Below are 56098 nucleotides of genomic sequence, written 5' to 3'. Positions count from 1 at the left end.
TCTCGATGGAGCCCACCGACGGCCTGGTCCGCCAGGCCACGGTGGTCAACACCGGCACGGGCATCACCGTGCCGGTCGGCGAGGTCACCAAGGGCAAGGTGTTCAACACCCTTGGCAAGATCCTGAACAAGCCCGAGGCGGAGTCCGAGGTCACCGAGCGGTGGCCGATCCACCGCAAGGCGCCCAACTTCGACCAGCTTGAGTCGAAGACCGAGATGTTCGAGACCGGCGTCAAGGTCATCGACCTGCTGACCCCGTACGTCAAGGGCGGCAAGATCGGTCTGTTCGGCGGCGCGGGCGTCGGCAAGACGGTGCTCATCCAGGAGATGATCTACCGCGTCGCCAACAACCACGACGGTGTGTCGGTGTTCGCGGGCGTCGGTGAGCGTACCCGTGAGGGCAACGACCTCATCGAGGAGATGACCGAGTCCGGCGTCATCGACAAGACGGCGCTCGTCTTCGGCCAGATGGACGAGCCGCCGGGCACCCGCCTGCGCGTCGCCCTGGCCGGTCTGACCATGGCGGAGTACTTCCGCGATGTGCAGAAGCAGGACGTGCTCTTCTTCATCGACAACATCTTCCGGTACACCCAGGCCGGTTCCGAGGTGTCCACCCTGCTCGGCCGCATGCCGTCCGCGGTGGGTTACCAGCCGAACCTCGCGGACGAGATGGGCCTCCTCCAGGAGCGCATCACCTCGACCCGCGGCCACTCGATCACCTCGATGCAGGCGATCTACGTGCCGGCGGACGACCTCACCGACCCGGCCCCGGCCACGACCTTCGCGCACCTCGACGCGACGACCGTGCTCTCGCGCCCGATCTCGGAGAAGGGCATCTACCCGGCGGTGGACCCGCTGGACTCGACGTCCCGCATCCTGGACCCGCGCTACATCTCGCAGGACCACTACGACTGCGCCTCGCGCGTCAAGACGATCCTGCAGAAGTACAAGGACCTCCAGGACATCATCGCGATCCTCGGCATCGACGAGCTCGGCGAGGAGGACAAGCTCACCGTCTTCCGCGCCCGCCGGGTGGAGCGCTTCCTGTCGCAGAACACCCACGTCGCCAAGCAGTTCACCGGCGTGGACGGTTCGGACGTCTCGCTCGACGAGTCGATCTCCGCGTTCAACGCGATCTGCGACGGGGACTACGACCACTTCCCCGAGCAGGCGTTCTTCATGTGCGGTGGCATCGAGGACCTGAAGGCCAACGCCAAGGAGCTGGGCGTCTCCTGAGCCCGTGCTGACCGGCCGGGGGCGGGTACCCGCCGCCCCCGGCCGCCTTGGCCACTAGTATTCGAAGTATTCGACCCCACACCTGCCATGTCCGGCAGGTGGAGACCCGAGGAGCCACGTTGGCTGCTGAGCTGCACGTCGAGCTGGTCGCGGCGGACCGAAGCGTCTGGTCCGGCGAGGCCACTCTGGTCATCGCGCGGACCCCGTCGGGTGACATCGGCGTCATGCCCGGCCACCAGCCGCTGCTCGGTGTGCTGGAGTCCGGCCCGGTGACCATCCGTACGAGCGAGGGCGGGACCGTCGTCGCCGCGGTGCACGGCGGGTTCGTCTCGTTCGCGGACGACAAGCTCTCGCTGCTCGCCGAGATCGTCGAGCTGTCGGACGAGATCGACGTCCAGCGCGCGGAGCGGGCGCTGGAGCGCGCGAAGTCGGAGACGGACGCGGCCGCCGAGCGGCGCGCGGACGTCCGGCTGCGCGCGGTCGCGGGTGTGCACTGAACCCACGGCCCATAAGAACGTACTGTGGGGTTCCGGGAGCTGTCCCGGAGACCCGCGGAATCCTCAGCCGCGGACGGCACTGGAACATTCCAGGGCAGTCCGCGGCTGAGGCGATGCAGGTGCGGTTGGACTAGATGACGCGAGGAGGTCGGTGAAGATGGTCCTCGCTCTGCTCGTGAGCGGCAGCGTCGTCCTGCTGGTCCTGGTGGGACTCTTCGTCTTCGGGCTGCGCAGACGGCTCATCCAGCGCTCCGGGGGCACCTTCGACTGCTCCCTGCGCTGGAATGTGACCGAGCCGGAGGCGGAGCCCAGCGGCAAGGGCTGGGTGTACGGGGTGGCCCGCTACAACGGCGACCGGATCGAATGGTTCCGCGTCTTCTCGTACGCGCCCCGCCCGCGCCGCGTCCTGGAGCGCGCCTCCATCGAGGTCCTGGACCGCCGCACCCCGCGCGGCGAGGAGGAGCTGGCGCTGCTCTCCGACGCCGTCGTCCTGGTCTGCGTGCACCGCGGTACGCGGCTGGAGCTGGCGATGAGCGAGGACGCCCTGACCGGCTTCCTGGCCTGGCTGGAGGCGGCGCCGCCCGGCCAGCGGGTCAACGTGGCATAGCCCGGACGTACGGTCCCCGCACATGCGTAGCTCGGGCGCACGTCCCCGCACATGCGGAGACCGGGGGCAGCGGGCGACTCGCTGCCCCCGGTCGTTCTATGGCGGCCCGCTTACTTCAGGCCGTTGTCCACCGCGGTCATCAGGGTGCCGCTGTCACCGGTCATCTCCCAGATCATCACGCCGCCGAGCTTCTTCGTCTTGAGCCAGGCGATCTTCTTGTTGATGGACCAGACGTCGTCGAAGGTCCACCACTGCCCGTTCGCGCCGGTGTAGCCGTAGGTCGCCACCGCCGTCTCGTCGTGGTAGACCTTCAGATTCGGTACGGACGCGATCAGGTTGTCGTAGCCGCGGGTGCCCGCTTCCTCCGGGAACTGGCCGGGGGCCGCGCCGCTCGCGCTCTGCCACGCGCCGTTCGCGCCGCCGTCCGCGACCTGCTGCCAGCCGCGCCCGTAGAAGGCGAGGCCCAGGGCGACCTGGCTCGGTTTGACGCCCGCGTCGAGGTAGGCGTTCACGGTCTTCTCGACGCTGAACTTGGTGTCGTACGGGTCCTTGGCGTCCTGATAGAGGTTGCCCTGGTGGCCGGTGCGCTTGGGCTCCCAGCTGTCGTCGCTGCCCGAGCCGTGGAAGTCGTAGCCCTGGACGTTGGCGAAGTCCATGTAGTCGAAGACGCTGGGGTTGCCGTCCTTGGTGGTGATGTCCCAGCCGGCGTCGAGCTTGGCGGGGTCGGCCGGGGTGAAGGCGGTCAGCAGGTACTTCTTGCCGGTCTCCGAGGACAGCGCGTTGAGCTGCTTGCGGAACTCGGCGAAGAGCAGCGTGTTGTTGGCCTTGTCGTCCTTGGAGACGTGGTTGCCCGCGTGTCCGTCGGAGCCCGGCCACTCCCAGTCGATGTCGAATCCGTCGAAGATCCCGGCTGCCGCGCCCTTGCCGCCGCGGCCGTTGGCGGCCGGCAGGTCGCCCTTGAGGTACATGTCGACGCAGGACTTCACGAACTTCTGCCGGGACGCCTCGGTCTTGGCGACGTCGGAGAAGTACTTGCTGTACGTCCAGCCGCCGATCGACATGAGGGCCTTGAGCTTCGGGTGCTTGGCCTTGACCTTCTTGAGCTGGTTGAAGTTGCCCGCCAGCGGCTGGTCCCAGGTGTCGCCGACACCGTCGACCGACTCGCCCGCGCCGAAGCCCTTCTCATAGTCGGCCCAGGAGTCGCCCGCGCCGTCGCCCTGGTTGGGGTCCTGCGGGTTGGGGGTGGTGGCCTTGGTGACGCCGTTGAGGCAGGTGAGGTTGTTCGGGTCGATGTTGGAGAAGGAGTAGTTGAGGTGGGTGAGCTTGCCGGCGGCGCCGCTCGTCTCCAGGCTCTTCATGGTGTAGGCGCGGCCGTAGATGCCCCACTGCACGAAGTACCCGGCCTTGATGCGGTCCGTGGACGGCTGCTCGCCGCCGGTGGTCCGTACGGTCAGCGGCTGGGAGGCGGGGCCGACCTGGTCGGACGTGTCGCGGGCGACGACCGTGTAGCTGTAGTCGGTGCCCGGGGTCAGCCCGGTGTCGGTGTAGGCGAGCTTGCCGACGGTCGCGGCCTTCACGGTGCCGCGGTAGACGTCGTAGTTCTTGATGCCCTTGTCGTCAGTGGCGGCGGGCCACTTGAGGGCGATCGTGGTGTCCGTGGTCGCGGTCGCCCGCGGGACGCCGGGCGCCGAAGGCGGATTGTCGGTGCCGCCGCCGCTGCTCGTACGGAAGGCGGCCGACGGTGACTCCGGGCCGGTCTGCCCGGCCGTGTCGCGGGCGACGACCTTGTACGTGTACTCGGTGTCGGCGCTCAGCCCGGTGTCGGTGAAGGAGGTGTCGCCGACCGTGCCTACCACGCTGTCGCCGCGGTAGACGTCGTAGTTCTTGATGCCCTTGTCGTCCGTGGCGGCGGGCCAGGTCAGCGAGATGGTGCTGGCCGTGACGCCGGTGGAGGTGGGCTGGCCGGGTGCGGTCGGCGGGGTGTCGGTGGGCGAGGAGCCGTCGCACGGGCCGCCGTCGAGCTTGCAGCCGGCGGGCTCGCCGTTGCCCGCGGCGACGAAGCCGAAGGTGGCGCTGGAGCCGGGCGGGATGGTGCCGTTGTACTCCCGGTTCTTCGCGGTGTAATGCGCGCCGGAGCTGCTGATCAGCGAGTCCCAGTACGCGCCGACGGTGGTGTCGGAGGGGAAGTCCCACTCGACGGTCCAGCCGTTGATGGGGGAGGAGCCGGTGTTCTTGACGGTCCACTCGCCCTGAAAGCCGGTGCCCCAGTCGGAGGTCTTGACGAACGTAGCCGTGGCGTCGGCGGCCGCCTGTGCGGGGGTCGCGGTCAGGCCGACGAGCGCGGCGATGGGGAGGAGCAACGAGGCGAGGGCCGCGCCGACCCTGGTGACGGTACGTCTGGAGCGTTTGGTGCGTCCTAAGGTTCCTGTGCTCAAGGAGTGCTCCTCGAATGAGGTCCGATGGGGAACCTGTGCCGCCAGGTGAGAGTGCGCATGCTGAACACGCTCACCACAGTTGTGAGGGGAGAGTAAGAAGGTCTGGACCAGCGGTCAAGAGGTCTGTACCAAAGTCAAGAGGGCCGGATCAGCCCCAACTCCTGCGCCAGTACCGCCGCTTGCACCCTGCTGCGCAGTTCCAGCTTGGCGAGCAGGCGGCTGACATGCGTCTTGACCGTCGCCTCCGCCATATCGAGACGCTCCGCGATCTCCGCGTTGGAGCACCCCTCGCCCAGGCAGACGAGCACCTCGCCCTCCCGGCGGGTCAGCGCGTCCAGCACGGCCGGATCGGGCGCGTGCGGCGAGGGCGCCGGCTCCGGGCGCGCGAACTCCGCGATCAGCCGGCGGGTCACGGCCGGGGCGATCATGCCCTCGCCGCGCGCCACCGTCCGTACGGCCGCGACCAGTTCGGCCGCCTCGCTGTCCTTGAGCAGAAACCCCGCGGCACCGGCCCGCAGCGCCCCGAAGACGTACTCGTCGAGATCGAAGGTGGTCAGCACGAGGACATCCGCCAGCCGCTCCCCGGTGATCAGCCGGGTGGCCGAGACGCCGTCGAGCCGGGGCATCTGCACATCCATCAGCACGACGTCCGGGCGCAGTTCGCGGGCGAGCCGCACGGCCTCCTCGCCGTCGGCCGCCTCCCCGGCCACCTCGATGCCCGGGGCCGAGCCCAGGATGAGGACGAGCCCGGCCCGTACCGCCGACTGGTCCTCCGCGACCAGCACCCGGACCGGCCCGCTCGGGGTTTCAGCGTTCACTGCGTTCCTCTCTCGTGCAGCGGGAGCACGGCCCGTACGCGCCATGCCTTGCCGCTCTCGGTCTCGTACGCGCCGTCCGCCGGCACCGGGCCCGCCTCGAACTCCCCGTCCAGCAGGGCGACCCGCTCACGCATGCCGACCAGCCCCGCGCCCGAACCGGGCGCGCGCGGCCCGTCCCGCTCCCCGAACGGGCTGGTCACGCAGACCTCCAGCGGGCCGTCCCCGGCGCGGCCGAGGCGGACCGCCACCTCGCCGGGCGCGGCGTGCTTGAGGGCGTTGGTCAAGGACTCCTGGACGATGCGGTAGGCGGCCAGCTCCACGGGGGCCGGGAGCGGGCCCGGCGCGCGCTCGTCGAGCAGGACGAAGCGCAGGCCGGAGCCCGAGCCGTTGGCACGGGCCTGCTCGATCAGCGCGTCCAGGGCGTCCAGCCGGGGCGCGGCGGCTGGCTCCTGCTCGCCGCCCGCGTCCCGCAGCAGACCGATCAGGCGGCGCATCTCCGCCAGCCCCTGGACGCTGTTCGCCCGGATCACCGCGAGCGCGTCGGCGGCCGCCTTCGGTTCGCCTATCGACAGGGCGGCCGTGGAGTGGATGGCGATGGCCGAGAGGTGGTTGGCCACCATGTCGTGCAGCTCGCGCGCCATCCGGGCGCGCTCCGCGCCGACCGCCTCGCGCCGGTCCAGCTCTGCCAGCAGCGCGGTGCGCTCCGCCTCCAGCCGGGCCGCCCGCGCGCTGTCGCGGTAGCGCCGGATGCCGACGCCGGTCCAGGCGGGGGTGATGGTGAGCAGGGCCGCCGCGACGCCGATGAGCAGCGCCTCGGGCTTGCGCAGCAGCGCCAGCGACACCAGCGTCCCCACCACCGTGAACAGCTCGGTGCCGCGCGAGATGCGGCGCGCGGCGGCCGGCGATCCGTACAGCACGGCCGCGTACACCAGGTCGGTGAACATCACGACGGTGGCGATCAGGGTGCCGGTGCTCAGGTCGAGGGCGAGCGCGGGGACGCCGACGGCCAGCGCCGTGCGCGGGGCGGTGCGGCGCAGCAGCTCGGCCCCGGCCATCACGGCGAGCGCCACCAGCGTCAGCGGCTTGGGGAACCCGTCGATCGGCCGCCCGCCGGTCAGCCCGAGAAACCACAGCGCGAGCCCGCCGAGCAGCCCGCCGGCGGCGATGAACACGTCATGGCGGTGCGGGCGACCGGGGAGGCGGAGCGGCATGGGTCCATCACAGCACGTGGGACGGGCCGAGGGCGTCGGCGTCCGGGCGCGCGTACGGGCGGCCCGACTACATCGAAGGATGCAGCGGGGGATCGTCACGGGCGACGACGCGAACGCCCGCGGCGCAGGTGAGGCTGGAGGGGAGAGACGGGAGAGAACCATGATCGTCACACTGATCGTCGCCTGTGAAGTGGCCTTCTGGGTGCTGCTGGCCGCGGGGCTGAGCCTGCGCTATCTGGCGAAGATGCCCCGGGCGGGGCTCGCGGTGCTGCTGCTGGAGCCGGTCCTGGAACTGGTCCTGCTCGCCGTCACCGCGTTCGACCTGAAGAACGGCGCGGAGCCGGACTGGAAGCACGGCCTCGCCGCCGTGTACATCGGCTTCACGGTGGGCCTCGGCCATCAGACCATCAAGTGGGTCGACGGACACGTGGCCCACCGCTGGGCGGGCGCCCCCAAGCCCGTCAAGCCGCCGAAGTACGGCATGGCGCGCACCGTGTACGAGTGGAAGACCGCGGGCCACTGGATCCTCGCCGCCGCGGTGGCGATGGCGCTGCTCCAGGCCGCCATCTGGTACGTCGGGGATGACGGCGGCACCAGTTCGCTGCGCTCGTGGCAGCTGAAGATGGTGTGGGTGATCGGTATCAACGTGGTCATCGCGGCGAGCTACACCCTCTGGCCGAAGCGGCCGCCGGGCGGCGGCGAGGGGTCCGGCGGGGAGACGGAGCGGCCGCACTCCCTGCTCAAGCGGTGAAGGGCGTCAGCGGTCGGTGGGCGCGGAGCCCCAGCGCTGCCGCGCCCCGTCGATGTCGAGCGGCTTGCGGACGATCGGCTCCTCGTAGGACCAGGAGTCGCGGGGCGTCGGCCAGATCACCTCGATCTCGATCCCGTCTGGGTCGGTGCAGTACACCGACAGGTGCATCCCCTGGTCGAAGGTCTCCTTGACGCTGCCCGCGGCCTCCAGCCGCTGCTTGACCTCGGCCAGCTCGTCGAGGGAGCCGACCTCGAAGGCGACGTGCCGCAGGCCCGGCGGAGCGGCCTCGGGGGGTACGGCGGCGGGCGACTCGGCGCGTATCAGGCCGAGGTCGTGGTGGTTGTCCGACGCCTCCGGGGTGCGGAGGAAGACCATGAACGGGTCGGGCCCGTCCCCGGGGAGGGTATCGACCACCTTCAGCCCCAGGACGTCGCGGTAGAAGCGGGTCGAGGCCCGGATGTCGGTGACGGACAGGACGACGTGGTTCACCCGGCGGATCGTCATCAATCTCTCCTGCACATTGAGGTGGCGCGTGGCGGGCCCCGGAGCCGGGGCCCTTCGGCTGGTGCGTGCTCCGGCGGCCGTCAGCGCTCGCCGCCCGGGACCCACAGGACGTCCCCGACCGCCTTGTTGGCCGACCGCGCCAGGATGAACAGCAGGTCGGAGAGGCGGTTGAGATACGTGGCGGTCAGCGGGTTCATGATGTCGCCGTGCACCTCCAGCGCCGCCCACGTGGAGCGCTCCGCGCGCCGGACGACGGTGCACGCCTGGTGCAGCAGGGCCGCGCCCGCCGTGCCGCCCGGCAGGATGAAGCTGCGCAGCTTCTCCAGCTCGGCCAGGAAGCGGTCGCAGTCGGCCTCCAGCTTGTCGACGTAGGACTGCTCGACGCGGAGCGGCGGGAACTCGGGCTCCTCGACGACCGGGGTGGACAGGTCGGCGCCCACGTCGAAGAGGTCGTTCTGGACCCGTACGAGCACCTTCACGACCTCCTCGGGCAGCTGCCCGAGCGCGACCGCCACCCCGATCGCGGCGTTCGCCTCGTTCGCGTCGGCGTACGCCGCGATGCGGGTGTCGGTCTTCACGGTGCGGCTCATGTCGCCGAGGGCGGTGGTGCCGTCGTCGCCGGTGCGGGTGTAGATGCGCGTCAGATTGACCATGTGTACGAGCCTAAGCGGGCTCGGGGGAGCGCGGTGCGTTTCCGCGTCGTTCGGTGCGTGCTCCCGGCGTGCCGCACTGAGGCCCTCGTACTGGACGTACTTGGGCCTCGGGGCGGTGCGGCGAGAGTGCGTGCCGGGCGGCGTGGGGACGTGCCAGTGCTTCCCCGAGCCCGCTTGGCTACGCGGCGGGACTTTGTGTGCGGCGCGTCACGGCAGGGTCCGGCCCGCCCAGCTCAGCGGACGGACCGTCAACTACGCGGCCGATATGCGGCGAAGAACACACAGTGACGCGCACCTCACACTGCTGCCACGAAGGGTGAACGGGCGTTAAGGTCCGGCAAACAGCGTCGAGGAGAGGTGTGTGTCGTGGCGAAGAAGCTCGCCGTCATCGGGGCCGGACTGATGGGCTCCGGCATCGCCCAGGTCTCCGCCCAGGCCGGGTGGGACGTCGTCCTGCGCGATGTGACCGACGCGGCGCTGACGCGCGGCACGGACGCCATCAAGGCGTCGTACGACCGGTTCGTCGCCAAGGGCAAGCTGGACGCCGGCGCCGCCGGGGCCGCGCTCGGCCGCATCGCCACCACCACCGACCTCGACGGGGCGGCAGACGCCGACATCGTCGTCGAGGCCGTCTTCGAGAACATCGACACCAAGCGGGAGATCTTCCGCACCCTCGACGGACTGGTCGGGGACGAGACCGTGCTCGCCTCCAACACCTCCGCCATCCCGATCACCAAGATCGCGGCCGCCACGCGCCGCCCGGAGCGGGTCGTCGGCACCCACTTCTTCTCACCCGTGCCCATGATGCAGTTGTGCGAGCTCGTCCGGGGGTACAAGACCAGTGACGAAACCCTCGCCACCGCGCGGGAGTTCGCCGAGGGAGTCGGCAAGACCTGCATCGTCGTCAACCGCGACGTCGCGGGGTTCGTGACCACCCGCCTCATCTCGGCCCTGGTCGTCGAGGCGGCGAAGCTGTACGAGTCCGGGGTGGCCACCGCGGAGGACATCGACGTCGCCTGCAAGCTGGGCTTCGGGCACGCGATGGGCCCGCTGGCCACCGCCGACCTCACGGGCGTCGACATCCTGCTGCACGCGGCGGACAACATCTACACGGAGTCCCAGGACGAGAAGTTCGCACCGCCGGAGATCATGCGCCGCATGGTCGACGCGGGGGACATCGGCCGCAAGAGCGGCCAGGGGTTCTATCAGCACTGAGAGGCGGTTGTGCGGACCATCCACATCGGGATCACCCTGAGGAGTGAATTCGGTATCGGTTCGCTTACAGACGGCAACTTCGCGGCATGAGAGGCAGTCAGTTCTGTAGACACGGAGGCAACATCACGTACCGGATCCGGGGAGCGCATATGCATATCAGGGGCGATCACGCCGAGCTGGTCGTCGGGGGCCGCCTCGACGTCCGCAGCGCGGCGGACGCCCGTACGGCCCTGCACGCCGCCGTCGACTCCGGCCGCGGCGATCTGGTCCTGGACCTGACCGAGCTCGACTCCTGGGACGCCACCGGGCTCGGCGTCATCATGGGCGCGCACCGGCGCGCGGGGCGCACGGGCCGGCGGCTCGTGCTGCGCGGGGTGCCGCCGCAGATGCAGCGACTCCTGGTCGCCACCCGGCTGCACCGCATCCTCGCCATCGAGGGCGGCATCGAGGCGGAGTCGCTGCCGCGCGTCTGACGCCGCCGCGGCCGGCCGATCCGCACAGGACTGTGACCTCCCGCGCGGCGCGACACCCCTCAGGTGCGGGGATACTGTGGGAAGGTTTAGGGTTCGGTGTCCCCGCCGCGTTCCGAAAGCCTACGGCGGGCACCGGACCAGAAGCGACGGCGAGCGTGCGGACAGGCCGGGAGGGCAATACGGCACGCCACGCATCTGGGGGGCTTGACCATGGACCCGATGGACCGGGGACCGGAAGACCACGAGGGCCGCGACGGCGACGAGCGCCGCGACGGCCGCACACCGACGGACGGCGCCGCCTCGCAGCCGCCGGCCCACGAGCGGAGCACGCCCGGCTCCGGCGGCGACGCGCCGGCGCCCGCCCGTACCGTACAGCTCATCGCCGGCGACTACCTGCTCACGATCAACCCCGTGGACGGCAGCGAGATCGAGGTCTGCCCGCCCGCCGAGCGACCCGGCCGCCCGGACAAGCACCTGCCCGAGGAGCGCGCCGAGCTCCGCCGGGCGGCGGCCCCGCCGCCCCTCGCCGGGACCGCCGGGTCCGAACTGCCCTTCCTGGGCCGCGACGAGGAGCGCGAGCGGCTCGTGCGGCTGCTGGGCCGCGGCCGGTCCGTACGGCTCACCGGGCCGCCCGGCGCGGGCCGCACCGCCCTCCTCGACGCCGTCGCCGAGGACTGCGCGACCCTCGCGCCCGACGGCGTCGTACGCCTCTCCGGCTACCGCCGCACCTCCACCGACCTCCTGCACGACCTCTTCGCCGCCGTCCACCGCGCCCCGCTGCACCGCCCCGACCGCGACCGGCTGCTCTCCCTGGTGGGCGACATCGGCGCCGTCGTGGTCCTCGACGACCTCGAATTCGGCGGCGCCGCGCTCGACGACCTCCTCGACGCGACCCCCGAGTGCGCCTTCCTCATCGCGGCCACCCCCGACGTCGCCGCCCCCTCCGACGACTCGCACCTCGAAGAGGTCTTCCTCGGCGGGCTCGGCCGCGACGCCTGGCTGGAGCTGCTGGCGCGGGCCGTGCGCCGGCCCCCGGCCGCGGACGAGGCGGGCTGGGCGGCGGACCTGTGGTTCGAGTCCGAGGGGCTGCCGCTGCGGTACGTACAGGCCGGGGCGCTGCTGCGGCAGCGCGACGAACTGCGCGCGGACCGCGGCGCCTTCGACGATTACGGCGTCTTCGCGGAGCGGCCCGTCGACGCGCCGTTCGACGCGGGCGACATCCCGCTGCCCGCCACGGCCGAGGCCGCCGCGCCCGCCGCGCTGATCGCGTCCGGCGTCAGCGAAGCGGGCCGCGACACCCTGCGCTTCGCCGTGGCGCTCGGCGGCGAACTCCCGCACCAGGCGCACCTCCCCGCGCTCGTCGGGGACGCCCACGCCGACGCCGCCCTCGGCGAGCTGATCGCCTGCGGGCTCGTCACCCCCGCCGGGGCCCACTACCGGCTGGCGGGCGGCGTCCTGGCCCAGCTCCAGGCCGCCGGGTACGGCACCGACACGGCCACCCACGCGCAGCTCGCGGCCCAGCACTACGCCTGGTGGGCCGGGCACCCCTCGGTCACCCCCGAGCGCACCGCGGTCGAGTCCGACGCGATCCTCGCCGCGATGGGCGTCCTCGTGGCCAGCCGGGAGGCCGGGCACCCGGCCGCGGCCGTGCTGTTGGCCCGTACGGCGGCGCCCGCGTTCGCCGCGGCGCTGCACTGGAGCGCCTGGGAGCGCAGCCTGCGGTACGGGCAGGAGGCCGCCCGGATCGCCGGCGAGGTCGCCGAAGAGGCGTACTTCCACCACGAGTTGGGCATCCTCGCGCTCTGCACCGACAACCTCGACCGGGCCCGCGCCGAGCTGGAGGCGTCCATCGGGCTGCGCGGCGTGCTCGCCGACCGGCGCGGCACGGTCGCGGGCCGCAGGGCGCTCGCCCTGGTCGCGGACCGCTCCGGGCGGCCCGCCGGGGGCCCGCCGCCCGACGGGTACACGCCCGCGGGGGAGGAGGTGCCGGCCGCGCGGTCCGAGGAGTCGGCGTCGCCGCCCGGCGGCGTCACCGCGCCGCTCGCCGCCGCGAACCCCGACGACAGCACGACGACGATCATCACCCGGCTCGCCGCCGACGGGGGAGCGGGCGCGGCCATGGCCGCGGGCCCGCCGCCGCCCCCGGCGCGCAAGACGGTCTTCGGCGGCGCCCGGCGCAACCTGGTCGCGGCGGGCGCGGGCGCGCTGCTCGTGGCTGTGCTGGGCACCGTGGTCACCCTCGGCGCCACCTCCGGCGGCGACAACGACCCCTCCGACAAGGTCAAGCCGGACCAGTCGGCGTCCCAGCAGGACGGCGACGACGGCCTGACCGCCGACCGGCCGGGCGGCGGCCGGAGCAGCCCCGGCGGGCTGCCGGGAAAGCCGGGCACCGCAGGGGCGGCCGGGCCGACGACCAGCCCGAGCGGCCCCTCCCAGTCGCCGGGCGCCTCGGACAGCGCTTCGCCCGACGACCCGACCGGGAGCGGGGAGCCGTCGCACACGCCGTCCTCCCCGTCGAAGCCGACGGACCAGCCCACCGAGCCGACCCACCGCCCGACGCAGCAGCCCACGACCCCGACGCACACCCCGACGCACAAGCCCACGACGACGCCGACGAGCCCGGACCCGACCGTGCCGACGACGCCCGAGTCCCCGCCGACCGGCCCGACGTCGAGTCAGACGGTGACGCAGTCGGCCTCCCAGTCGGTGCCCGAGGCGTCGGGGACCGGGCCGGTCACCGGGGCTCCCGCCGGGTCGAGGACCGCGTAAAGGGCCTGCCACCCGGATCGGCCCTGCTCCGGCCCGTACGCGGTGTGACGGAAGCGGAAGCGGAAGCGGAACGGGCCGTACGGGAGATCCCCGTACGGCCCGTAACACTCACGGCTCGGTCTGAAAAGAGCGGATAGTACTCAGAAGAGGACCAGAAGAAGCTCAGAAGAGGCGGAGCTTGTCGTCCTCGATGCCGCGCAGCGCGTCGTAGTCCAGCACCACGCAGCCGATACCGCGGTCCGTGGCCAGTACCCGCGCCTGGGGCTTGATCTCCTGGGCCGCGAAGATGCCCTTGACCGGCGCGAGGTGCGGGTCCCGGTTGAGGAGTTCGAGGTAGCGCGTGAGCTGCTCGACGCCGTCGATCTCGCCGCGCCGCTTGAGCTCCACGGCCACCGTCGCGCCGTCCGCGTCCCGGCAGAGGATGTCCACGGGGCCGATGGCGGTGGGGTATTCGCGCCGGATCAACGTCCAGCCCTCGCCAAGTGTCTCGATCCGATCGGCGAGGAGCTCCTGCAGATGTGCTTCCACGCCGTCTTTGATGAGCCCCGGATCGACGCCCAGTTCGTGCGAGGAGTCGTGCAGAACCTCCTCCATGGTGATGATGAGCTTCTCGCCCGCCTTGTTCACCACGGTCCACACATCGCCGTCGCCCTCCTTGAGCGTGCAGGGCGGCGACATCCAGTTGAGGGGCTTGTAGGCCCTGTCGTCAGCGTGGATGGAGACACTGCCGTCGGCTTTCACGAGGATGAGACGCGGTGCCGAGGGGAGATGGGCGGTGAGCCGGCCCGCGTAGTCCACGGAGCAACGGGCAATGACGAGACGCATGGTCGGTCACGCTACTCGACGCCGGGCCGTCCACGCGATTCGCCCCGGATGAACCCAAACGGCGATGGCCGGTTGTATGCGCATTCTCCTGGTGCGGCGGCAGTGGCCGAATTACCGTTGAAGAGGGCGGTCGCCGTTCAGGCACTCTCCGTTGTCGACCGTCCGCCCATCCCTTAGACCCCGCTCAACGGGGTCGCGAGAGGAGAAACCATGTCGCTCGACGTCTCACCGGCCCTCCTCGAACAGGCCGAGCGAGGCGAGGTCGACGAAGCCGAATTCGTCGACTGCGTCCGGACCTCCCTGCCCTACGCATGGGAGATGGTCAGCTCCCTGGTGGCCCAGCTCAAGGTCGACGGCGGCGAGTTCGCCGACAACCAGACGCCTCCTCCGAACGAGCAGGCGCGCGGTCAACTGCTGCGCGCGCTGGCGAGTGACGCGATCCGCGGTGCGCTCCAGCGGCACTTCGGGGTCCGCCTGGCGTTCCAGAACTGCCACCGGGTCGCGGTCTTCCCGCTCGACCCGGCGGTCGACGACCGCCTCGCCCGCTTCACCTCGATCAGGGGCCAGCTGCTGAACCAGTCTCCGGAGCTTCGGGACTGCTGATGTGACTCGGCCGCCGCCCCGTATGCGGGAGGTGCGTTCACTTTACGGGGCGGCGGCACCCCCGCCGAAGACCTACGAGACCGGCGGCATCCCGGCCGACAGCCTGCCGGGACGCCGACGGCGCGGCCGCCCGCCAGGGCGGCGGCGTCCGGCCGGCCGCTCGCGGAGCCGGCGGCGCTCCGGCCCGGTCAGCCGAGCAGCGGGAGCACCTCGGCGCCGAGCCGGCGGACGTTCTCCTCCGTCGCCGCCAGATCCCCGGAGCCCTCCGTCAGGAGGGCGAACCGCCGGATTCCGGTGCGCTCGGCCGAGGCCGCCAGACGGTCCGCGCACAGCCGCGGCGGGCCGACCGGGTGCAGGCCGCACAGCAGCTCCGTATAGGCCATCGGATCGCGCATAGGGCGCTTCTGCCCGTGGACCGTGACGTGGGCCCCCAGCCCCTGGCGCAGCCAGCCGGGCATCGACTTCTTCAGGGTCTCCGCCGCCGCGCCGGGCTCGTCCGCGATCTGCGCGACTCCGGCCGATACGTGCTCGGCCGCCGCGACCTCCTCGGGAGAGCGGCCCGCGGCGAGGGCGTGGTCCCGCCACAGGGCCACCATCGCCGCCTTCTCGTCGTCCCCGCAGTGCATGCCCAGCAGCATGGGCAGGCCCCGCTCGGCCGCGAGCCGGGCCGTGTTCGGCGAGGTGCAGGCGACGATCACGGGCGGCTGGGCGAGCTCCGGCAGCTCGTCGGCGCGCGGCACGACATCGACCTCGCGGAACGCGTACCGCTCTCCGGACGCCCCTACTCTCGGCTCGCGCAGCCAGCGCGTCAGCAATTCGAGGGATTCCGGGAAGCCCGACTCGTACGCGCCGAGCCCCGATCCGAAGACCTCCAGATCCACCCACGGCCCGCCGCGCCCCACCCCGAGGGTGAACCGGCCGCCGGAGACGAGGTGCAGCAGCGCCGCCTGCTCGCCCAGGGCGACGGGGTGCGCGGTCGGCAGCACGCTGACGGCGGTGCCGACGCCGATCCGGCGGGTACGGCCGAGCAGCAGCCCGGCGAGGGTGACGGCGGACGGGCAGACGCCGTACGGGACGAAGTGGTGTTCGGCGACCCAGACGGCGTCCAGCCCGGCCTCCTCGGCGACTTCCGCCGTCCGTACGGCGCGGTGCAGCGCCTCTCCCTGGCCCTGGCCGGGGAACTGCGCTGCCAGGACGAAAGCTCCAACGCGCATCGCTCTTACGCCTCCTAGCGACCGACGCGACATCCCCCTGTAGGCAACAACGTGTGACACGTGCCAAGGGCACGGCTTCGCATAAACTTTCATGATGATCAGAGGGGGACCAGGGGAGCGGCTGCCTTACGTGTACCCGGGGCGGTGACCCTGACGCGTAATCTGGTGACGCCCCGTAGCTCTCCAGATCCCCATGAGGTGTTCCGTGTCCCCGCGCCGAAACCGCCCGCGAGGCGGCGCCGACAAACCCGCCGCGCGAGATGAGGGCGGCGCCCCCAGTGAGCGCTACGGACTGGAGCGCTCGGAGGACTGGCGGGGCGAGGCGTGGATCGTGCGCATGGTCGGCGGCGGCGCCGCGGCCAAGCACTACCGCTGCCCCGGCTGCGACCAGGAGATCCCGCCCGGCGTTCCGCACCTCGTCGCCTGGCCCGACCACGGCGGCGTGGAGGACCGGCGGCACTGGCACAAGGCGTGCTGGAACGCGCGGGACCGCCGGAGCGCGCGGCTCCAGCGGTCCCGTAACGCGCCGCGGTACTGACCGCGGCAGGATCTTCTCCGCGCTATACGTCGCGCTTGGACATGGCGGCGTAGGCGCCGGCCATCACGACCGCCGTCACCCCCAGCATGATCCACAGCGGAGTCCAGCCGGTCGGGCCGTCGTCCCCCATCGAGGTGCCGTAGAAGCCGCCGAGCTGGCTGGGGATCGAGTACAGGAAGAGGAACTCGCGGACCTTCTCCAGGCTCTCCGCGAACATGAACAGGCCCAGCACCAGCGGCAGCAGCACCACGCCGAGCATGACCGTGACGGCCCCCGCGGAGTGCCGCAGCAGGGTGCCGACGGCCATCGCCAGCAGGCCCAGGGTCGCGACGTAGAGGCTCACGCCGACCGTCGCCCGCAGCCAGTCGCCGGTCGTCGAGTTGTCGTCGGTGACGCTGCCGCCGAGCAGCGCGGAGTGCAGCAGCGCGACGAGCGTGGTGGTGACGAGGGTGATCACGAACGCCACCGCGAAGAAGATCATGCCCTTCGCGGCGAGCACCCGCCCCCGGCTCGGGCAGGCGGTCAGCGTCGTACGGATCATCCCGGTGCCGTACTCCGAGGTCATCGTGAGCGCGCCCAGTGTGATCACGCACATCGAGCCGAGCAGCACGCCGAAGAAGCCGAAGCTCGGCAGCGGGGTGGGGGTCTTGCCGCTCTGGGAGCCGACGGCCACCGCGACGAGCAGGCCGATGCCGAGGACGAGGGCGACCATCACGCCGAGCGTCCACATCGTGGACCGCACCGACCTGATCTTGGTCCACTCGGAGGCGAGGGCGTCGCCGAGGTTCGCCTGGCGCACGGGGATGGGCGAGGCGTAGCCGTAGAGCCGGCCCTGGCCCGCCTGCTGATACTGACCCTGGCCGTACGCGCCGCCCTGCCACTGCTGCGGCGGGCCGCCGTGCCCGTACGGCTGCGCGGGGGGCTGCTGCGGGGCGTTCGCGTGGGGCCCCTGCGGCGGCACGGGCTCCTGGGGGGCCTGCTGCTGGTTCGGGGTCGTCATCGGGCGTCCTTGTTATCGCGGTCGTCGCGGTCGTCGCGCTTGTTCAGGTCGGCGGGAGCGGCGGCGGCCTGCGGGGCCGCGGCGGGCGGCGCCTGCGGAGGCTGCTGCGGCACGTGCTGCTGCGCCGCGTACGGATTGGGCTGCGCGCCGGGCTGTCCGTACCCGCTGGGCTGCCCGTACCCGCCGGGCTGCGCAGCGCCGGGGCCCTGCGCGCCCCAGCTGTCGGCCGGGTTGTAGCCGACCGGCGTGTACCCGGCCGGCACCTGCTGATGCAGGCCGATCCGCTGGTCCGCCGTGGAGCGGTAGTCGACGGAGCCCTGCGTGAGGCGCATGTACGCCTCCTCCAGCGACGCCTGGTGCGGCGAGAGCTCCCACAGCCGTACGTCCGCCCCGTGCGCGACATCGCTGATCCGCGGCAGCGGCAGCCCGGTGACCCGCAGCCCGCCGTCCTGCTCGGGCAGCACCTGGCCGCCGGCCTCGATGAGCGCGCCCGTGAGCTTCTCGCGCAGCTCGGGCTCCGTGTCCGGGGTGCGGACGCGCGCGAAGTCCGCCGAGTTCTGCGAGATGAAGTCCTTGACGCTCATGTCGGACAGCAGCTGGCCGCGGCCGATGACGATCAGGTGCTCCGCGGTGAGAGCCATCTCACTCATCAGGTGGCTGGAGACGAAGACCGTGCGACCCTCGGCGGCCAGCGACTTCATCAGGTTCCGGACCCACAGGATGCCCTCCGGGTCCAGACCGTTGACGGGCTCGTCGAACAGCAGCACCTGCGGATCGCCGAGCAGCGCCGCCGCGATGCCGAGCCGCTGTCCCATGCCGAGCGAGAACCCCTTGGACCGGCGCCGGGCGACGTCCTGGAGGCCGACGACCCCCAGCACCTCGTCCACGCGGCGCGCGGGGATGCCGGAGAGCTGGGCGAGGCACAGCAGGTGCTGACGGGCGCTGCGCCCGCCGTGCACCGCCTTGGCGTCGAGCAGGGCGCCGACCTGGCGCGGGGCGTTGGGCAGCTCGCGGAAGGGGTGGCCGCCGACGGTGACGTGCCCGGAGGTCGGCTGGTCCAGACCGAGGATCATGCGCATGGTCGTCGACTTGCCGGAGCCGTTGGGCCCCAGGAACCCGGTGACGGTTCCCGGCCGCACCTGGAACGACAGGTTGTACACGGCCGTCTTGGCGCCGTAGCGCTTCGTCAGGCCGGCTGCCTCGATCATTCTCCGCCCCTCACGAGATGGTCGGGGCGCGCGCCCCCGTAAGCGTTAGGAGGATAACCACGCGTTGACGGTTCCCGTTAAACAAGAACTCAGCGGGCCCGGGACGGGAGACCCCGCGGGGGCGCGGGGAACTGCGCGACCGGCCACGACGCTCCTGCACCCGGCGCACTGGATCGCACTCGGCGGATCGTCTACGCGTAGTGCGGGGAAGCCCAGCGGGCCGTGCCCCGTAGGGGCGCGGGGAACTGCGCGACCGACCACGACGCTCCCGCACCCGACGCACCGGATCGCACCCGGCGGATCGTCTACGCGTCGCGCGGAGGCGCGGGGGAAGCCCCGCACGGTGTGGCCGTGCCCCGCAGGGGCGCGGGGAACTGCGCGACCAGCCACAACGCTCCCGCACCCGACGCACGGGGCCAGCCCCGGCGAGGCCCGGCAGGGCCCGCCGGAGCCAGTACGCACCCGCAGGCGCGTACCTACCGAACCCAGCAGAGCGCCTACGCGTAGCGCGGGGGCGGGGCGTGGCCCCGCACGGTGTGGCCGTGCCCCGTAGGGGCGCGGGGAACTGCGCGACCAGCCACGACGCTCCCGCACCCGACGCACGGGGCCGGCCCCCGGCGAGGCCCGGCAAGGCCCGGCAGGGCCCGCCGGAGCCAGTACGCACCCGCAGGCGCGTACCTACCGACCCCCAGCGAAGCGCCTAGGCATCGCGCCGCTTCAGCGACAGATAGCCGAAGAACAGCGCCGCCACCACCCACAGCACCATGATCGCGAAACCGCCCCACGGCCCGTACGGCGCGTCGTCGCTGTTCGGGACCACTTGCATGATCTTCCCGCCCGCCTGGTCCGGGAAGTACTGGCCGACCTTCTTGGTGGCGGAGACGCTGCCGAGGATGTTGGTGACCAGGAAGAAGAACGGCATCAGGACGCCCAGTGACAGCACCGGGCTGCGCAGTACCGCCGTGATGCCCATCGAGAACATCGTGATGAGCGTCATGTAGAGCCCGCCGCCGATCACCGCTCGCAGCACGCCTGGATCGCCGAGGGTCGCCTTGTGGTCGCCCAGCATCGCCTGGCCGATGAAGAAGGTCAGGAACGACGTCACCATGGCGACGATCAGCGCGAGCAGCGTGGCGATGGCGACCTTGCCGAAGAGGAACGTGCCGCGCTGCGGTACGGCCGCCAGGGAGGTGCGGATCATGCCGGTGCTGTACTCGTTGGAGACGACCAGCACGCCGAAGACGATCATCGCGAGCTGGCCGAGGCCCATGCCCGCGAAGCTGGTGAGCGTCGGGTCGAAGGTGAGCCGGTCCTCTGTGGACAGGTTGTCGAAGCTGTTCTTGGACACGGCGCTGATGAGCGCGCCGAGCGCGATCGTCACCACGGCGGCCAGGCCCAGCGTCCACGCCGTGGACCGCACCGATTTGATCTTGGTCCATTCCGACCGCAGGACCTGTTGCGCCACCGCCATCGTCAGGAGCCCTTCTTCCGGTTCTTGCGGTTCTGCTGACCCTGCTGCCAGTCCGCGCCCCACCCCGCCGCCGGCGCGCCGCCGGTCTCTCCAGGCCCGACGGACCCGCCGGGCCCCATGGGCCCGACCGGCCCGACCGGCCCCGCCGTCTCCGCCGCGAGCCCGGTCGACGAGGAGTGCGCGTGGTACTCCACCGACCCGGCGGTCAGCTGCATGAAGGCCTCTTCCAGGGACGCCTGCTGCGGGCTCAGCTCGTGCAGGACGAGCCGGTGCTCGGCAGCCAGCTCGCCGAGCGCGGAGGCGGCCACGCCGTCCACTTCCAGATGGCCGCCCGAGACGGTCACCGCGGTGATTCCGGCGCCCGCCAGTACATCGCGCAGCCGCTCGTGTTCGGGCGAACTGATTCGTACGTATGAACGAGAATTCTCGCGAATGAAGTCGGCCATCGATGTGTCGGCCATCAACCGCCCCTGGCCGATGACCACCAAATGTTCCGCGGTGAGCGCCATTTCACTCATCAAGTGGCTGGAGACGAAGACCGTACGGCCCTGGGCGGCCAGAGACTTCATCAAATTGCGAATCCAGTGGATGCCCTCGGGATCGAGCCCATTGACCGGCTCGTCGAACATCAGGATCTCCGGGTCGCCCAACAGCGCGCCCGCGATCCCCAGCCGCTGTCCCATGCCGAGTGAGAAACCTTTGGAGCGCTTCTTGGCCACTCCGGACAGCCCGACCATTTCCAGCACCTCGCCGACCCGGGCGGCGGGGATGCCATTGCTCTGCGCCAGGCACAGGAGATGGCTGTACGCGGTCCGGCCGCCGTGCATCGCCTTCGCGTCGAGCAGCGCGCCGATGGACCGCAGCGGGTCCGTCAGCTGCCGGTAGTGCCTGCCGTCGATCCGTACGCTGCCGCTGGTCGGGTTGTCCAGATCCAGCATCATCCGCATCGTCGTGGACTTCCCCGCGCCGTTGGGTCCCAGGAAGCCGGTGACCATCCCTGGCCGTACGGTGAACGTGAGATCGTCCACGGCGAGCTTGTCGCCGTATCGCTTGCTCAGCCCCTCAAGCTCGATCATGCGGCCACGCTAAGGGGGTATGCGGGCCTCCGCCACCCCTGACCGGATACGGGCCGACGAGCGCGCCATACAGGCCACACACGCCCCAGAGAACCCAGAGAACCCAGAGAACACAGAAGAGCGCCCCCGCCACCGCCTCACGGGCGGAGCGGGGGCGCTCCTTGTCGCACCGGCCGGGCGCGGGCCCGGCCCGGCGTCAGCGGGTCTGCTGCGCCGGGACGCCGCGCGAGGCCTCGTCGTCGCCGGGCGTGCCGGCCGCGGCCACCGCGGCGCCGGTCAGCGTCGCGAGCATCTCGCGGACGTTGGTCAGCTGGGCGTTGATGGAGTCGCGGCGGTTGGTGAGCGCCGCCAGCTCCCGCTCCGATTCGCTGCGGATACGGTCCGCCTTGGCGTTCGCGTCGGCCACGATGTCCTCGGCCTGGCGCTGCGCGGTCTCCACCGTCTGACGGGCCCGGCGCTCCGCGTCCGTACGCAGCTTCTCCGCCTCCAGGCGCAGTTGCTCGGCGCGGTGCTCGATCTCCGCGAGCCGCTTCTCCGCCTTGGCCTGACGCGACGCCAGGTCGCGCTCGGACTGCTCGCGGCGCTTGGCCAGATTCGTCTCGAAGTCGGCGGCGGCCTGGGCGGCCTTGGCGCGGGTCTCCTCGAAGAGGGAGTCCGCCTCCTCGCGCTTGGACTGCGCGTCCTTCTGCGCCTCGGCGCGCAGTGTGGAGGCGTCGCTCTTCGCCTTGTCGACGATACGGGCGCCCTCGTCCTCCGCCTTGGACTTCCGCTCGGCGGCGAACGCCTCGGCGTCGTTGCGGACTTGCTGGGCGGAGGACTCGGCCAGCTCACGGTGCTGCTCGGCGGCGCGGCGGGCCTCCTCGCGCAGATCCTTGGCCTCTTCCTCGGCCAGCCGAAGGATCTTCTCGACGCGCGCGCCGAGCCCGGCGTAGGACGGCTCCGCGTCGTTGACCTGGGCCTGGGCGTTCTGCGTTTCGAGGTGCAGCTCCTCGATCCGCTTTTCCAGAGAGGTGATTCGGGCCAGTGCACTGTCACGGTCGGCGACGAGCTTGGTAATGCGGTCGTCCACCTGGCCGCGGTCGTATCCACGCCGCACGAGCTCGAAGCCGAAGGGGGAGGAAGTGTCGCTCATGGGGTTCCTGTCGAAAGAGACCGGTGAGGTGATAGAGGGAATCCTAGGGGTGCGAACGGCGTGTCATCGAGTCAACGTCCGATTGGTCTGGAGAATGTCCCCTCATTCGAGTGGCTAGTTATCGGATTGCTTGCCACTCGTACGGGTGGAACCGGCTCCGGCCGCCGCCTTGACCCCGCCGCTGTCCTTACCCCCGGCGGCGGTGGGCGACTCGAATGACTCCAACGCCTCCAACACGTCCTGGACGCGGGAAATCTCTGTATTGATGTCCTTGCGGCGACGTACCAGCACCTCCAGTTCCTGTTTGCCCTCGTCGACGATCCGCTGGGCCTCCGCGGTGGCCTCGGAGCGCATGCGCTCCGCCTCCCGGATCGAATCGGCCTTCTTCTGCTCGGCCTCCTTGAGCAGCCCCTCCGCCTTGCGCACCGCGGCGATACGGACCTTGCTCGCCTCGCTGCCGGCGTCCGAGACCAGCTTCTCCGCCTTCTCCTTGGCCTCCGCGAGCTGTTCCGTCGCGGCCGCCACCAGCTTGTCGCAGCGCTCGCCCGCCGACTGCATCGCCTCGGACGCCTCGCGCCGGGCCCGGTCGTGCAGCTCCTCGACCTCGCCCTCGATCCGGGTCCGCAGCTCCTCCGCCCGGTCCCTTATGGCCGTCGCGTCCCCGCGCGCCTCGGCCAGCAGCGTGTCCGCGTCCGTACGGGCCTGCTCGACCCGCGCGTTGCCCTCGCCGGTGGCCTCCGCGACGATCCGCTCGGCCTCCTTGCGGGCCGCGCCGACCATCGTGTCGGCCTGCTCCTCGGCGGCCGTCGCCGCCCGCACGGCCTCTTCCTGGGCCTTGGCGACCAGCTGGTCCGCCTGCTGGGCCGCGTCGTTGCGGCGCTTGGACGCCTCCTGGCGCGCCTCGTCCAGGGCCTCCTGCGCCTGCGCCCGCGCCTCGGCGCGCAACCGCTCCGCCTCCGCCTCGGCGTCCGCCTTGACCTGCTCGGACTCGGCGCGGGTACGGGTCGCGTGCTCCTGCGCGGAGGTGACGGTCTCGGCGGCCTCGGCGCGCAGCCGGTCCGCTTCCTTCGTCGCCTCGGCGATCAGCGCGTCGGCCTGCTCGGCCGCCTCGCTCCGGCGCACGCCCGCCGCCTCGCGGGCCTCGTCGAGCGTGCGGGCCGCCTCGCTCTGCGCGCTCTCCAGCGCCTCGGCCGCGTCCGCGCCCAGCTTCTCCGACTTCGCCGTGGCGTCGGTCACCAGCACCTCGGCCTCGGTCAGCGCCTCCGACATCAGCCGGTCGGCCTGCTCCGCGGCCTCCGAGCGGCGGGCGTTCGCCGCCTCCCGCGCCTCGTCGAGGACGCGGTCCGCGTCCTCCTGCGCCGAAGAGGTCAGCTCCGTGGCCTCGTTGATGATGCGCTCGGCTTCGGCGCGGCCCTCCGCACGTACCTTCTCCGCCTGCTGGGCGGCGTCGGCGCGCATCTTGTTCGCGTCGTCGCGGGCCTCGGCGCGGGTCCGGTTCGCGTCCTGCTCCGAGGAGGCCAGCGCGTCCGAGGCGTCCGTACGCAGCTGCTGGGCCTTGGCGGAGGCGTCCGACACCATCCGCTCGGCCCGCGCCGTGGCGTCCGCGACCAACTTCTCCGCGTGCGCGGCGGCTTCCGTCCGATGCGTCTCGGCGGCCTCGCGCGCCTCGTCGAGCGTCGTCGTGGCCTCGGCGCGCAGCCGCTCGGCCTCCGCCGTGGCGTCCTCGACCAACTGATCGGCGTACGCGGTGGCTTGCGCGCGGTGCTCCTCCGCGGCCTCGCGGGCCTCGCCGAGCGTCGTCGCGGCCTCGGCGCGCAGCCGCTCCGCCTCCGCCGTCGCCTCCGCGACCAGCGCCTCGGCCTGCCCGGCCGCCTCCGTACGCCGGGCGTCGCCGGCCTCGCGCGCCTCGTCCAGCAGCCGCTCCGCCTCCGTACGGGCCTGCTCGACGGTCTCGGCGGCCGCCGCGCGCTGCTGCTCGGCCTCCTCCGTCGCCATCGCCATCAGCTCGTCGGCCTGCTCCGCGGCCTCCGAGCGGCGGGTGTTCGCCGCCTCCCGGGCCTCGTCCAGCACCGAGTTCGCCTCGGCGGCCAGCCGCTCGGCCTCGGCCGTGGCCTCCGCGACCGTCTGCTCCGCCGCGGCCTTGGCGGCCTCGGCGGCCTCCTTCGCCTCCTGGCGGACCCGCGCGGCGTCCTCGGCCGCCCGCTCCCGCTCGGCGTACGCGTCGGAGCGGACCCGGTCCGCCTCCTCCTGCGCCTCCGTGCGGGTGCGCTCCGCACTGTGCTCGGCGGCCGAACGCAGCCCGGTGATCTCCTCCTCGGCCTGCTCGTGCAGGCCCGCGACGGCGTCCCGCACCTGCTGGGCGGTCTGCTCCGCGGCGGCGACCAGCTCGCTCGCCCGCTGCTCGGCCTCCGCCGACAGCCGCTGCGCCTCCTCCTGCGCCTCCGTGACCCGCTTACGGGCCGAGGCGAGCAGCTCCTCGCTCTGCTCGTGGGCCTGTTCGCGCTCGGCCTGGGCCTCGGAGCGGGCGTCGCCGAGCAGTTCCTCGGCCTCCCGGCGGCGGCGCGCCGCCTCCTCCTGAGCCGCCGTCAGCGCCTCGGCGGCCTCCGCCTCCGTGCGCTCGGCCGCGGCGTTCGCCTCGGCGCGCACCCGGTCGGCGGCCTCCTTGGCCTCCGCGCGCAGCCGCTCCGCCTCGGCGGTCGCCCGCTCCCGCAGCCGTACGGCCGCGGCCTCGCCCTCGGAACGGGCGCCCGCCGCCTCCTCGACCGCCTCGGCGCGTACCCGCTCCGCCTCGGTCTCCGCCTGCTGCTGGAGCGTGCGCAGCCGGTCCGCGGACTCCGTGCGCAGCCGCTCCGTCTCCTCCGACGCCTCCCGGCGCAGCCGCTTCGCCTCGGCACGGGCCTCGTCCAGCGCGGACTCCGCCGCCTCGACCCGCGTCGCGGCCTCCTCGCGCAGCCGCGTCAGCTCCGCCTCGGCCTCCTCGCGCAGCGCCTCGGCGCCCCGCTCGGCCTCCTCGCGCAACTGGCGGGCCGTCTCCTCGGCCTCGGTGCGCGTCAGTTCGGCCTGGCTCTCGGCCTCGGTACGCGTCTCCTCGGCCTCCGTACGGGCCTTCTCGACGCTGTCCTCGGCCTGCTTGCGCAGCGCCGCCGCGCGCTCGGCCGCCTCGGTCCGTACCCGCTCGCTCTCGGCGTTCGCGCCGCCGCGGGTCTCCTCCGCGTCGGACTTGGCCTTCGTCAGCAGCTCCTCGGCGGTACTGGCCGCCTCCTCGATCTGCTGGACCGCCTCGCGCCGGGCCTCGGTGCGCAGCCGCTCGCCCTCGGCGACGGCCTCCGCGCGCAGCTGCTCGGCCTCCCCGCGCAGCCGCCGGGCCTCCTCCTGGAGCTCGACGGTCTTGGCGCGGTACTCCTTCGTGTCGTCCTTCGCCGCGCCCTTGAGCTGCTCCGCGGACTCGGCGGCCTGCTCGCGCAGCCGATCGGACTCCGCCTCGGCCTCCCGGCGGATGCGCTCCGCCTCGGCCGCGGCGGACTTGGTGGTGGCCTGCGCGTCCTCGGACGCCTTGGTCAGCACCTCCTCGGCCTGCCGCGCGGCCTTCGCGAGCTGCGCCGCGGAGTCCTCGGCGGCGGCGCTGCGGGCGTTCTCGGCGGCCTCGGCGACCAGCCGCTCCGCCTTCGCCCGGGCGTCGTCCCGCTCCTGCTCGGCCTCGGCCCGCAGCGCCTCGGCCTCCTTGGTGGCCTCGCCGACCAGCCGGGCGATCTCCGCCTTGGCGGTGCGGGTGCGCTGCTCGTTCTCCGACTCGGCGCCGGCCAGCCGCTTGGCCGCGGCCTCCTTCGCCTCCGTGACCAGCTTCTCCGACTCGGCCCGCGCCTCGCGCAGCGCCGTCTCGGCCTCCTGCATGCGCGTCTCGGCGTCCCGCGTCAGCTCCGCGGACTGCCGGCGGGCCTGCTCGGACTCGCCGGCGGCGCCGGTGCGCAGCTGCTCGGCGTGGTCGGTGGCCTCCTGCGCCTGCGTGGAGGCGGCGGTCAGCAGCCGCTCGGCGTCCGCACGGGCCCGCCGCAGTATGGCCTCGGCCTCGGCACGGGCGTCCTCGGCGGCGGAGTTGAGCCGCTCCCGGGCGCGCTCGGTCAGCCGCTGCGCCTCCGCGTGGGCGGTGGCGACCGCCTGCTCGGCCTCGGCCCGCGACTCGTCCAGCAGCCGGCGGGCCTGGCCCTCGGTGCGGGCGCGCAACTGCTCGGCCCAGGCCACGTTCTCGTTCACATGCGACTCGACGGTGCGACGGCGCTCCGCCAGCTCCTCGTCGAGCCGCTGGCGGCGGGCCACGGCCTCGGCGTGCAGCTCGGATTCGAGCCGGGCCTGCCGCTCGGCGTGCTCCTGGAGCAGCCGCTGCGTCTGCGCACGCGCCTCGCGCACCTCGCGCTCGGCGTCCGTACGCAGCTGATCGGCCTGGATCTGCGCGTTGCGGAGCAGCTGATCGGCCTGGTAGCCGAGGTCGCCGCTGTCGTAGGCAGGGCGTGCCGCGAGGCTGCGGCGCGCCTCGTGCAGCTTGGCGCGCAACACCTCGACCTGATAGCCGAGGTCGTCGGCGTGCTGAACGGCCTTCTCCCGCTCGGTTCGCAGCCGCTTCATCTCGGCTTCGAACTTCGAGAGGTGGTCTTCAGGCTCGTAGCGGTCGTCGCCCCGCACTGCGCGGTCCATCCGTCCCCTGGTCGCGTTGGCGGCCTGCTCCGTCCTGCGTGCTGGATCGAACGCGGAGCCGGCCCTTCCGAGGAAATGGTGTCAGATCATCGGCAAAGCTTGGGCCGAGCCCCAGATCCCGTACCCCGGCCGAACCTGCACTCTACCGGCCGGGGATGGCAGAGGTCAGTGCTCCGTCGCCGCGGTGACGAGTTCGGTGAGGACTCCGTGGCAGTCCTTGGGGTGGAGGAAGGTGATGCGGGAGCCCATCGAGCCCCGCCGCGGCTCGTCGTAGAGGACCCGTACGCCCTTCTCGCGCACGGCATCCGCGTCCGCGTCCACGTCCTCGGTGCCGAAGGCGATGTGATGCACGCCCTCGCCGTTCTTGGCGAGCCACTTGCCGACCGCGCTGTCCTCGCGGATCGGTTCCAGGAGCTGGAGGTAGGAGGCGCCGCCGTCGGACGTCCCATTGATTTTCAGCATGGCCTCGCGCACGCCCTGTTCCTCGTTGACCTCGGTGTGGAACACCTCGAAGCCGTACGTGGCACGGTAGAACTCGACGGTCGCGTCGAGGTCGGAGCAGGCGATCCCGATGTGGTCGATTCGCGTCAGCATGCCTCCAGTGCACCGCTCGCACGCATGGTTACGCAACGTGCGCGCGATCACACCCGCTGCCCGGTGACCGGGCGGGTACCGCTCAGTACATTGACGGGAACCCTCGTTAACATCCCTCAGCGCTAAGGGGCCGCACCATGACTGGTACGACCGGCACCACCTCTGTGATCGTCGCGGGCGCCCGCACACCCATGGGCCGCCTGCTCGGCTCCCTGCGGTCCTTCTCCGGAGCCGACCTCGGCGGCATCGCGATCAAGGCCGCCCTCGACCGGGCCGGCATCGGCGGCGACCAGGTGCAGTACGTGATCATGGGGCAGGTGCTCCAGGCGGGCGCCGGGCAGATCCCCGCCCGGCAGGCGGCCGTCGCGGCCGGCATCCCGCTGAGCGTGCCCGCGCTCACCGTCAACAAGGTCTGCCTCTCCGGACTCGACTCCATCGCCCTCGCCGACCAGCTGATCCGCGCGGGCGAGTTCGACATCGTCGTGGCCGGCGGCCAGGAGTCGATGACCAACGCCCCGCACCTGCTCCCGAAGTCCCGTGAGGGCTACAAGTACGGCGCCGTGGAGATGCTCGACTCCATGGCGCTCGACGGCCTGACCGACGCCTACGAAGGCATCGCGATGGGCGAGTCCACGGAGAAGCACAACACCCGCCTCGGCATCGGCCGGGCCGAGCAGGACGAGATCGGCGCCCGCTCGCACCAGCGGGCCGCGGCGGCCCAGAAGAACGGCCTCTTCGAGGCGGAGATCACGCCCGTCGAGATCCCGCAGCGCAAGGGCGAACCGGTCATCTTCGCCAAGGACGAGGGCATCCGCGGCGAGACCACCGTCGAATCGCTCGGCAAGCTGCGCCCCGCCTTCGCGAAGGACGGCACGATCACCGCGGGCACCGCCTCGCAGATCTCCGACGGCGCGGCGGCCGTCGTCGTGATGAGCAGGGCCAAGGCCGACGAGCTGGGCCTGGAGTGGATCGCGGAGATCGGCGCGCACGGCAACGTCGCCGGCCCCGACAACTCCCTCCAGTCGCAGCCCTCCAACGCGATCGAGCACGCCCTCGGCAAGGAGGGGCTGGACGTCGCCGACCTCGACCTCGTCGAGATCAACGAGGCGTTCGCCGCCGTCGCCGTGCAGTCAATGAACGACCTCGGAATCTCCTCGGAAAAGGTGAACGTCAACGGCGGGGCCATCGCCCTCGGTCACCCCATCGGGATGTCCGGGGCCCGGCTCGTACTCCACCTGGCGCTGGAGCTGAAGCGGCGCGGCGGCGGGGTGGGCGCCGCGGCGCTGTGCGGCGGCGGCGGTCAGGGCGACGCGCTCATCGTGCGCGTACCGGGTAAGTGACCAGCGGAAACTAGCGAGCACCGGAGAACGGAGCAGTGATGGCGGACGTCCCCACCCTGGTCGAGCAGGCCCGCCAGGGCCGGCCGCGCGCCGTGGCCCGGCTGATCTCACTGGTGGAGGGGGCGTCCCCGCAGCTCCGCGAGGTGATGGCCGCACTGGCCCCGCTGACCGGCGGCGCGTACGTCGTGGGGCTGACCGGACCGCCCGGCGTCGGCAAGTCCACCTCGACGTCCGCACTGGTCAGCGCCTACCGCCGGGCGGGCAGGCGGGTGGGCGTGCTCGCCGTCGACCCGTCCTCGCCGTTCTCCGGCGGCGCGCTCCTCGGCGACCGGGTGCGGATGTCGGAGCACGCCTCCGACCCCGGCGTGTACATCCGCTCGATGGCCACCCGCGGCCACCTCGGCGGGCTGGCCTGGGCCGCGCCGCAGGCGATCCGGGTGCTGGACGCGGCCGGCTGCGACGTGGTGCTCGTCGAGACCGTCGGCGTCGGCCAGTCCGAGGTGGAGATCGCCGCGCAGGCCGACACCTCCGTGGTGCTGCTGGCCCCCGGCATGGGCGACGGCATCCAGGCCGCCAAGGCCGGAATCCTGGAGATCGGCGACGTCTACGTGGTCAACAAGGCCGACCGCGACGGCGCCGACGCCACCGCCCGCGAGCTCAACCACATGCTGGGCCTGGGCGAGTCCCGCGCCCCCGGCGACTGGCGGCCGCCCATCGTCAAGACGGTGGCCGCGCGCGGCGAGGGCACCGACGAGGTCGTCGAGGCGCTGGAGAAGCACCGCGCGTGGATGGAGGAGCACGGGGCCCTCGCGGAGCGGCGCGCCCGGCGCGCCGCCCGCGAGGTCGAGACGATCGCCGTCACCGCGCTGCGGGAGAGGATCGGGGACCTGCGGGGGGACCGGCGGCTGGGCGCGCTGGCCGAGCGCATCGTCACGGGGACGCTCGACCCGTACACGGCGGCCGACGAACTGGTCGCGGGCATCACCGAGTCCGGCTGACGGGACTGACGGGGCTTACAGACCGGTCACCGGGGTCCCGCCGAGCGGACTCGCGGATGTCCGGTGCGCCGCGGCGTCCCGCGAGGGGCACGGGGACCGCGGCGGGCCCGCGGGCGGCGCACCGGACCTCCGGCGGAGCGCTCAGTCGTCGTCGGAGTCATCGGAGTAGTCGGAGTCATCGGAGTGGTCGTCATCGGCCGGGCCGTTGCTCACGGCGCCCGTCCGCGGGTCGACGATCAGGTTGTGCTCCTTGCCGTCCTTGGTGACGGTCTCCACCTTCCACACCGACGCGGCGCGGTGGTCGTCGTCGAGGTCCGCCTTCGTCACCGTCGCCCCGTCGCGCGCGCCCTTGCGGGCCGCCTCGGCGGCGTCGACCGTGGCGCCCTTCAGCTCCTCACGGGCGTGGGACACGCCGTGGTAGCCGTTGTCCTTGCGCTCGGTGTGCTGGCCGAGGACCCGGCCGTTCCCGGCGTCGAGGGTGACGTCGTGGAACTTGCCGTCCTTGCCGAGCACGTCCGCCTCCCAGACCAGGCCCGGGTCGTCCTCGTCGAGGTCGATCTCCGTGACGGTGCCCGGTACGGCCTTGAGGGCCGCGGCCACCGCCTCCGGGGCGGTGATCTTGGCGGCCCTGGCCTCGATGAGGTCCTCGTGCGCGTCGTCGTCCTTCACGTGGACGCTCGACGTGTGCCCCGTGGACCCGTCCGAGGAGTGCTCGTCCTGCGACGACTGTCCGCCGTCCGAGGCCGGCCGGCTCTGCGACGTGTGCTGGGCCGGTCCGTCGCCGCCGGTGACGGCGACGGCCGTCGCGGTGCCGCCGGCGATCACGGCGGCCGCGGCCACGGTGGCGATGACGATGTTGCGCCTCATGAGGTTTCCTCCCGATCAGTCGTTCTCGACAACCCCCACACTGGCCACACGTCCCTGAAGCCGACCTGAAGCCGCCTGAAGATTTCTTCAGGCGCCCTTTGGCAGAGTCGTCCCCATGCGCTTGTTGATCGTGGAGGACGAGAAGCGGCTGGCGCTCTCGCTGGCCAAGGGGCTCACTGCCGAGGGGTTCGCCGTGGACGCCGTCCACGACGGGCCGGAGGGGCTGTACCGGGCCCGCGAGGGCTCGTACGACCTGCTGATTCTCGACATCATGCTGCCCGGCATGAACGGCTACCGCATCTGCGCCACGCTGCGCGCCGAGGGCAGCGAGGTGCCGATCCTGATGCTCACGGCGAAGGACGGCGAGTACGACGAGGCCGAGGGGCTCGACACCGGCGCCGACGACTACCTGACCAAGCCCTTCTCGTACGTGGTGCTGGTGGCCCGGGTACGGGCCCTGCTGCGCCGCCGCGGCACCGGCGCCGCGCCCGTGCTCCGGATCGGCGGCCTGAGCGTCGACCGGGCCGCGCGCAAGGTGTGGCGGGACGGCGTGGAGGCGGCGCTGACCGCCAAGGAGTTCGCCGTCCTGGAGCAGTTGGCGGTACGGGCCGGGGAGGTCGTCTCCAAGGCGGAGATCCTGGAGCACGTCTGGGACTTCGCCTACGACGGGGACCCCAACATCGTCGAGGTCTACATCAGCGCGCTGCGCCGCAAGCTCGGCTCCGAGTCCATCACCACGGTGCGCGGCGCCGGATACCGGCTGGTGGCGCGTGCGTAGGGCGTTCGGCTCCGTACGGGCGAAGGCCGCGCTGGGCGCGACGCTGGTGGTGGCGCTGGCCCTGGTGGCGGCCGGGATCGCGGTGCTGGCGGTGCTGCGCGGCAACCTGACCGACCAGGCCGACCTCCAGGCGGAGGCCGACGCGCGGGGCGTGGCCTCGCAGGTCGCGACGGGCGAGCCGTTCAAGAAGCTGGAGTCGGAGGACCACCATCCGATGCAGGTCGTGGACGACGACAAGCGGGTACGGGCCGTCAGCGACCATCTGGAGGCGGTGAGCGGCACGGGCAGCGAGAGCGTGAAGGCCCGCCCTTCGCCGACGAGCGGGGACGGCGGTAGCGGCGGCGACGGCGACAACGATGACGACGACAGCGATGACGACGAGGGCGGCGAGGGCGGCGGGCGCGGGCCCGGCCGCGCCAAGGTCTCCGACGACGTCGACATGAGCAGCGGCACGGCCAAGGTCGACGGGGAGACGGGCGACTACCGTTTCGCCGCCGTGGAGGCCCGTACCCCCGCGGGCGAGAAGGTCACGGTCTATGTGGGCGCGCCGCTCGCCGCCGAGCAGGACGCGGTCGCCACGGTGCGCGGCGCGATGCTCATCGGGCTGCCCCTGCTGCTCGTCGTCGTGGCGGGCGTGACGTGGCTGGTGACGCGGCGCTCCCTGCGGCCCGTGGAGGGCATCCGGCGGGAGATGGCCGCCATCACGGCCAGCGAGGACCTGGGGCGGCGGGTGCCGGAGCCGCAGGCGCGGGACGAGGTGGCGCGGCTGGCCCGTACGACCAACGAGACGCTAACGGCCCTCCAGGCGTCGGTGGAGCGGCAGCGGCGGTTCGTCGCCGACGCCTCGCACGAGCTGCGGAGCCCGATCGCCAGCCTGCGCACGCAGTTGGAGGTGGGCGTGGCCCATCCGGAGCTGCTGGACGCGGAGGGCGCGGTGGAGGACACCGTGCGGCTCCAGAACCTGGCGGCGGATCTGCTGCTGCTGGCCCGGCTGGACGCGGGGGAGCGGCCCGCGGACGGGCGGGTGGACCTGGCGGGGCTGGTGCGCGAGGAGGCGTCGCGGCGGGCCGCCTCGGGGCGGGGCGTCGCCGTACGGGCGGGGGAGCTGACGCCCGGTGAGGTGCTGGGCTCGCGCGGGCAGTTGGGGCGCGTGCTGGGCAATCTGGTCGACAACGCGTGCCGGCACGCGGAGTCGGAGGCCGTGCTCTCGGTGCGGGCCGAGGGGCGGTGGCTGGTGCTGGCCGTGGCCGACGACGGGGCCGGGGTGCCGGCGGCGGAACGGGAGCGGATCTTCGAGCGGTTCGTACGGCTCGACGACGCGCGCAGCCGGGACGACGGCGGGGCCGGGCTGGGGCTGGCCATCGCCCGGGACGTGGCCGCGCGGCACGGCGGGACGCTCACGGTGTGCGAGTCGCCCCGCGGTGGCGCGTGCTTCGAACTGCGGCTGGAACGGGCCGGATCGCCGGGGTGACGGCGCCCCGGCCCGGCAGCCCCGCTACGCCCGGCCGCGCGTGGTGCGCAGGTGCTTGGCGACGGGGGCGAGGGAGCCGTACAGCGCCTTGAGGTCGTCGTTCGTGAGCAGGTCGATGAAGTGCTTGCGCACGGAGGCGACGTGGTGCGGCGCGACCTTGCGCATCGTCTCCCAGCCCTGCTCGGTCAGGACCGCGTAGAGGCCGCGGCGGTCCGACTCGCAGTTCTCCCGGCGGACCAGACCGGCGTTCTCCATCCGGGTGATCTGGTGGGAGAGGCGGCTCTTGGACTGGAGGGTGACGGTGGCGAGATCGCTCATCCGCATCCGGTGGTCCTCGGACTCCGAGAGATTGACCAGGATCTCGTAGTCGTTGTTGGTGAGCCCGAAGGGTTGCAGGTCCCGTTCGAGCTGGTGACTCAGAAGTCGGCTGACGTCCAGGTGGGCACGCCAGGCGCGCTGTTCCTCGTCGCTGAGCCAGCGGGTGCCGTTCTCGGTGTCCATGGATGGATTCTACCTAAGGAAGTTGAAATATGAATCATTATCGGCCATGCGAGTCGGTGCTGGGCCATGCCGTCCGGTGCCGGTTCGTGGTCGTTCGGGGGCGTACCGGTCGGAGTCGGGCAGGGCTGGGCGGCGTCATGGGGGCTATATGGTCACGCGTTCGACGTCACCCTCTGCAGAGTACCGCTCACAGCCCGAAACGGCGCTGGAGGGACCCCGGCTGGCCGGAGCCGCCCGGTTGGGATGGCTGGTTTGCACCGGTTGCATTCGGAACGCCTTCCTGCTGCGGCACCGCGCCCGTCGCCAGCTCGGGCATCAGCTCCTCCGTGGACTGCAACAGCACCGTGCCGCTGCCCACGAACTCGAATTGATGCTCCTCGCCCGACGTGCCGCCGAACCCCGTCCACGCCCGCACCCCGCCCAGTACGCCGCGCAGGTACTGATGGTCGTAATGGTGGCAGGGGGAAGGGCAGTCGGCCCAGCCGACCAGCGCCTGCGGATCGACCCGGACCGGCGGCTCCACGAAGACCACCGGCCCGTTCGACGCGGCGACGAACTTGCCCGTGCCGATCAGCGTCAGAAACCCCGGGATGATCGACTGCTTCAGCGAAAGGGACGGTTGAAAAGCCAAGAGATTGCCGGAGCGTACGGTGAGATTGCCGTCTTCGAGGTCGTACGAGTTGACGTCGAAGGCCCGGTCCGCGAGCACCATCTTGCCCCGGCCCTCCGCCACCACCCAGTCCGAGGCGTGCAGAGGCGAGTGGAAACTGTGCGCTATGAGGCTGTCGAGGCGGCCCAGGCCGATGCCGTGGAAGTCGATCTGCCCGTAATAGGCGACCATCTTCCCCTTCTGCAGGAACCACTGGCCGTCCAGATCCACGCTGAAGGCATACGAGTTGACGTTGTCGTCGACCGGCAGCGTCTGCGCGTCATAGATCTCGGGACCGGTCACAGTTTTTCCTCCGACGCCTGTACGTACACGGTGCCGCTGCCCGACAGCTCCAGCTGGAACGCCTCGCCCGAGCCGCGGCCCACCATCTCGCGCCAGCCGATCGCCGTGGACAGCTTGTTGCGCACGTCACCGCGGTGCGCCACATACGCCTGCGGGTCCACATGGACGGGCCGGCCCGGCGCGATCGGCAGCTCCACGAAGCCGCCGTGCGCCAGCACGGCCGCGGCGCCGTGCCCCTTGAGCGTCGTCGTGAACAGGCCCTGCCCGGAGACCTGGCCGCGCACCATCCCCATCACGCCGCCCTGCGACCCCATGAACATCGTGCCCTGGTCGAGCGTCCCGTCGAAGGCCAGCAGCCGGTCGGACTCCACGTAGAGGGTGTCGCCCGCCATCTCGATGACGTGCACATGGTGCCCGCCGTGGCCGAACATCACCGTGCCGCTGCCCTCCACGATCATCAGCGGCGTCGCCTCGTTGGCCACCCGCCGCCCGATCATCGACAGCACGCCGCCCTGGCCGCCCGTGATGCTGGGCGTGAAGGAGACATCGCCCCGGTAGGCGAGCATCGCGCCGCGCTGGCTGAACATCCGCTGCCCGGGGAGGACCTGGCCCTCCACCATCCGCGAGTTGAGCATCTGGAACGGCACTACACGTCACCCCCGATCGTGTTCCGCTCGCTCGGCTGCACGTACACCAGCCCGTCGCCCTCGAAGCGGATCTGGAACGCCTCGCCCGAGCCCTCCCCGATGAACGTGCGGAAGTTCACCCCCGACTGGAAGTGCTGCTTCAGATTTCCGGTGTGCGCTATGTACGCGCCGGGGTCGACCTGGAGCGGTGTCTGCGGGGTCACGCGCAGCACGATCGCCGTGCCGTCCGAGACGATCGCGGCCTGCCCGGTGCCCTCCACGCTGGTGGTGAACAGCCCGTTGCCCTGGGACGCGCCGCGCAGCCCGGTGAAGGTCGTGCCGGTGCGCAGCGCCGAGTCCGTGCAGAGCAAATTGCTCGCCTCGACGTACAGCTTCTCGCCGTGCAGGCTCACCAGGTTGATCTCGCTCGCCCGGTCCGCGAAATAGCAGGTGCCGCGGCCCTTCACCTCCATGACTTCCATCTGTTCCCCCGTGAGGCGGCGGGTGACCATGCCCCGCAGGCCCTCGCCGCCGCCCGTGCGCTTCTTGAACGTCATCTCGCCGTCGTACGCGACCATCGCGCCGTTCTTGGCCTTGACCGCGTCGCCCGTCATGTCGACGGCGAGCATCTTGCTCCCCTGGAGCCGAAACTGAGCCACGCCCCGACGCTATCCGGCGCGGGCCCGGCCGTCACCGGTGCGCGGGGCGGCGCCGGTCACGCCGGCGTCCAGCGGCGCCGCGCCGCGCCGCCGGTCGCTCCGGCCCCCGGCGGTGCTGCGGCACGCCCTCCCGCCTGCCCTCCTGCCTGCGCTTCTCCCGCCGTCGCCGCCCCGCGCGCGGGGATCGCGCGCTCGGGGGCGATAATGGCTTTCTCTTGTGATCACGTTCACAAGAGCCCCCACTGTCGACAAAGAGGTATCCGTGGACATCAAGACCGCCTCCGCCCTGCGCCGGCTCCGCCTGGTCTCCGCCCCGGAGGCCATCTCGTTCCTGCTGCTCATCGTCTGCTCGGTGCTCAAGCGGACGACCGACTTCAACGCCGTGCCGGCCATGGGCATGATCCACGGCGTGCTCTTCGTCCTCTACGTGCTCTTCTGGGCCGACGCCTGGAACCGCACCAAGTGGCCGGTGAAGACCGCGGCCCTCTACTTCGTCCTCTCCGTCCTGCCGACCGGCGGCTTCTTCGCCGAGCGGATGCTCCGCCGCGAGGCCGAGGCCAGCCTCATCGCCGCCCGCGCCCGCAAGGAAGGCGTGGTCAACGCATGATCGTCGCCTTCTCCGTCTCCCCGCTCGGCGTCGGTGAGGACGTCGGCGAGTACGTGGCCGAAGCGGTCCGCGTGGTCCGCGAATCCGGCCTGCCGAACCGCACGGACGCGATGTTCACGTCCATCGAGGGCGAGTGGGACGAAGTGATGGACGTCGTCAAGCGCGCCGTCGCCGCCGTCGAGGCCCGCTCCGGCCGGGTCTCCCTGGTCCTCAAGGCCGACATCAGGCCGGGCGTCACGGACGGCCTGACCAAGAAGGTGGAGACGGTCGAGCGGTACCTGTCCTCCTGACGGGGGCGAAGGGCCGGGCGGGCGGCCCGAGTACGTGTGTACGGGCCGCCGGGGCCGGGTGTCCGCGCCCCGGACTCCCTGGCGAGGTGAAGGGGCGGGCGGCCCCGGCCGAGGAGTCCGCGTCCGAGTAGGGACGTCCGAGCCGGGGCTGGGTGCCACGCCCCGGAACCCTAGGAGCGCGCGGGCTCCGGCTCCGCCGGGGAAGGGTCCGGCGCGGCCGCCGTCCCGGCCGGTGCGCCGGGGATCAGGGCGGTGGCGATCAGCCCGAGCACGACGAAGCCCGCCGCGATGAGGCCGCCGACGGTGATGCCCGTGGTCATCGCCGAACGCGCCGCGTCGGCGACCGGCGCGGTGGCCGGGTGCGCGGCCAGCGGGCCGATCGCGGCGCCCGCGCTGTCGGTGACGGCGTGTACGAAGTGGCCCGACCGCTCCGCCGACAGGCCGGCGTCGCCGAGGCCGGTGCGCAGCCGGGAGCCGAGGGTGGTGAAGAACGCCGTGGTCAGCACGGCGATGCCCAGGGCGGAACCCAACTGGCGGAAGGCGCTCTGGATGCCGGACCCCTGGCCCGCGCTGTGGTCGGGGACCTCCGCGAGGACCACGTTGGTGACCTGGGCCGTGGCGAACCCCACGCCGATGCCGTACAGGAAGAGCACCAGCGCGATCGACCACCACGGGCTGTCCGTGGTCGCGATCAGCCCGAGTCCGGCCAGTCCGACGACCTCCATGGCCAGCCCGATCCGGACCTGGCCGAGGGCCGCGACCTTCGCCGACATCGGGAAGCTCGCGCCGCTCGCGACGAAGCTGCCGATGGCCACCGGCACGAGGGCGAGCCCCGCCTGGAGCGCGCTGTAGCCGAGGGTGAACTGGAGCCACAGCGGGAGCACCGCGACGATGCCGAACTCGCCGAGGCCGATGATCAGGGTGGCGATGTTGCCGTTGCGGAACGACGCGACGGAGAAGAGCCGCACGTCCATCAGGGCCCGCGAGGGGTCGCCGCCGCGTGCGAGTACGACCTGGCGGCGGACGAACAGGGCCAGGGCGACGACGGCGAGCACCAGGGCGACGAGGACCGGCGAGGGCCCGCCGTCCCACGCGAACCCGAGGACGTCCAGCGGGCGGATCGAGGCGAGCCACCCGTACGTACGGCCCTCGACGAGCCCGAAGGCGAGCAGGCCCAGGCCGAGCGCGGACAGCACCGCCCCGGTCACGTCGACGCGCGCCGCGGTCCGGGGCGAGGGGGCCAGGAACAGCAGCGCGCCGACCGCGATCAGCGCGGCGAGCGGCACGTTGATGCCGAACGCCCAGCGCCACGAGGCGTGCGCGGCGAGCCAGCCGCCCAGCAGCGGGCCGAGCGCCGAGGCGGCGCCGATGGTCGAGCCCCAGACGGCGAACGCCTGACCGCGCGCCTTGCCGCTGAACGTCGCGTTCAGCAGGGCCAGCGAGGTCGGCAGGATCATCGCCGCGCCGGCGCCCTGGAGGAAGCGGGCCAGTACGAGCAGGCCGCCGGTGGGCGCGAGGCCGGCCAGCACGCTGGTCGCGCCGAAGATCACGACCCCCGTGACGAAGACGCGCCGGGCGCCGAGGATGTCCGCGCACCGGCCGACCAGCAGGAGCAGCGCCGCGACGACGATCGCGTACGACTCCTGGATCCACTGGGCCTGGCCGGAGCTGATGTCCAGGTCCTCGATGACCGAGGGGACGATCACGTTGACGATCGTGGTGTCCACGACCATCAGCGCCACGCCCAGTGCGATGGCGATCAGGCCGAGCCATCGGCGGGTCGGGGAAGGGGCAGGGTCACGCATCTCAATACCTCCATGGTGAAGTAATTCCATGGTGAAGGTAAGTTCAGGGCGGTAGGTTGTCAAAAACGAGCCGTCGGCTCGGATCATCGGTACGAGCGGATGGAAGGCGGCGGGCCTTGGCGGAGGAACCGACGCGGGGCGGCATCGTGGCGCGGCGCGAACGGCTGGTCGAAGGGTTGCGGGCCTATGGCGGCCAGCACACCGAACTGAGCCGCAGCTTCGCCGCCTGGCTGGGCCTGCACTCCACCGACGCCGTCGCGCTGCTGGAGATCATCGGCGCGGAGGAGCGGGGCACCTCGCTCTCGCCGGCCCGGCTCGGCGAGCGCATCCCGCTGTCCTCGGGCGCCACGACCGCGCTCCTGAACCGCCTCGAAGCGGCCGGGCACATCGTCCGCACCCGCGAACACGCCGACCGCCGGATCGTCACCCTGCACAGCAGCGAGCACATCCAGGAGCGCGCCGACGAATTCTTCTGCCCCCTCGGCGTCCGCGTGGACGCGCTGCTGGGCCAGTACCCGCCCGAACTGCTGGACCGCTTCGCCGAGTTCCTGGGCGAGATGTGCGCCACCATGGAAGCCCATCTCACCGAGATGTCCCGGCCGGACCAGGCCCCGAACCAGGCCTCGGCCCCGACCCCGGACCGCGGCGACTGAGCGCTTCGGCCGCTGACGCGCAGTTGGCGCCCTTGGGTCCCCGACTCGCTGCCGGTCCCCCGGTCCCGGCCCGCCGTCAGCGCCCCTCGGTCAGCGCCGTCCCCAGCGGCGTGCGCTCGTACAGCACCCGTAGCCCGTCGCGGCGCGAGAGCAGCAGCCCGGCGTCGCGCAGTACGGACAGGTGCGCCGATACGGACGAGGGCGCGAGCCCGTGCCGGTGCGCCAGGTCCGTGGTGGAGGCCGGGGTGTCGAGGCCCGCGAGCAGGGCGGCGCGGTTCGGGCCCAGGAGACGGACCAGGGAGCCCGCGCCGGGCTCCGGCGGCGTCCACAGGGCGCCGATGCCGCGCGCGGGGTAGACCACGGTCGCCTGCCACGGCGGGTCGAAGCCGCTCACCACGTCGGGCCAGACGAAGACGCTGGGGACCAGCGCCAGCCCCTCGCCGGTCAGCGTCCGCGCGTGCCGGGAGGGCGACCGGTTCTCCACCGTCAGCACGCCGTCCGCCCAGCTCAGGCGCGGGTGCAGCCCCGCGAACAGCTGCTCCAGGCCGCCGTCGGCCAGCCGCCGCGAGTGGAAGGCGACATCCGCCTCCAGCAGCGCCCGCAGCCGCGGCCAGTGCGGCGCGACCAGCGCGTCCCACGCCTGCTCCAGCAGGTCCGCCAGTTCCCGTACGGTCCGTGCCGGATCGTCCAGCAGGGCCCGCCCCCGGGGGCTCCGGGCCGCGCCGGGGGTGTCGGCGAGCGAGCGGGCCACCTCGGCGCGTGCGGTGTGCGGGTCGGCGGTCCGTACCCGCTCCAGCTCGTCCGCGAACGAGGCGAGCGGGCCCGTCGGCGGTGGGCAGAGGAAGTCCGGGTTGTAGCCGTGCGGCGGCATCAGGAGCCGGACCGGCGCGAGATCGATTCCGGCCGCCGCGTCCCGCATCCGGCGCAGCCACGGCAGGTGGTAGCCGTGCCGGTCGGGCCGGCTCAGCGTCCGTACCGCCTCCTGCGTCTCCCACAGCGGCGAGATCGCGAACCGGCACCGCAGCAGATCCGCGGCCCCGAACCACATCCGGTACCCCAAGCCGACCCCCTCCGCCACTTCGTGGCCACCGCTTCGGCCCACCGTACGAGCGGCGTGCCCCGTACGCCCGCGAGTTGGCCGGAAGGCATCGGTCCGGAGTGTGGGATGGCAGTGACCACGATATGACCGGCCGGTAGGCTCGGTGGGGTGTCGAAGCCCCTCAGCCTCACGTTCGATCCCATCGCCCGCGCCGACGAGCTCTGGCAGGAGCGATGGGGAGCCGTCCCCTCCATGGCCGCGATCACCTCGATCATGCGCGCCCAGCAGATTCTTCTCGGCCAGGTCGACGCCGTCGTCAAGCCGTACGGACTGACCTTCGCGCGGTACGAGGCGCTGGTGCTGCTGACCTTCTCCAAGGCGGGCGAGCTGCCGATGTCGAAGATCGGCGAGCGGCTGATGGTGCACCCCACCTCCGTGACCAACACCGTGGACCGGCTGGTCCGGTCGGGCCTAGTCGACAAGCGGCCCAACCCGAACGACGGGCGCGGCACGCTCGCCGCCATCACCGACAAGGGCCGCGAGGTCGTCGAGGAGGCGACCCGCGACCTGATGGCGATGGACTTCGGCCTGGGGGCGTACGACGCGGAGGAGTGTGCGGACATCTTCGCGATGCTCCGCCCGCTGCGCGTGGCCGCGGGCGACTTCGAGGAGAACTGAGGAAGGCCCGGGAGGGGGTTGAGGAGAGTCCCTGAAGAGGACTACGGGGAGCCCCGGGAAGGGGCTGACGAAAAACTGAGGGGGAGGGCCCGGCGGCGGGGCCCGCAGCGCACCCCCCGGCCGCAAGATCGCCTGGAACGTGCGGTTACGCTCGACTCCATACGGCAGTCTCCCGAGGCCCTTCCCCGGGCTCCCGGCCGGGACGAGGCCGCCCCCAGACGGCAAGGCGAGGGAACCCCAGTGAAACGAAGCGTGCTGACCCGCTACCGCGTGATGGCCTATGTCACCGGCGTGCTGCTGGTCCTCCTGACTCTCGGCTGCATCGCCAAGTACCTGCTGGGCATGGACGGCGCCGCGGACTTCACCAAGGTCGTCGCCATCGCGCACGGCTGGCTCTACGTCCTCTACCTGATCTTCGCCTTCGACATGGGCTCCAAGGCCAGGTACCCGTTCGGCAAGCTCATCTGGGTGCTGATCGCGGGCACCATTCCGACCGCCGCCTTCTTCGTCGAGCGCAAGGTGGCGCGGGAGCTGGCGCCCCTGGTGGCGGACGACTCCGCCGAGCCCGCCAAGGTCTGACGCCGCCCCGACACCGCCCGGCGCGACCCGCCCACCGCCCCGACGCCCCTTGTGCTCGGGGCGGTCTTGCGCAACCATTTACTAGGACGTCCTAGTAAATCTGCGAGCGGCCGCCGGCCGCCGACGTCACAGAGTCGACGTCACAGACTCGCGCCGGGGCGCGGAGAGGCGAAGAGACCGCATGGATGCACAGGAGATCGAAGCAGGGCGCAGCCGCTGGCAGGCCCGCTACGACAAGGCGCGCAAGCGCGACGCGGACTTCTCGACCCTGTCCGGCGACCCCGTCGAACCCGTCTACGGGCCCGCGCCCGGCGATTCCTACGAGGGGTTCGAGCGGATCGGCTGGCCCGGTGAGTACCCCTTCACCCGCGGCCTGCACCCCACCGGCTACCGCGGCCGGACGTGGACCATCCGCCAGTTCGCGGGGTTCGGCAACGCCGAGCAGACCAACGAGCGCTACAAGATGATCCTCGCCGCGGGCGGCGGCGGGCTCTCCGTCGCCTTCGACATGCCCACCCTCATGGGCCGCGACTCGGACGAGCCGAAGGCCCTCGGCGAGGTCGGCCACTGCGGCGTCGCGATCGACTCCGCCGCCGACATGGAGGTCCTCTTCAAGGACATCCCCCTCGGCGACGTCACCACCTCCATGACCATCAGCGGCCCGGCCGTCCCCGTCTTCTGCATGTACCTGGTCGCCGCCGAGCGCCAGGGCGTCGACCCGGGCGTGCTCAACGGCACGCTCCAGACGGACATCTTCAAGGAGTACATCGCCCAGAAGGAGTGGCTCTTCCAGCCCGAGCCGCACCTGCGCCTCATCGGCGACCTGATGGAGCACTGCGCCCGGAACATCCCCGCCTACAAGCCGCTGTCCGTCTCCGGCTACCACATCCGCGAGGCCGGGGCGACGGCCGCGCAGGAGCTGGCCTACACCCTCGCCGACGGCTTCGGCTACGTCGAACTGGGCCTCTCCCGCGGCCTCGGCGTCGACGCCTTCGCCTCCGGCCTCTCCTTCTTCTTCGACGCCCACCTCGACTTCTTCGAGGAGATCGCCAAGTTCCGCGCCGCCCGCCGCATCTGGGCCCGCTGGATGAAGGAGGTCTACGGCGCCCGGACCGACAAGGCGCAGTGGCTGCGGTTCCACACCCAGACCGCCGGCGTCTCGCTGACCGCGCAGCAGCCCTACAACAACGTGGTCCGCACCGCAGTGGAGGCGCTCGCCGCGGTGCTCGGCGGCACCAACTCCCTGCACACCAACGCCCTCGACGAGACCCTGGCGCTCCCCTCCGAGCAGGCCGCGGAGATCGCGCTCCGCACCCAGCAGGTGCTGATGGAGGAGACCGGCGTCGCCAACGTCGCGGACCCGCTGGGCGGTTCCTGGTACATAGAGCAGCTCACCGACCGCATCGAGGCCGACGCCGAGAAGATCTTCGAGCAGATCAAGGAGCGCGGCGCCCGCGCCGTGCCGGACGGACAGCACCCGATCGGCCCGATCACCAGCGGCATCCTGCGCGGCATCGAGGACGGCTGGTTCACCGGCGAGATCGCCGAGTCCGCCTTCCGCTACCAGCAGTCCCTGGAGAAGGGCGACAAGCGCGTCGTCGGCGTCAACTGCCACCACGGCTCGGTGACGGGCGACCTGGAGATCCTCCGCGTCAGCCACGAGGTCGAGCGCGACCAGGTCCGTACGCTGACCGGCCGCAAGGCCGCGCGCGACGACGCGAAGGTCACCGCCACGCTCTCCGCGCTGCTGACCGCCGCCCGCGACGGCTCGAACATGATCGAGCCGATGCTGGAGGCCGTACGGGCGGAGGCGACGCTCGGCGAGATCTGCGAGGCGCTGCGCGAGGAGTGGGGGACGTACACGGAGCCCGCGGGATTCTGAGCGGTACGGGCGGCTCGGGCGTACGGGCGGTACGTGCGTAGGGGCGTATGGGCCAGACGGTACGGGCGTACGGGCGCCCTCGGTCGTGAGTCGTCGGCCGTCGGCCGTCAGTCGCCGGGAGCGTCCGGGGGCTGGGGCAGGGCCGCTCGTAGGCCCGCCACCAGCAGGGCGGTGAAGGCGCGCGCCCAGTCGGTGTCCACCGGCTCGGCGCTCACCAGGGCGCGGTGCACCACCGCGCCCGCGATGACGTCGAAGATCAGGTCCGCGTTGCGGGCCGCCGTCGCGGGGTCCTCCTCGTACGGCAGCTCGCCGCGGGCCTGCGCGCGTTCCCGGCCGAGCAGGACGAGCGTCTTCTGCCGGTCGACGATGGTCGAGCGGATACGGGCCCGCAGCGCGTCGTCACGGGTGGACTCGGCGACGACGGCCATCAGGGCCGTCTTGGTCTCCGGGCGCTCCAGCAGGTCGGCGAAGCGCAGGACCACGCCCTCCACGTCGGCCTGGAGGCTGCCGCGGTCCGGGAGGTCGAGGTGCTCGTCGAAGAGGACGGCGACCGCGTCCACGACCAGTTCGTTCTTGCCCGCCCAGCGGCGGTAGAGGGTGGTCTTGGCGACCCCGGCGCGGGCGGCGACGTCTCCCATGGTGAGCTTGGACCAGCCGAGTTCGACGAGCGCCGCCCGGGTGGCGGCCAGGATCGCGAGATCGGCTTCGGGACTGCGCGGCCGGCCCGGTCGGCCGGTACGGCTCGTACGGCCGGCTGGGGGATTCATGGCGGCGACCTTACCGCCGGGTAGCCCGCTTCCCCAGGGAGCGGAATCCGTGAGTGAGATCACGAAGAGGCCCTGTTGTCCGGCCGATCGTTCCAGTTACGCTACGAGGCGTAGCGAAAGAGCGACAGCCACGGGCGCCACGGGTGGGGACCCGGCGCCGACCGAGGGACCGCGGGGCTTTTCGGGACTTTTGGGCCGCGTTCGACCGTATGCCCCGCAATCCGGCGGAGCGCTGTGGGCGGGCCTGGTCCGTGCATTGCACAACTTGCTTTACCGTTCGCCTGGCGAAAGGGGGAGGATGGACCCATGCAGCCACGGAATATGTCCATGAGTGGAGTGGTCGACCTCGCCGCGGTGAAGGCGGCCGGGGAAGCGAAGCAGAAGGCGGAGCAGACGCGCGCCGAAGCCGCGCGCAACGGCGGGGGCGCCGGGGCGGCCGCGGCCGCCCGTTTGATCTTCGACGTCGACGAGGCGGGTTTCGAGCAGGAAGTACTGCAGCGCTCCGCCGAGGTACCGGTCGTCATCGACTTCTGGGCCGAGTGGTGCGAGCCCTGTAAGCAGCTGAGCCCGCTGCTGGACCGGCTGGCCGGTGAGTACGCCGGGCGGTTCGTTCTCGCCAAGATCGACGTCGAGGCGAACCAGCTGCTCTTCCAGCAGTTCGGCGTGCAGTCCATCCCCGCCGTGTTCGCGGTGGTGGCCGGGCAGGCGCTGCCGCTGTTCCAGGGTTCCGCGCCGGAGGCGCAGATCCGGCAGGTGCTGGACCAGCTGATCCAGGTCTCCGAGCAGCGGTTCGGGATCGTCGGCGCGCCGATCGACCCCGCGGCGGCGGGCACCGAGGGACAGGCCGACGGGCAGGACGCCGACGAGGCCCCGGAGCAGCCGGCGGGCCCGTACGACAGCGCGCTGGGCGCGGCCCACCAGGCGCTGGACGAGGGCGACTTGGGCGGCGCGATCCAGGCGTACAAGAACGTGCTCTCGGACGACCCCGCCAACGAGGAGGCCAAGGCGGGGCTGGCCCAGGCCGAACTGCTGCGGCGGGTGCAGGACCTGGACCCGCAGCAGGTGCGCAAGACCGCGGCCGAGTCCCCGGCGGACGCGGCGGCGCAGATCGCGGCGGCCGACCTCGACCTGGTCGGCGGGCACATCGAGGACGCCTTCGGCCGGCTGATCGACACGGTGAAGCGCACGGCGGGCGAGGACCGCGAGGACGCCCGGCTCCGGCTGCTGGAGCTGTTCGAGGTGATCGGCGCCGACGACCCCCGGGTCACGGCCGCCCGGATGGCGCTCTCCCGGGCGCTGTTCTGACCACTCCTGTCCCACCCCTGTCTCAAACAGTGCGGCGACCGCGCTTTACCAAAACTTGGTAAACGCGGTCGCTGTTACTCGCAGTAAGTGAACTCCGGTGTTCTGGCCGGATTTTTGCGATTTCTCCGTTTCTTTCCGACCAGTTCGCGGCAACGGTCGGTGCCCGCTCGATGGCGGTCGGTCGAGCATTGTTGATCTGTCCGTTACTCGCTAGTAACGAGCCCCTTGTGCCTCGGCCGGGAATGGACCACGATCGGCCAAGCTCGGTCCATTCCCGAAGCCCGGCAGCCGGTCGCGCCTTGGGGCATGGGTCCCCACCGGGCAGGCCGGCGGCGCAGTCACCGGTCTATGGACAGGGGGGTCTCCGTCGCCATCGGCGGGGCCTGTCCAGCAGGTTGCGCGGGAGCGCGGCCAGTGGTTGTCGCTCGGGGGTGATCGCCAATGGATTCGGAACGCGGTGCGCCTCCGATGACGGCGCTCTCCTTCCCGAGGACGTAGCACTTCTCCCATCCCGGATAACGGCCGGCCCAAGCGGCCCGGTCCGTACCGGAGATGTACGTCCGAGAAGGAGGAAAGTCATGGAGTCCCTGGCTCGTGGCGGGACCAGATGGCGGCGGTTCGCCGTCGTCATGGTGCCGAGCGTCGCCGCTACGGCCGCGATAGGAGTCGCCCTCTCACAGGGGGCGCTCGCGGCCTCATTCAGTGTGTCGGGACAGCAGTTCAAGGTCACGGCCTCGCATCTCGTGGGTGAGGACTTCGTCCAGTACGGAGCCGCTGACGAGGGAAATTCGGGCAAGGACAAGCAGAAGCCGGTGGCCGTGGTCGGCTTCAAATCGGCAACGATCCATAACCTCTGCCAGTCCGTGGTCGTGCCGGTGCCGCTCATCGGCAAGATGACGATGAAGCTGGAAGCGGGCGAGGAGAAGCCGGTCGAGGCCAAGACGCTGTACATCGACGCCGATGACCTGAAAGCCGACGCGGAGTTCACAAACATCGACATCGGCGTGGATGTGGACAAGACCAAGACCGGCCCGTCGGCGGGTGACAAGGCAAAGGGCAAGTATCAGCCCGGTTCGTTCGCCCAACAGGCGGACACCGTGGTGTTCGACAACGTCGAACAGCGCGCTTGGGCGACCACTGCCGGCACTTTCACGCTCAAGGGCCTGCACATGGCTGTCAGCAAGGGCATCGACGCTGAGTGCAAGCTGAAGAAGAAGTGAACGGACGGGTGCGGGGCGGCGACTGTCCCTCGCACCCGTGCGCCGGCTTCCGTCTAGCCCGCACATCCGCTCACGTACCACCGATTCGCCAGTCCTGAGGAGCTGTACGACATGAGCGCCGACACGCGACCGCGGCCGATCGACACACTTGGCCGAATGCGCCGATCGTTCCGCGGATGGCGCGGACAACGCCCCTTCTGGGCGGGCCTGCTGACGCTGCTGGCCGGTGTCCCGATCATGTACGTCCCTTATCAGAACCTCACCCTCGGGTCGCTGACCGTCCGGCTGGCCACCACTGCGGGCGCAGGTTCATTGATCATCGGCATTCTGCTGATCGTGCTCGGTCTGACCATGTGGTTCCAGCCCCAGTCGAGAGTGTTCGCCGGTGTCGCGGCGATCCTGCTGGCGCTGGTCTCTCTGGTCGTCTCGAACTTCGGGGCCTTTCTGATCGGCTTCCTCCTGGGACTCATAGGCGGCGCGCTCGGGGTGTCCTGGGCGCCGGGCATCAAGCCGGCGCGTAAATCGCCGTCCGAGCCGACCGCCGAGATGAGCGCCGACGACGGTGAACAGCACACGGGAACGCAGCCCGCTGAGGGCGGAGAGAACACCGGAAAGGGCGGTTCCCTGGGCGGTGACCTGCCGGGGGCGAGCCCGATGAACGGGAGGTACCGTGCCGCCTGACGACGAACAGGACGGGCGAGGTGCAGGGGGCGCCGCCGGCCGGGGCAGAACCGGTCCGCGGCACGCCGCGCCGAGGAAGCCCCTGCTGACTCGGTTCCACGTGCCCGCGGGCAAGGCGATCGCCATCGCCGCGATGCCCAGCGCGGTGCTGATGGGCCTGGGCTTCACGCCCCAGCTGGCCCAGGCCAAGCCGCTGCCGAAGAATCCGTTCCAGGACGGGCCGTGCGTCACGGCGCCGGACCAGAAGACGGACGCCGACGGCAAGGATGAGAAGGACGCCAAGGACGGCAAGTCCAAGGACGACAGCAAGTCCAAGGACGGCAAGGGCGATGACAAGGCCAAGGGCGAGCAGGGCAAGGACAAGCCCAAAGGCGAGAAGACGGTCACCGGCACGATCGGCGATGTTCCGTCCCCGAGCGCCTCCGGCGACAAGGAAGCCAAGGACAAGTCCGAGGGCAAGACCAAGGACAAGGACAAGGACAAGCCCGAGGACAAGAGCCCGTCCCCCTCTCCCCACACCGCCACCCCCTCGCCGTCCGCCACGCACAACCCCCTCGATCCGCTGGGACTCGGCGACAAGATCAAGGATCTTCTCAACGGGGGCCACGGCAAGGACGAGGGCAAGCCCGCGCAGCCGTCCACGCCGACTCCCACGGCCACCCCGACGACCGGCGGGAATTCCGCAGCGGACCAGAAGCCCGCAGGCGAGGAACCTTCCCCCGACAAGGCTTCCGGTGATGCGCCGTCCGACCAGGCCGACAAGGACGACAAGAAGGCCGACGAGAAGGATGACAAGAAGGCCGACCAGAAAGACCCCTCGGCCACTCCCTCTCCCGACCCCACCCCAACCCCCACCACCACACCGGACGCCGACGGCAAGAAGCCGTACCCCTGCGTCGTGGAGAAGAAGTCCGGCGGCAAGGACGAGCAGACGCCCGTAGGGCTGCCGAATCAGCCGTGGACCCTGAAGTCCGACCTGATCACCATGCACAACCTCCAGTACCACGGCGTGGTGAACCTGCGGACGGCCGACGGCCGGACCAAGCAGGCGCTGAAGTTCACGATGAACTCGGCGAGCATCCACAACCTCGACCAGACGGCCGACCAGGGCGTGGGCGGCAAGAGGACGTACGTACGCGGCGGAAAGGGGACCACCTCCACCATCGACGGAGGGATCACCATGTATACGGAGAGCCTGAAAGGGAATCTCTTCGGGCTGCTGCCCGTCACCTTCACGCCCGACTTCCCCCCGCCCATCACGCCGCCGGAGATCTTCTTCTCCGACTTCACCGCCATTCAGGCCGGCCAGTTCGGCGGCACGCTGCGCATCCCGGGGCTGCACAGCGGCATGGAGTGACCGCGGTTCAGGCCCCGCGGCCCGTACGAAAAGTGCCGGGGAACGTCACCCACGACGTTCCCCGGCACTCGTACGTCACCTACCCCCAGTACGTACTACCGGGCCCCGGTCCGTACCGGTTCCGCCGAGCCGTCTTCCGTACCGGCGGTCGGGGTCGGTGCCGAACCCTCCGCCGTCACCGGAGCGGTAGCGAAGCGGCGGCCGGGCATCCACCAGTTCCAGCGGCCCATCAGGCGCATGGCCGCCGGTACGAGCAGCAGGCGTACGAGCGTGGCGTCGAGGAGGATGGCTATCGCCATGCCGAAGCCGAGCTGCTGCATGGGGACGATCCCGGTGAACCCGAAGGAGCCGAAGACCGCGACCATCAGCAGGGCCGCGCCGGAGATCAGCGGGGCGGTGCGGGTGAGGCCGCGGGCGACCGAGACGGTGTTGTCGCCGGTGGCCAGGTACTCCTCGCGGACCCGGCCGAGCAGGAAGACCTCGTAGTCCGTGCTGAGGCTGAACAGCAGTGCCAGCAGCAGCACCGGCACGAAGTTCTGGAGGTAGTTGGTCTTCTCGAAGCCGAGCAGGTCGGTGCCGAAGCCGTGCTGGAAGACGAGGACGAGGACGCCGTAGGTCGCGCCGATCGACACCAGGTTCATGGCGATGGCCTTGAGCGGGAGCAGCAGCGAACGGAACGTCAGCAGCAGCACCACGTACACGGCGACGAGCATGAGCAGGATGACGGCCGGCAGCTTGTCCTGGATGACGCGGTTGGCGTCGATGCCTTCGGCGGTCTCGCCGCCGACCACGGCGTGCAGCGGCCCGGTCAGCTTCCGCGTCTCGTCCTGGACCTGCCCGAGCAGCGTGCGCGCGGCGTCGCCGGCGGCGCGGTCGTCCATGATCACTTCGAGGATGGTCTTACGGTCGTCCGCTGCCGCGAAGTGCCGGACGGTGTCGCGGGCGTCGGCGGGCAGCCGGCCGAGGACCGAGCCGTTCAGCGCGGCGAAGGGCTTGTCGGGGGAGGCGGCCTGAAGGGCGCTGACGGCCGAGTCGACCCGTACGACGTGCGGGAGCTTCCGCAGCCGGTCGCGGAGCTTCACCACCTGCGCGGACTGGTCGGTCTCGCCGAGCGGGCGGTCGGAGCTGACGACCACCTGGACGGGGGAGGTCTGGCCGACGCCGAACGCGTCCTGCACATGGTCGTAGCCGACCCGGACGGGCGAGGAGCTGGGCAGGATGCGCGCGTCGGGGGAGAACGTGCGCAGTTGCGCGGCGGGGGCGGCGAGCGCGATCAGCACGATGGCGCTGCCCGCGAGGAAGATCACCGGGCGCCCCATGACCCGCAGGGCGATGCGGTACCAGCGGCTGGACTCCTCGTTCTCCGGGCCGGTGCGGCCGCCGCTCAGCCACCGCGGCAGGCGCACCCGGCCGGCGTTGATCCGCTCGCCCAGCAGGTGCAGGAGGACCGGCAGGAAGAGCACGGCGGTCAGTACGGAGAAGGCGACCACGACGATGGAGCCGAGGGCGATGGAGAGGATGACGTTGAGGTCGATCAGGAACAGGGTGCACATCGCCAGGACGACGGTGATGCCGGAGGCGATGACGGTGTGCCCGGAGGTGCGCAGGGTGGCGGCCACGGCGGCCTCGACGGACTGGCCTCTGGCGAGCTGTTCCTTGAACCGGGTGACCATGAAGAGCGAGTAGTCCACCCCGACGCCGAGGCCCAGCATGGTGGCGGCGTTCTCCACGAAGACGGAGAGCTCGTAGTGGTGGGCCACCGGGGAGAGCAGGCCGAGGGTGAAGACGATGGCGCTGACCCCCACCGCCAGCGAGACCAGGGCGGCGACCACGCTGCGGAAGAGCAGCAGCAGAATGATGATGATGAGCGGCATCGTGATGAGCTCGGCCTTCATCAGGCTCTGCTGGCTCAGGTCGTTGACCTCGCCCCAGAACGACGAGGGGCTCACCAGGGAGACGTCGATACCCTGCGATCCGAAGCGGTCCGACAGATCCTTCTGGATCTTGGGGAGTTCGCGGCGCGCGGTGCCGTCGTCGAGCGAGAGGGCCACCGAGTCGATGGCCGTCCGCTGGTCCTTGCCCACGTAGGCGGAGCGGTTCTGCGGCGAGAGGGTCGTCCAGCCGTAGCTGTCCGTCGCCTTCAGCTCGGGGTCGGCGATCACCTCTTTGGCCACGGCCCGTACGCGCTTCTCGAACTCCGGGGAGTCGGCGCGGTGCTGCTTGTCGTGCATGACCAGGGTGACCGTGGTCATGCCGCGGCCCTTGAAGCCGTGTTCGAGTTCGGCCGCGGTCCGGGTCGAGTCGGCCCCGGCCGCGTACCACCCTCCGCCGCTGAGCGCGCCGGCGATGGACATCGCGCCCAGCCCGCACACCGCCAGCGCCACGAGCCACACCCCCAGCAGCGGCCGGCGCGCCCGGCCGATCAGCCGGGACGCGCGGGCGGCGAGGTCCGGGCGCGGCTCCTCGCCGGCGGGGTGGCCGTCGGCGGGGTCGCCGTCCGCGGGCGCGGGCGTGGTGGAGAGCTGTTCAGACATGTGATGGCTCCCAGAGCCTGGAGAAGTCGGGCGGCAGTGGGGGATAGTAAAAATACTCTGAGTCGAAAAGCGACTCTCAGTCGGTGAGTATCCTTGGGGGCACTATGGCAGTCAAGTCCAGACGTGAGGAATACGCGGCCCTCACCCGCGCCGCGCTCTTGGAGGCGGCCTCGGGCCTGTTCGCGGAGAAGGGGTTCGACGCCACGTCCATCGACGACCTCGCCGCAGCGGCCCGGGTCAGCAAGGGCGCCGTCTACCACCACTTCGCGGACAAGCGGGCCATCTTCGACGAGGTGTTCCGGGTCGCCCAGCAGGACGCCATCGGGCAGGTCCTGACGGCGGCGCTGGCCGTGCCCGGGCCGGACGCCACCCCGTGGGAAGTGGCGTCCGAGGCCGTGCAGGCGTTTCTGCGCGGTTACGTGGCCGACGAGCACAAGCGGTCGCTGCTGCGCCAGTCCGCCGAGGTGCTCGGCGTGCGGCGGTGCCGGGAGATCGACGAGGAACTGGCGCTGCCGCACATGAAGGGTCTGCTGGAGACGGTCCGGGAGCGCGGCGAACTCCAGTCCGTGGCGCTGGACGCCACGGCCGTCGTCATCTTCGGCACCCTCTGCGAGGCGGCCACGTCGGTGGCGTTCGCGGGCGATCCCACGCGGACGTGCCAGGAGATGTCCGAGGTGGTCGGCCATATGCTGGGCGGCTTGCGCAAGGCGCCGGAGGCGTCGGCCTGACCGGTGGCCTGGCTGTCACGCCGGTCTGAACCGGGCCTGGCTGTCACGCGGGTCCGACCGTGTCGGCCGGGGTGTTGGGACCGGCCGGGTCGCCTGGGTGCGCTCGGCGTACGGCCTGACAGAGTGTCACGCGGCCCGTCGGCTGAGCTGTCGGCCGTACTCGTCGTACGGCCTGACGGAGTATCACGCGGCGGGCCGGGCGGGGGTCATCGTGTGACGCCCCGCCCGGCCCTTTCGCCGGGTACGGCTCCCTGACGCCGGGTGCGGTTCAGGAAGCCGCTTCGGGGGTATCCCGGCCGTTTCGTGCCGCGTCGCTCGCGGCGCGGTTGCGCGTCGCGAGCTTGCGGAGCCCGCCGATGAGCACGAGCGGCCGTTCCAGTTCCGCGGCCAGTCGGCGAGGCAGCGGGCGGGTGGCGCTGTGTGCGTTGACGGCGACGTTGCGCTTGACCGGGGCCCCGGAGAGGATCTCCGCGGTCATCCGGGAGGTGAGCGCGCCGAACAGCAGCGAGGCGTAGACGAGTTGCGGCACGCTGTAGCCGTCCTCGCCCAGGTGCTCGCGGGCGTTCTTGAGCATCTCCAGCGGAATGAACCGGGTGGGGATCACGCGGAAGAGCAGCGTCCAGATGACCGCGTGGTCGACCTGGTGCGCGCTGACCCTGCCGTCGAAGGGCTCGGAACCCGCACGCCGGTAGTCGTAGAACCGGATGTACTGGGTGCCGGCCATGTCGTACCCCGTCAGCACGGGGACCCGGGCCCGCGCCGCGGCGCGGTGCAGCGTGTACTTGGCCTGCCAGCCGGAGCGTTCGGTGACGTCGACGCCGTCGATGACCACCGAGCACCCCGCGACCAGCTTGTCCGCGTTGTCCTCGGTGATGCCCTCCGGCACCGTCTCGGCCTTGACGTACGGATTGATGGCCCGTACGCGCTCCGCGGCCACCTCCGCCTTGTGGCGCCCGATGTCGGCGTAGGCGGCGTGCTGCCGGTTGAGGTTGTTCAGTTCGAAGCTGCCGGTGTCGGCCATGACGAAGTCCTGCACGCCGATACGGGCCAGCGGCTCCACGGCGGCCCCGCCGGTCGATCCGCAGCCGGCTATCAGCAGCCGGGCCTTACCGAGCCGCTGCTGGGTCGCGGACGAGATGAAGCCGCGGTTGCGTTCGGTGAACTCCGCGTAGAACGCGTCGCGGTCCTCGGGCATGGCGGTCTCGGGCGCCGACGGTGTCTCGGGCGCCGACGGGGTGTCGGGTGTCGCCGAACCGTCGGACGCCGCCGAACCGTCGGACGCAGCCGAAGCGGCGCCGGATAGCGAAGTATCGGTCACTACGCCGCCACCTCGATGTGCTGCACGGAGCCGGAGAGTTCGGACAGCAGGTCCCGTACGGCCTTGAAGGGGGCGTCCGCCGCGGCGGCTCGCTGGACCACGGCGGTACGGCGGACCGTCTCCTCGGACGAGGGGAGATGTGCGAGGAAGGGGTACACCTTCTCGCGGGTGACGTACATGGGGTGCATGAGTTCCTTCAGGCCGAGGCGGGGCGTCGTCCCGTCCAGCAGATGGACGTCGAGGCCCAGGAGCACCAGGTGGCGCAGTGCCACGTGCTTCTCGACGTCGCCGATCAGCATTCTGGTCGTGTGGCGCTCCTGGCAGAGGATCCCCGAGATGCCGGCCAGCAGCCCCAGCATGACCCGCAGCCGCATGGTGCGGTCGGTGAGGGAGTGCGCCTGCACGAAGCGCTTCACTTCCCGTACGGAGTGCGTGGTCAGGCCGTCGTAGGGCTTGAGCAGCGACAACAGGCGCAGGTTATGGGCCTGTTCGCAGGGGAACAGCCTGCGGTCCGGGGCGTCCAGGGGGCGCGGGGCGTGGTCCTCGCTGTGTGCGAGCGAGACGTAGCCGAGAATCCGGCCGGTCTCCTGATCGGTGGTGATGACGTGGATGTCGGACTCGTGAATTCCCTGCACGGGTTCGCAGAAGAGCGAGTTGTCGAAGACGATGTCCTCGCTCGCGTAGCCCGCGCGCAGATATTCGGAGAGCCGGAATCCGGCCAGCCCCAGCAGATAGCGCTCCGGTATGGCCGAGGTGGGCGCGGCCGTGGTGATGACGCCCTTGCCGTGGGCGGCCCGGTAGACGTAGGAGTCCGTACGGTGCAGCCGGCCCGCCAGCCCGCCGAAGCTGAGCCTGCTGTGCAGCCGGAGGATGTCCTCTATGTAGCGGCGGCGTACACCGCTCTCGGAGGCGGCGGGGGCCTCGGCTCGTACGTCGGTCCCGTCCGAGGTATCCGTCCCGTCCGGAACGGGCGTCCCGGCCGGAGCGGCCGGTCCGTCGGGAAGGGCGGGGATGACGGGAACGGCGGGAACGACGGGTTCGACCGCGGGGGAGCCCTCGGTATCGGGGGGCAGGCCCAACGGCACGAGCCAGGGGTGGGCGGAGCCGGCCGCCGGCGGAGTCGTCGTGGTCATTTGGTGCTCCTCACGTTGGCGTTGAGAACGGGAAGAACGGCAACAACGAGCGTTGCGGGGCGGGTGCTCAGAAGTCGTCCTCCGCGTACAGGGCCTCGGTGATGGCCAGGGCGAGCACCTCGGGAGTGCCCTCGTAGATGCGGGCGCCGAAGGACTCCCGTACGAACTTCTCCATTCCGTTCTCGCGCAGGTAACCGCGCGCGCCCATGAGGGACATGGCCTCCTGCGCCACCTCGATGGCGACCCGGTCGGCGAAGAGCTTCGCGGTGGCGGGCTCGTACGTGGGCGCGGGGATCTCGGTGTCCGCCGCCTGCGCCGCCTTCAGGTACATCAGCCGGGAGGCTTCGACCTTCGCCGCCATTTCGGCGAGCTTGCGGGCGGTGAACTGGTGCTGGTGGAGCGGCACGCCGCCCTGGACGCGCTCGGCGCACCAGTCCTTGGCGAGGTCGAAGGCGCCGCGGGCGACGCCCGTGGAGATCGCGGCGACCGTGGCCCGCGCCATGTTCATCTGCTGGATGTTGATGAGCATGCCGTTGCCCTCGCCGCCGACGACGTTCTCGGCGGGGACGCGGACGTTGTCGAACAGCAACTCGCTGCCCAGGCAGGCGCGATAGCCCAGCTTGTCGGCGACCGGGCCGCGGGTGACGCCGGGGGAGTCGAGCGGCACGATGAACGCGGTGAGGCCGGTGGCGCCCGGGTGGCCCTCGATGTTGGCGTACACGCTGCCGAACTCCGCGAGCCGCGCGTTGGTGATGAACCGCTTGCGGCCGGTCAGCAGGTAGCTGTCGCCGTCCCGGCGGGCCTGGACCACGTCGACGGCGTGCTCGGCGTTCTCCGGGATCAGCAGGTCGCAGCCGGCCTGGTCCTCGGTGATCGCGTTGCAGGCCAGGACCGGGTTGTCGCCGGAGAACAGCGGCAGGAACCGGGCCTGGAGGTGCGGGTCGCTGGAGAGCAGCACCGGGGCCTGGCCCAGCAGCGTCGCGCCGAATATGAGGGCGGTGCCGGCACAGGCCGCCGCGATCTCCTCCAGGGCCACCGCCACGCCGAGCACGCCCAGCCCCAGCCCGCCGTACTCCTTCGGGACCACCAGGCGCAGCAGCCCCGCCTCGTGCCCGAGGCGCACCAGCTCCCAGTCGAAGTCCTCGGCCGGCGCGCGGTCGTTGTCCGCGACCCGGGGACGTACGTCCTTGTCGACGAACTCCTTGATCCGCTCCCGGAGTTCCTGGATCTGCGGCGGTTCCGCGAGGAAGTCGACGGGGGCGCTCTGGAATGCAGTGTCGCTCATTGGTATCCGTTCATTGTTCCTGGGCATGCGGAGGCATGCCTGGTGCTGTGCCGTGCGGAACCGTCGGCGTGGTGCCGCAAGGAGAAGGGTTGAGCACGGCCTCTGCTGAGGCCGGGTGTTCGTGCGGGCCGTACGGGCGAGGGGGCCCGTTAGACGGGCAGGCCCTCGTCCGCGGCGATCTGGGGGTACTGGTCGAAGGCGGGCTGGAGCAGGGGCACGAATTCCAGCACCTTGGCCACGCTGCCCTTGATCCGCACCTTTCCGGTGGCGAGCGCCACCGGCATCAGCAGCTTGCCCAGCCAGAGGCTGTGCGCGGTGTCGCTGGTCATCTTGATGCGTATCGCGGCGGGCGCCGGGGGAGCGCCGACGTGCACGCCGTCCGGCGTGACGTACAGCTCGACGTCGGGCTTCACCTGGATGAGGTGCAGCGAGATCCCGGACTCGCGCATGCGCTTGGTGAAGGTCTCGTCCTTGAGAAGGATGTTGAACAGGTCGCTGAAGATGCGGACCGCTTTTTCGGATGACTC

At 71.6% G+C, this 56098-nt stretch carries 51 protein-coding genes (2 of these 51 running past the window's edge); 24 read left to right on the top strand and 27 right to left on the bottom strand.

Going from position 1 to position 56098, the window contains the following annotated elements; all coding sequences use genetic code 11:
* The 3 genes from atpD to AB0I22_RS22775 all read left to right on the top strand — a co-directional run.
* Positions 1–1235, top strand: the 3' portion of a protein-coding gene (atpD, locus tag AB0I22_RS22785) for a F0F1 ATP synthase subunit beta (RefSeq protein WP_363132688.1). Its footprint begins 220 nt before the window's first position; only the last 1235 of its 1455 coding nucleotides appear in the window; the start codon falls outside the window, past its left edge; the stop codon is at positions 1233–1235.
* 119 nt (positions 1236–1354) lie between these two features.
* Positions 1355–1732: a F0F1 ATP synthase subunit epsilon gene (locus AB0I22_RS22780; protein ID WP_363132687.1), complete on the top strand. Its 378-nt coding sequence runs from the start codon at positions 1355–1357 to the stop codon at positions 1730–1732.
* A gap of 157 nt (positions 1733–1889) precedes the next feature.
* Entirely contained in the window at positions 1890–2339 is a 450-nt protein-coding gene (locus AB0I22_RS22775) for a DUF2550 domain-containing protein (protein WP_363132686.1), read from the top strand.
* Positions 2340–2449: 110 nt separating this feature from the next.
* Here the strand turns inward: AB0I22_RS22775 and AB0I22_RS22770 are convergent, their stop codons facing one another.
* The 3 genes from AB0I22_RS22770 to AB0I22_RS22760 all read right to left on the bottom strand — a co-directional run bounded on the left by AB0I22_RS22770 (position 2450) and on the right by AB0I22_RS22760 (position 6803).
* Positions 2450–4774 carry a glycoside hydrolase family 18 chitinase gene (locus AB0I22_RS22770; RefSeq protein WP_363132685.1) on the bottom strand — a complete coding sequence of 775 codons (2325 nt, stop codon included), beginning with the start codon at positions 4772–4774 and terminating at the stop codon, positions 2450–2452.
* Positions 4775–4908: 134 nt separating this feature from the next.
* Positions 4909–5592: a response regulator transcription factor gene (locus AB0I22_RS22765; protein ID WP_363132684.1), complete on the bottom strand. Its 684-nt coding sequence runs from the start codon at positions 5590–5592 to the stop codon at positions 4909–4911.
* Complete coding sequence (locus AB0I22_RS22760) at positions 5589–6803, bottom strand: histidine kinase (RefSeq protein ID WP_363132683.1); 1215 nt, start codon at positions 6801–6803, stop codon at positions 5589–5591. Before AB0I22_RS22760 ends, AB0I22_RS22765 begins: the two co-directional genes overlap by 4 nt.
* 160 nt (positions 6804–6963) lie before the next feature.
* Between AB0I22_RS22760 and AB0I22_RS22755 the strand changes: the two genes are divergently transcribed.
* Entirely contained in the window at positions 6964–7554 is a 591-nt protein-coding gene (locus AB0I22_RS22755; protein WP_363132682.1) for a hypothetical protein, read from the top strand.
* 6 nt (positions 7555–7560) lie between these two features.
* On the opposite strand, the gene AB0I22_RS22750 is transcribed toward AB0I22_RS22755, so the two are convergent.
* Entirely contained in the window at positions 7561–8058 is a 498-nt protein-coding gene (locus tag AB0I22_RS22750; protein ID WP_363132681.1) for a VOC family protein, read from the bottom strand.
* An 80-nt stretch (positions 8059–8138) separates the two neighbouring features.
* Complete coding sequence (locus AB0I22_RS22745) at positions 8139–8711, bottom strand: cob(I)yrinic acid a,c-diamide adenosyltransferase (protein WP_363132680.1); 573 nt, start codon at positions 8709–8711, stop codon at positions 8139–8141.
* A 366-nt stretch (positions 8712–9077) separates the two neighbouring features.
* Between AB0I22_RS22745 and AB0I22_RS22740 the strand changes: the two genes are divergently transcribed.
* The 3 genes from AB0I22_RS22740 to AB0I22_RS22730 all read left to right on the top strand — a co-directional run bounded on the left by AB0I22_RS22740 (position 9078) and on the right by AB0I22_RS22730 (position 13168).
* Positions 9078–9926, top strand: coding sequence for a 3-hydroxyacyl-CoA dehydrogenase family protein (locus tag AB0I22_RS22740; RefSeq protein WP_363132679.1), 849 nt, complete (start codon positions 9078–9080; stop codon positions 9924–9926).
* A gap of 149 nt (positions 9927–10075) precedes the next feature.
* Entirely contained in the window at positions 10076–10399 is a 324-nt protein-coding gene (locus AB0I22_RS22735) for an STAS domain-containing protein (protein WP_030889708.1), read from the top strand.
* 210 nt (positions 10400–10609) lie between these two features.
* Entirely contained in the window at positions 10610–13168 is a 2559-nt protein-coding gene (locus tag AB0I22_RS22730; RefSeq protein WP_363132678.1) for an ATP-binding protein, read from the top strand.
* 162 nt (positions 13169–13330) lie between these two features.
* On the opposite strand, the gene nucS is transcribed toward AB0I22_RS22730, so the two are convergent.
* Positions 13331–13993 carry an endonuclease NucS gene (nucS, locus tag AB0I22_RS22725; RefSeq protein WP_030889712.1) on the bottom strand — a complete coding sequence of 221 codons (663 nt, stop codon included), beginning with the start codon at positions 13991–13993 and terminating at the stop codon, positions 13331–13333.
* Positions 13994–14203: 210 nt separating this feature from the next.
* Here nucS and AB0I22_RS22720 point away from each other — a divergent pair, with 210 nt between their 5' ends.
* Positions 14204–14596, top strand: coding sequence for an SCO5389 family protein (locus AB0I22_RS22720; protein ID WP_363132677.1), 393 nt, complete (start codon positions 14204–14206; stop codon positions 14594–14596).
* 188 nt (positions 14597–14784) lie between these two features.
* Here the strand turns inward: AB0I22_RS22720 and AB0I22_RS22715 are convergent, their stop codons facing one another.
* Positions 14785–15810, bottom strand: a complete 1026-nt coding sequence (locus AB0I22_RS22715; RefSeq protein WP_363132676.1) for an LLM class flavin-dependent oxidoreductase — start codon at positions 15808–15810, stop codon at positions 14785–14787.
* 205 nt (positions 15811–16015) lie between these two features.
* Between AB0I22_RS22715 and AB0I22_RS22710 the strand changes: the two genes are divergently transcribed.
* The gene (locus AB0I22_RS22710) at positions 16016–16348 is read left to right on the top strand and encodes an ATP/GTP-binding protein (RefSeq protein WP_363132675.1); all 333 of its coding nucleotides are present in this window, start codon (positions 16016–16018) and stop codon (positions 16346–16348) included.
* Between the two features lie 22 nt (positions 16349–16370).
* Here the strand turns inward: AB0I22_RS22710 and AB0I22_RS22705 are convergent, their stop codons facing one another.
* The 7 genes from AB0I22_RS22705 to mce all read right to left on the bottom strand — a co-directional run bounded on the left by AB0I22_RS22705 (position 16371) and on the right by mce (position 27518).
* Positions 16371–17348: an ABC transporter permease subunit gene (locus tag AB0I22_RS22705; protein ID WP_363132674.1), complete on the bottom strand. Its 978-nt coding sequence runs from the start codon at positions 17346–17348 to the stop codon at positions 16371–16373.
* Positions 17345–18556, bottom strand: a complete 1212-nt coding sequence (locus AB0I22_RS22700; protein WP_363132673.1) for an ATP-binding cassette domain-containing protein — start codon at positions 18554–18556, stop codon at positions 17345–17347. Before AB0I22_RS22700 ends, AB0I22_RS22705 begins: the two co-directional genes overlap by 4 nt.
* A gap of 700 nt (positions 18557–19256) precedes the next feature.
* Positions 19257–20027: an ABC transporter permease subunit gene (locus AB0I22_RS22695; protein ID WP_363132672.1), complete on the bottom strand. Its 771-nt coding sequence runs from the start codon at positions 20025–20027 to the stop codon at positions 19257–19259.
* Positions 20028–20029: 2 nt separating this feature from the next.
* Positions 20030–21103: an ATP-binding cassette domain-containing protein gene (locus tag AB0I22_RS22690; protein WP_363132671.1), complete on the bottom strand. Its 1074-nt coding sequence runs from the start codon at positions 21101–21103 to the stop codon at positions 20030–20032.
* A gap of 196 nt (positions 21104–21299) precedes the next feature.
* On the bottom strand, positions 21300–22235 hold the full coding sequence (locus AB0I22_RS22685) for a cellulose-binding protein (RefSeq protein WP_363132670.1): 936 nt from the start codon (positions 22233–22235) through the stop codon (positions 21300–21302).
* A gap of 114 nt (positions 22236–22349) precedes the next feature.
* Positions 22350–26924, bottom strand: a complete 4575-nt coding sequence (gene scy / locus AB0I22_RS22680; protein ID WP_363132669.1) for a polarized growth protein Scy — start codon at positions 26922–26924, stop codon at positions 22350–22352.
* Positions 26925–27089: 165 nt separating this feature from the next.
* Complete coding sequence (mce, locus tag AB0I22_RS22675; protein WP_363132668.1) at positions 27090–27518, bottom strand: methylmalonyl-CoA epimerase; 429 nt, start codon at positions 27516–27518, stop codon at positions 27090–27092.
* A gap of 137 nt (positions 27519–27655) precedes the next feature.
* Between mce and AB0I22_RS22670 the strand changes: the two genes are divergently transcribed.
* Both AB0I22_RS22670 and meaB read left to right on the top strand, forming a co-directional pair.
* Positions 27656–28858 (top strand): acetyl-CoA C-acetyltransferase, encoded by a 1203-nt coding sequence (locus tag AB0I22_RS22670; protein ID WP_363132667.1) that lies wholly within the window; start codon positions 27656–27658, stop codon positions 28856–28858.
* A gap of 38 nt (positions 28859–28896) precedes the next feature.
* A complete protein-coding gene (gene meaB, locus AB0I22_RS22665) occupies positions 28897–29856 on the top strand; it encodes a methylmalonyl Co-A mutase-associated GTPase MeaB (protein WP_363132666.1) in 960 nt (319 codons plus the stop codon).
* A 141-nt stretch (positions 29857–29997) separates the two neighbouring features.
* On the opposite strand, the gene AB0I22_RS22660 is transcribed toward meaB, so the two are convergent.
* Positions 29998–30723, bottom strand: coding sequence for a PepSY domain-containing protein (locus tag AB0I22_RS22660; protein ID WP_363132665.1), 726 nt, complete (start codon positions 30721–30723; stop codon positions 29998–30000).
* 115 nt (positions 30724–30838) lie between these two features.
* Between AB0I22_RS22660 and AB0I22_RS22655 the strand changes: the two genes are divergently transcribed.
* On the top strand, positions 30839–31501 hold the full coding sequence (locus AB0I22_RS22655) for a response regulator transcription factor (protein WP_363132664.1): 663 nt from the start codon (positions 30839–30841) through the stop codon (positions 31499–31501).
* Positions 31494–32972 carry a HAMP domain-containing sensor histidine kinase gene (locus tag AB0I22_RS22650; protein WP_363132663.1) on the top strand — a complete coding sequence of 493 codons (1479 nt, stop codon included), beginning with the start codon at positions 31494–31496 and terminating at the stop codon, positions 32970–32972. Before AB0I22_RS22655 ends, AB0I22_RS22650 begins: the two co-directional genes overlap by 8 nt.
* A gap of 24 nt (positions 32973–32996) precedes the next feature.
* Here the strand turns inward: AB0I22_RS22650 and AB0I22_RS22645 are convergent, their stop codons facing one another.
* The 4 genes from AB0I22_RS22645 to AB0I22_RS22630 all read right to left on the bottom strand — a co-directional run bounded on the left by AB0I22_RS22645 (position 32997) and on the right by AB0I22_RS22630 (position 35710).
* A complete protein-coding gene (locus AB0I22_RS22645; protein WP_363132662.1) occupies positions 32997–33473 on the bottom strand; it encodes a MarR family transcriptional regulator in 477 nt (158 codons plus the stop codon).
* 187 nt (positions 33474–33660) lie between these two features.
* Positions 33661–34425 carry an AIM24 family protein gene (locus AB0I22_RS22640; RefSeq protein ID WP_363132661.1) on the bottom strand — a complete coding sequence of 255 codons (765 nt, stop codon included), beginning with the start codon at positions 34423–34425 and terminating at the stop codon, positions 33661–33663.
* Complete coding sequence (locus AB0I22_RS22635) at positions 34422–35072, bottom strand: AIM24 family protein (RefSeq protein WP_363132660.1); 651 nt, start codon at positions 35070–35072, stop codon at positions 34422–34424. Before AB0I22_RS22635 ends, AB0I22_RS22640 begins: the two co-directional genes overlap by 4 nt.
* Entirely contained in the window at positions 35072–35710 is a 639-nt protein-coding gene (locus tag AB0I22_RS22630) for an AIM24 family protein (protein ID WP_363132659.1), read from the bottom strand. The genes AB0I22_RS22635 and AB0I22_RS22630 overlap by 1 nt, the downstream gene beginning before the upstream one ends.
* A 262-nt stretch (positions 35711–35972) precedes the next feature.
* Between AB0I22_RS22630 and AB0I22_RS22625 the strand changes: the two genes are divergently transcribed.
* Both AB0I22_RS22625 and AB0I22_RS22620 read left to right on the top strand, forming a co-directional pair.
* On the top strand, positions 35973–36317 hold the full coding sequence (locus tag AB0I22_RS22625) for a DUF3817 domain-containing protein (protein ID WP_363132658.1): 345 nt from the start codon (positions 35973–35975) through the stop codon (positions 36315–36317).
* Positions 36314–36607: an MTH1187 family thiamine-binding protein gene (locus AB0I22_RS22620; RefSeq protein ID WP_363132657.1), complete on the top strand. Its 294-nt coding sequence runs from the start codon at positions 36314–36316 to the stop codon at positions 36605–36607. The genes AB0I22_RS22625 and AB0I22_RS22620 overlap by 4 nt, the downstream gene beginning before the upstream one ends.
* Positions 36608–36777: 170 nt before the next feature.
* Here AB0I22_RS22620 and AB0I22_RS22615 read toward each other — a convergent pair whose 3' ends face one another.
* Positions 36778–38412, bottom strand: coding sequence for an MFS transporter (locus tag AB0I22_RS22615; protein ID WP_363132656.1), 1635 nt, complete (start codon positions 38410–38412; stop codon positions 36778–36780).
* Between the two features lie 116 nt (positions 38413–38528).
* Here AB0I22_RS22615 and AB0I22_RS22610 point away from each other — a divergent pair, with 116 nt between their 5' ends.
* Positions 38529–39065, top strand: coding sequence for a MarR family transcriptional regulator (locus AB0I22_RS22610; RefSeq protein ID WP_363132655.1), 537 nt, complete (start codon positions 38529–38531; stop codon positions 39063–39065).
* A 76-nt stretch (positions 39066–39141) separates the two neighbouring features.
* Here AB0I22_RS22610 and AB0I22_RS22605 read toward each other — a convergent pair whose 3' ends face one another.
* The gene (locus tag AB0I22_RS22605) at positions 39142–40125 is read right to left on the bottom strand and encodes a DUF5937 family protein (protein WP_363132654.1); all 984 of its coding nucleotides are present in this window, start codon (positions 40123–40125) and stop codon (positions 39142–39144) included.
* Between the two features lie 147 nt (positions 40126–40272).
* On the opposite strand from AB0I22_RS22605, the gene AB0I22_RS22600 reads away from it, so the two are divergent.
* The 3 genes from AB0I22_RS22600 (at position 40273) to AB0I22_RS22590 (ending at position 43243) form a co-directional block, all read left to right on the top strand.
* The gene (locus tag AB0I22_RS22600) at positions 40273–40782 is read left to right on the top strand and encodes a MarR family transcriptional regulator (RefSeq protein ID WP_363132653.1); all 510 of its coding nucleotides are present in this window, start codon (positions 40273–40275) and stop codon (positions 40780–40782) included.
* Between the two features lie 240 nt (positions 40783–41022).
* Positions 41023–41361 (top strand): DUF3817 domain-containing protein, encoded by a 339-nt coding sequence (locus tag AB0I22_RS22595; RefSeq protein ID WP_363132652.1) that lies wholly within the window; start codon positions 41023–41025, stop codon positions 41359–41361.
* Positions 41362–41542: 181 nt separating this feature from the next.
* A complete protein-coding gene (locus tag AB0I22_RS22590; RefSeq protein WP_363132651.1) occupies positions 41543–43243 on the top strand; it encodes a methylmalonyl-CoA mutase family protein in 1701 nt (566 codons plus the stop codon).
* A 107-nt stretch (positions 43244–43350) separates the two neighbouring features.
* Here AB0I22_RS22590 and AB0I22_RS22585 read toward each other — a convergent pair whose 3' ends face one another.
* Positions 43351–44010 carry a TetR/AcrR family transcriptional regulator gene (locus AB0I22_RS22585; protein ID WP_363132650.1) on the bottom strand — a complete coding sequence of 220 codons (660 nt, stop codon included), beginning with the start codon at positions 44008–44010 and terminating at the stop codon, positions 43351–43353.
* 306 nt (positions 44011–44316) lie between these two features.
* Between AB0I22_RS22585 and AB0I22_RS22580 the strand changes: the two genes are divergently transcribed.
* From AB0I22_RS22580 to AB0I22_RS22565, 4 genes are all read left to right on the top strand, one after another.
* Positions 44317–45315 carry a tetratricopeptide repeat protein gene (locus AB0I22_RS22580; RefSeq protein ID WP_363132649.1) on the top strand — a complete coding sequence of 333 codons (999 nt, stop codon included), beginning with the start codon at positions 44317–44319 and terminating at the stop codon, positions 45313–45315.
* Positions 45316–45893: 578 nt separating this feature from the next.
* Positions 45894–46535: a DUF6230 family protein gene (locus AB0I22_RS22575; protein ID WP_363132648.1), complete on the top strand. Its 642-nt coding sequence runs from the start codon at positions 45894–45896 to the stop codon at positions 46533–46535.
* A 111-nt stretch (positions 46536–46646) separates the two neighbouring features.
* The gene (locus AB0I22_RS22570; RefSeq protein WP_363132647.1) at positions 46647–47216 is read left to right on the top strand and encodes a DUF6114 domain-containing protein; all 570 of its coding nucleotides are present in this window, start codon (positions 46647–46649) and stop codon (positions 47214–47216) included.
* Between the two features lie 100 nt (positions 47217–47316).
* On the top strand, positions 47317–48573 hold the full coding sequence (locus tag AB0I22_RS22565) for a hydrogenase expression protein HypF (RefSeq protein WP_363132646.1): 1257 nt from the start codon (positions 47317–47319) through the stop codon (positions 48571–48573).
* A gap of 95 nt (positions 48574–48668) precedes the next feature.
* On the opposite strand, the gene AB0I22_RS22560 is transcribed toward AB0I22_RS22565, so the two are convergent.
* Complete coding sequence (locus AB0I22_RS22560) at positions 48669–51107, bottom strand: MMPL family transporter (protein ID WP_363132645.1); 2439 nt, start codon at positions 51105–51107, stop codon at positions 48669–48671.
* Positions 51108–51211: 104 nt separating this feature from the next.
* On the opposite strand from AB0I22_RS22560, the gene AB0I22_RS22555 reads away from it, so the two are divergent.
* On the top strand, positions 51212–51835 hold the full coding sequence (locus AB0I22_RS22555) for a TetR family transcriptional regulator (protein WP_363132644.1): 624 nt from the start codon (positions 51212–51214) through the stop codon (positions 51833–51835).
* 268 nt (positions 51836–52103) lie between these two features.
* Here the strand turns inward: AB0I22_RS22555 and AB0I22_RS22550 are convergent, their stop codons facing one another.
* The 4 genes from AB0I22_RS22550 to AB0I22_RS22535 form a co-directional block, all read right to left on the bottom strand.
* The gene (locus tag AB0I22_RS22550; RefSeq protein WP_363132643.1) at positions 52104–53153 is read right to left on the bottom strand and encodes a ThiF family adenylyltransferase; all 1050 of its coding nucleotides are present in this window, start codon (positions 53151–53153) and stop codon (positions 52104–52106) included.
* Positions 53153–54286: a hypothetical protein gene (locus AB0I22_RS22545; RefSeq protein WP_363132642.1), complete on the bottom strand. Its 1134-nt coding sequence runs from the start codon at positions 54284–54286 to the stop codon at positions 53153–53155. The genes AB0I22_RS22550 and AB0I22_RS22545 overlap by 1 nt, the downstream gene beginning before the upstream one ends.
* A 67-nt stretch (positions 54287–54353) precedes the next feature.
* Positions 54354–55571 (bottom strand): acyl-CoA dehydrogenase family protein, encoded by a 1218-nt coding sequence (locus tag AB0I22_RS22540; protein ID WP_363132641.1) that lies wholly within the window; start codon positions 55569–55571, stop codon positions 54354–54356.
* 149 nt (positions 55572–55720) lie between these two features.
* Positions 55721–56098, bottom strand: the 3' portion of a protein-coding gene (locus AB0I22_RS22535) for an SCP2 sterol-binding domain-containing protein (protein ID WP_363132640.1). Its footprint extends 12 nt past the window's final position; 378 of the gene's 390 nt are visible here — the last part of the coding sequence; its start codon lies off the right edge, out of view — the gene reads right to left on this strand; it ends in the stop codon at positions 55721–55723.

Origin of the sequence: Streptomyces sp. NPDC050610, from assembly GCF_040654875.1 — a bacterium.
Classification (GTDB): domain Bacteria; phylum Actinomycetota; class Actinomycetes; order Streptomycetales; family Streptomycetaceae; genus Streptomyces.
Note: the sequence above shows the minus strand (reverse complement) of the source record. Positions and strands in the feature narration are given on the sequence as shown.

Excerpts from the sequence above, each read along its gene's own strand:
- AB0I22_RS22775 (WP_363132686.1), top strand. The coding sequence starts at position 1,890 with ATGGTCCTCGCTCTGCTCGTGAGCGGCAGCGTCGTCCTGCTGGTCCTG.
- AB0I22_RS22760 (WP_363132683.1), bottom strand. The coding sequence starts at position 6,803 with ATGCCGCTCCGCCTCCCCGGTCGCCCGCACCGCCATGACGTGTTCATC.
- AB0I22_RS22755 (WP_363132682.1), top strand. The coding sequence starts at position 6,964 with ATGATCGTCACACTGATCGTCGCCTGTGAAGTGGCCTTCTGGGTGCTG.
- AB0I22_RS22750 (WP_363132681.1), bottom strand. The coding sequence starts at position 8,058 with ATGACGATCCGCCGGGTGAACCACGTCGTCCTGTCCGTCACCGACATC.
- AB0I22_RS22745 (WP_363132680.1), bottom strand. The coding sequence starts at position 8,711 with ATGGTCAATCTGACGCGCATCTACACCCGCACCGGCGACGACGGCACC.
- AB0I22_RS22735 (WP_030889708.1), top strand. The coding sequence starts at position 10,076 with ATGCATATCAGGGGCGATCACGCCGAGCTGGTCGTCGGGGGCCGCCTC.
- AB0I22_RS22730 (WP_363132678.1), top strand. The coding sequence starts at position 10,610 with ATGGACCCGATGGACCGGGGACCGGAAGACCACGAGGGCCGCGACGGC.
- nucS (WP_030889712.1), bottom strand. The coding sequence starts at position 13,993 with ATGCGTCTCGTCATTGCCCGTTGCTCCGTGGACTACGCGGGCCGGCTC.
- AB0I22_RS22720 (WP_363132677.1), top strand. The coding sequence starts at position 14,204 with ATGTCGCTCGACGTCTCACCGGCCCTCCTCGAACAGGCCGAGCGAGGC.
- AB0I22_RS22715 (WP_363132676.1), bottom strand. The coding sequence starts at position 15,810 with ATGCGCGTTGGAGCTTTCGTCCTGGCAGCGCAGTTCCCCGGCCAGGGC.
- AB0I22_RS22705 (WP_363132674.1), bottom strand. The coding sequence starts at position 17,348 with ATGACGACCCCGAACCAGCAGCAGGCCCCCCAGGAGCCCGTGCCGCCG.
- AB0I22_RS22700 (WP_363132673.1), bottom strand. The coding sequence starts at position 18,556 with ATGATCGAGGCAGCCGGCCTGACGAAGCGCTACGGCGCCAAGACGGCC.
- AB0I22_RS22695 (WP_363132672.1), bottom strand. The coding sequence starts at position 20,027 with ATGGCGGTGGCGCAACAGGTCCTGCGGTCGGAATGGACCAAGATCAAA.
- AB0I22_RS22690 (WP_363132671.1), bottom strand. The coding sequence starts at position 21,103 with ATGATCGAGCTTGAGGGGCTGAGCAAGCGATACGGCGACAAGCTCGCC.
- AB0I22_RS22685 (WP_363132670.1), bottom strand. The coding sequence starts at position 22,235 with ATGAGCGACACTTCCTCCCCCTTCGGCTTCGAGCTCGTGCGGCGTGGA.
- scy (WP_363132669.1), bottom strand. The coding sequence starts at position 26,924 with ATGGACCGCGCAGTGCGGGGCGACGACCGCTACGAGCCTGAAGACCAC.
- mce (WP_363132668.1), bottom strand. The coding sequence starts at position 27,518 with ATGCTGACGCGAATCGACCACATCGGGATCGCCTGCTCCGACCTCGAC.
- AB0I22_RS22670 (WP_363132667.1), top strand. The coding sequence starts at position 27,656 with ATGACTGGTACGACCGGCACCACCTCTGTGATCGTCGCGGGCGCCCGC.
- meaB (WP_363132666.1), top strand. The coding sequence starts at position 28,897 with ATGGCGGACGTCCCCACCCTGGTCGAGCAGGCCCGCCAGGGCCGGCCG.
- AB0I22_RS22660 (WP_363132665.1), bottom strand. The coding sequence starts at position 30,723 with ATGAGGCGCAACATCGTCATCGCCACCGTGGCCGCGGCCGCCGTGATC.
- AB0I22_RS22655 (WP_363132664.1), top strand. The coding sequence starts at position 30,839 with ATGCGCTTGTTGATCGTGGAGGACGAGAAGCGGCTGGCGCTCTCGCTG.
- AB0I22_RS22645 (WP_363132662.1), bottom strand. The coding sequence starts at position 33,473 with ATGGACACCGAGAACGGCACCCGCTGGCTCAGCGACGAGGAACAGCGC.
- AB0I22_RS22620 (WP_363132657.1), top strand. The coding sequence starts at position 36,314 with ATGATCGTCGCCTTCTCCGTCTCCCCGCTCGGCGTCGGTGAGGACGTC.
- AB0I22_RS22615 (WP_363132656.1), bottom strand. The coding sequence starts at position 38,412 with ATGCGTGACCCTGCCCCTTCCCCGACCCGCCGATGGCTCGGCCTGATC.
- AB0I22_RS22590 (WP_363132651.1), top strand. The coding sequence starts at position 41,543 with ATGGATGCACAGGAGATCGAAGCAGGGCGCAGCCGCTGGCAGGCCCGC.
- AB0I22_RS22585 (WP_363132650.1), bottom strand. The coding sequence starts at position 44,010 with ATGAATCCCCCAGCCGGCCGTACGAGCCGTACCGGCCGACCGGGCCGG.
- AB0I22_RS22580 (WP_363132649.1), top strand. The coding sequence starts at position 44,317 with ATGCAGCCACGGAATATGTCCATGAGTGGAGTGGTCGACCTCGCCGCG.
- AB0I22_RS22575 (WP_363132648.1), top strand. The coding sequence starts at position 45,894 with ATGGAGTCCCTGGCTCGTGGCGGGACCAGATGGCGGCGGTTCGCCGTC.
- AB0I22_RS22570 (WP_363132647.1), top strand. The coding sequence starts at position 46,647 with ATGAGCGCCGACACGCGACCGCGGCCGATCGACACACTTGGCCGAATG.
- AB0I22_RS22560 (WP_363132645.1), bottom strand. The coding sequence starts at position 51,107 with ATGTCTGAACAGCTCTCCACCACGCCCGCGCCCGCGGACGGCGACCCC.
- AB0I22_RS22555 (WP_363132644.1), top strand. The coding sequence starts at position 51,212 with ATGGCAGTCAAGTCCAGACGTGAGGAATACGCGGCCCTCACCCGCGCC.
- AB0I22_RS22545 (WP_363132642.1), bottom strand. The coding sequence starts at position 54,286 with ATGACCACGACGACTCCGCCGGCGGCCGGCTCCGCCCACCCCTGGCTC.
- AB0I22_RS22540 (WP_363132641.1), bottom strand. The coding sequence starts at position 55,571 with ATGAGCGACACTGCATTCCAGAGCGCCCCCGTCGACTTCCTCGCGGAA.